The 57,671-nt window shown below is 58.4% G+C and carries 44 protein-coding genes, 1 other RNA gene and 4 pseudogenes (1 of these 49 running past the window's edge); 28 read left to right on the forward strand and 21 right to left on the reverse strand.

Annotated elements, in window-relative coordinates; genetic code table 11:
* Positions 1-174: 174 nt before the first annotated feature.
* Positions 175-1,038 carry a methyl-accepting chemotaxis protein gene (locus tag CAG47_RS29475; protein WP_371917242.1) on the reverse strand — a complete coding sequence of 288 codons (864 nt, stop codon included), beginning with the start codon at positions 1,036-1,038 and terminating at the stop codon, positions 175-177.
* A pseudogene (locus tag CAG47_RS29480) lies at positions 1,033-2,094 on the reverse strand (methyl-accepting chemotaxis protein); the annotation flags it as partial. The gene CAG47_RS29475 and the pseudogene CAG47_RS29480, both read right to left, overlap by 6 nt.
* Positions 2,095-2,353: 259 nt before the next feature.
* On the opposite strand from CAG47_RS29480, the gene CAG47_RS23970 reads away from it, so the two are divergent.
* The 8 genes from CAG47_RS23970 to CAG47_RS24005 all read left to right on the forward strand — a co-directional run bounded on the left by CAG47_RS23970 (position 2,354) and on the right by CAG47_RS24005 (position 13,365).
* Entirely contained in the window at positions 2,354-3,025 is a 672-nt protein-coding gene (locus tag CAG47_RS23970) for a histidine phosphatase family protein (protein WP_085728029.1), read from the forward strand.
* A 31-nt stretch (positions 3,026-3,056) separates the two neighbouring features.
* On the forward strand, positions 3,057-3,890 hold the full coding sequence (locus CAG47_RS23975; protein ID WP_085728031.1) for a phosphatase PAP2 family protein: 834 nt from the start codon (positions 3,057-3,059) through the stop codon (positions 3,888-3,890).
* Positions 3,891-4,275: 385 nt separating this feature from the next.
* Positions 4,276-7,710 (forward strand): toxin VasX, encoded by a 3,435-nt coding sequence (locus CAG47_RS23980; protein ID WP_143515920.1) that lies wholly within the window; start codon positions 4,276-4,278, stop codon positions 7,708-7,710.
* Positions 7,703-8,881: a hypothetical protein gene (locus tag CAG47_RS23985; RefSeq protein ID WP_256577524.1), complete on the forward strand. Its 1,179-nt coding sequence runs from the start codon at positions 7,703-7,705 to the stop codon at positions 8,879-8,881. Before CAG47_RS23980 ends, CAG47_RS23985 begins: the two co-directional genes overlap by 8 nt.
* 48 nt (positions 8,882-8,929) lie before the next feature.
* Positions 8,930-10,117, forward strand: a complete 1,188-nt coding sequence (locus tag CAG47_RS23990) for a DUF6708 domain-containing protein (protein WP_256577525.1) — start codon at positions 8,930-8,932, stop codon at positions 10,115-10,117.
* Between the two features lie 480 nt (positions 10,118-10,597).
* Positions 10,598-11,344, forward strand: coding sequence for a DUF6708 domain-containing protein (locus CAG47_RS23995; RefSeq protein WP_256577526.1), 747 nt, complete (start codon positions 10,598-10,600; stop codon positions 11,342-11,344).
* Positions 11,345-11,618: 274 nt separating this feature from the next.
* The gene (locus CAG47_RS24000) at positions 11,619-12,593 is read left to right on the forward strand and encodes a metallophosphoesterase (RefSeq protein WP_256577527.1); all 975 of its coding nucleotides are present in this window, start codon (positions 11,619-11,621) and stop codon (positions 12,591-12,593) included.
* A 520-nt stretch (positions 12,594-13,113) separates the two neighbouring features.
* A complete protein-coding gene (locus CAG47_RS24005) occupies positions 13,114-13,365 on the forward strand; it encodes a helix-turn-helix domain-containing protein (RefSeq protein ID WP_085728038.1) in 252 nt (83 codons plus the stop codon).
* A 241-nt stretch (positions 13,366-13,606) separates the two neighbouring features.
* Here CAG47_RS24005 and CAG47_RS24010 read toward each other — a convergent pair whose 3' ends face one another.
* A complete protein-coding gene (locus CAG47_RS24010; RefSeq protein ID WP_085728040.1) occupies positions 13,607-13,960 on the reverse strand; it encodes a DUF6124 family protein in 354 nt (117 codons plus the stop codon).
* A gap of 333 nt (positions 13,961-14,293) precedes the next feature.
* Positions 14,294-14,755 (reverse strand): cysteine hydrolase family protein, encoded by a 462-nt coding sequence (locus CAG47_RS24015; RefSeq protein ID WP_085728043.1) that lies wholly within the window; start codon positions 14,753-14,755, stop codon positions 14,294-14,296.
* Positions 14,756-15,046: 291 nt separating this feature from the next.
* On the opposite strand from CAG47_RS24015, the gene CAG47_RS24020 reads away from it, so the two are divergent.
* Positions 15,047-15,310 (forward strand): hypothetical protein, encoded by a 264-nt coding sequence (locus CAG47_RS24020; RefSeq protein ID WP_085728045.1) that lies wholly within the window; start codon positions 15,047-15,049, stop codon positions 15,308-15,310.
* A 430-nt stretch (positions 15,311-15,740) separates the two neighbouring features.
* Here the strand turns inward: CAG47_RS24020 and CAG47_RS24025 are convergent, their stop codons facing one another.
* Entirely contained in the window at positions 15,741-16,220 is a 480-nt protein-coding gene (locus CAG47_RS24025; RefSeq protein WP_085728165.1) for a very short patch repair endonuclease, read from the reverse strand.
* Positions 16,221-16,652: 432 nt separating this feature from the next.
* Between CAG47_RS24025 and CAG47_RS24030 the strand changes: the two genes are divergently transcribed.
* From CAG47_RS24030 to CAG47_RS24045, 4 genes are read left to right on the forward strand one after another with little or no spacing between them, the layout of a single operon-like run.
* Entirely contained in the window at positions 16,653-18,317 is a 1,665-nt protein-coding gene (locus CAG47_RS24030; RefSeq protein ID WP_085728047.1) for a DNA cytosine methyltransferase, read from the forward strand.
* Positions 18,314-20,332 carry an ATP-binding protein gene (locus CAG47_RS24035; protein ID WP_256577528.1) on the forward strand — a complete coding sequence of 673 codons (2,019 nt, stop codon included), beginning with the start codon at positions 18,314-18,316 and terminating at the stop codon, positions 20,330-20,332. Before CAG47_RS24030 ends, CAG47_RS24035 begins: the two co-directional genes overlap by 4 nt.
* Complete coding sequence (locus CAG47_RS24040) at positions 20,332-22,650, forward strand: Z1 domain-containing protein (protein ID WP_085728050.1); 2,319 nt, start codon at positions 20,332-20,334, stop codon at positions 22,648-22,650. The genes CAG47_RS24035 and CAG47_RS24040 overlap by 1 nt, the downstream gene beginning before the upstream one ends.
* Positions 22,643-23,596 carry a PD-(D/E)XK motif protein gene (locus tag CAG47_RS24045; protein WP_085728052.1) on the forward strand — a complete coding sequence of 318 codons (954 nt, stop codon included), beginning with the start codon at positions 22,643-22,645 and terminating at the stop codon, positions 23,594-23,596. Before CAG47_RS24040 ends, CAG47_RS24045 begins: the two co-directional genes overlap by 8 nt.
* A gap of 80 nt (positions 23,597-23,676) precedes the next feature.
* Here CAG47_RS24045 and CAG47_RS24050 read toward each other — a convergent pair.
* From CAG47_RS24050 to CAG47_RS24110, 12 genes and pseudogenes are all read right to left on the reverse strand, one after another.
* A pseudogene (locus tag CAG47_RS24050) lies at positions 23,677-24,302 on the reverse strand (transposase).
* A gap of 432 nt (positions 24,303-24,734) precedes the next feature.
* Complete coding sequence (locus tag CAG47_RS24055) at positions 24,735-26,492, reverse strand: DUF262 domain-containing protein (RefSeq protein WP_085728054.1); 1,758 nt, start codon at positions 26,490-26,492, stop codon at positions 24,735-24,737.
* 518 nt (positions 26,493-27,010) lie between these two features.
* A pseudogene (locus tag CAG47_RS29115) lies at positions 27,011-27,539 on the reverse strand (integrase); the annotation flags it as partial.
* 120 nt (positions 27,540-27,659) lie between these two features.
* Positions 27,660-28,915 (reverse strand): annotated as a pseudogene (locus CAG47_RS24070) (integrase domain-containing protein).
* 187 nt (positions 28,916-29,102) lie between these two features.
* Positions 29,103-29,496: a transfer-messenger RNA gene (gene ssrA, locus CAG47_RS24075) on the reverse strand.
* Positions 29,497-29,590: 94 nt separating this feature from the next.
* On the reverse strand, positions 29,591-29,869 hold the full coding sequence (locus CAG47_RS24080; protein ID WP_085728056.1) for a hypothetical protein: 279 nt from the start codon (positions 29,867-29,869) through the stop codon (positions 29,591-29,593).
* A gap of 243 nt (positions 29,870-30,112) precedes the next feature.
* A complete protein-coding gene (locus tag CAG47_RS24085) occupies positions 30,113-30,385 on the reverse strand; it encodes a hypothetical protein (protein WP_085728059.1) in 273 nt (90 codons plus the stop codon).
* Positions 30,386-30,588: 203 nt separating this feature from the next.
* Complete coding sequence (locus CAG47_RS24090; RefSeq protein ID WP_085728061.1) at positions 30,589-33,399, reverse strand: FAD-binding and (Fe-S)-binding domain-containing protein; 2,811 nt, start codon at positions 33,397-33,399, stop codon at positions 30,589-30,591.
* Positions 33,396-34,067, reverse strand: a complete 672-nt coding sequence (locus tag CAG47_RS24095; protein ID WP_085728063.1) for a lactate utilization protein — start codon at positions 34,065-34,067, stop codon at positions 33,396-33,398. The genes CAG47_RS24090 and CAG47_RS24095 overlap by 4 nt, the downstream gene beginning before the upstream one ends.
* Positions 34,067-35,521, reverse strand: coding sequence for a LutB/LldF family L-lactate oxidation iron-sulfur protein (locus CAG47_RS24100; RefSeq protein ID WP_085728065.1), 1,455 nt, complete (start codon positions 35,519-35,521; stop codon positions 34,067-34,069). The genes CAG47_RS24095 and CAG47_RS24100 overlap by 1 nt, the downstream gene beginning before the upstream one ends.
* Entirely contained in the window at positions 35,518-36,342 is an 825-nt protein-coding gene (locus tag CAG47_RS24105; protein WP_085728067.1) for a (Fe-S)-binding protein, read from the reverse strand. Before CAG47_RS24105 ends, CAG47_RS24100 begins: the two co-directional genes overlap by 4 nt.
* Before the next feature lie 151 nt (positions 36,343-36,493).
* The gene (locus tag CAG47_RS24110) at positions 36,494-38,188 is read right to left on the reverse strand and encodes a lactate permease LctP family transporter (protein ID WP_085728069.1); all 1,695 of its coding nucleotides are present in this window, start codon (positions 38,186-38,188) and stop codon (positions 36,494-36,496) included.
* 262 nt (positions 38,189-38,450) lie between these two features.
* Between CAG47_RS24110 and CAG47_RS24115 the strand changes: the two genes are divergently transcribed.
* Positions 38,451-39,218, forward strand: a complete 768-nt coding sequence (locus CAG47_RS24115) for an FCD domain-containing protein (protein WP_085728072.1) — start codon at positions 38,451-38,453, stop codon at positions 39,216-39,218.
* Between the two features lie 115 nt (positions 39,219-39,333).
* Here CAG47_RS24115 and smpB read toward each other — a convergent pair whose 3' ends face one another.
* The gene (gene smpB / locus CAG47_RS24120) at positions 39,334-39,816 is read right to left on the reverse strand and encodes an SsrA-binding protein SmpB (RefSeq protein WP_007988707.1); all 483 of its coding nucleotides are present in this window, start codon (positions 39,814-39,816) and stop codon (positions 39,334-39,336) included.
* Positions 39,817-39,934: 118 nt separating this feature from the next.
* Here smpB and CAG47_RS24125 point away from each other — a divergent pair, with 118 nt between their 5' ends.
* The 3 genes from CAG47_RS24125 to CAG47_RS24135 are packed head-to-tail and all read left to right on the forward strand — an operon-like array spanning position 39,935 to position 42,087.
* Positions 39,935-41,338, forward strand: a complete 1,404-nt coding sequence (locus CAG47_RS24125) for a sodium-dependent transporter (RefSeq protein WP_085728074.1) — start codon at positions 39,935-39,937, stop codon at positions 41,336-41,338.
* A gap of 7 nt (positions 41,339-41,345) precedes the next feature.
* On the forward strand, positions 41,346-41,780 hold the full coding sequence (locus tag CAG47_RS24130) for a type II toxin-antitoxin system RatA family toxin (protein ID WP_085728076.1): 435 nt from the start codon (positions 41,346-41,348) through the stop codon (positions 41,778-41,780).
* Positions 41,773-42,087, forward strand: coding sequence for an RnfH family protein (locus tag CAG47_RS24135; protein ID WP_085728078.1), 315 nt, complete (start codon positions 41,773-41,775; stop codon positions 42,085-42,087). The genes CAG47_RS24130 and CAG47_RS24135 overlap by 8 nt, the downstream gene beginning before the upstream one ends.
* Before the next feature lie 61 nt (positions 42,088-42,148).
* Here the strand turns inward: CAG47_RS24135 and CAG47_RS24140 are convergent, their stop codons facing one another.
* On the reverse strand, positions 42,149-42,676 hold the full coding sequence (locus CAG47_RS24140) for an outer membrane protein assembly factor BamE (RefSeq protein ID WP_085728080.1): 528 nt from the start codon (positions 42,674-42,676) through the stop codon (positions 42,149-42,151).
* Positions 42,677-42,773: 97 nt separating this feature from the next.
* Here CAG47_RS24140 and fur point away from each other — a divergent pair, with 97 nt between their 5' ends.
* Positions 42,774-43,178: a ferric iron uptake transcriptional regulator gene (gene fur / locus CAG47_RS24145; protein WP_003197684.1), complete on the forward strand. Its 405-nt coding sequence runs from the start codon at positions 42,774-42,776 to the stop codon at positions 43,176-43,178.
* Between the two features lie 80 nt (positions 43,179-43,258).
* Here fur and recN read toward each other — a convergent pair whose 3' ends face one another.
* The gene (recN, locus tag CAG47_RS24150; RefSeq protein ID WP_085728082.1) at positions 43,259-44,932 is read right to left on the reverse strand and encodes a DNA repair protein RecN; all 1,674 of its coding nucleotides are present in this window, start codon (positions 44,930-44,932) and stop codon (positions 43,259-43,261) included.
* Between the two features lie 240 nt (positions 44,933-45,172).
* Here recN and grpE point away from each other — a divergent pair, with 240 nt between their 5' ends.
* The 8 genes from grpE (at position 45,173) to CAG47_RS24190 (ending at position 55,638) form a co-directional block, all read left to right on the forward strand.
* On the forward strand, positions 45,173-45,739 hold the full coding sequence (gene grpE / locus CAG47_RS24155) for a nucleotide exchange factor GrpE (protein WP_007973134.1): 567 nt from the start codon (positions 45,173-45,175) through the stop codon (positions 45,737-45,739).
* Positions 45,740-45,841: 102 nt separating this feature from the next.
* Positions 45,842-47,758, forward strand: coding sequence for a molecular chaperone DnaK (dnaK, locus tag CAG47_RS24160; RefSeq protein WP_085728084.1), 1,917 nt, complete (start codon positions 45,842-45,844; stop codon positions 47,756-47,758).
* A 295-nt stretch (positions 47,759-48,053) separates the two neighbouring features.
* On the forward strand, positions 48,054-49,178 hold the full coding sequence (dnaJ, locus tag CAG47_RS24165) for a molecular chaperone DnaJ (protein WP_085728087.1): 1,125 nt from the start codon (positions 48,054-48,056) through the stop codon (positions 49,176-49,178).
* Between the two features lie 10 nt (positions 49,179-49,188).
* Positions 49,189-49,992 carry a 4-hydroxy-tetrahydrodipicolinate reductase gene (gene dapB / locus CAG47_RS24170; protein WP_057716481.1) on the forward strand — a complete coding sequence of 268 codons (804 nt, stop codon included), beginning with the start codon at positions 49,189-49,191 and terminating at the stop codon, positions 49,990-49,992.
* Positions 49,993-50,251: 259 nt separating this feature from the next.
* Complete coding sequence (gene carA, locus CAG47_RS24175; protein WP_085728089.1) at positions 50,252-51,388, forward strand: glutamine-hydrolyzing carbamoyl-phosphate synthase small subunit; 1,137 nt, start codon at positions 50,252-50,254, stop codon at positions 51,386-51,388.
* A 116-nt stretch (positions 51,389-51,504) separates the two neighbouring features.
* Positions 51,505-54,726, forward strand: coding sequence for a carbamoyl-phosphate synthase large subunit (gene carB, locus CAG47_RS24180; RefSeq protein WP_085728092.1), 3,222 nt, complete (start codon positions 51,505-51,507; stop codon positions 54,724-54,726).
* A 2-nt stretch (positions 54,727-54,728) separates the two neighbouring features.
* Entirely contained in the window at positions 54,729-55,205 is a 477-nt protein-coding gene (gene greA / locus CAG47_RS24185) for a transcription elongation factor GreA (RefSeq protein WP_085728169.1), read from the forward strand.
* Positions 55,206-55,233: 28 nt separating this feature from the next.
* Positions 55,234-55,638 (forward strand): MFS transporter, encoded by a 405-nt coding sequence (locus CAG47_RS24190; RefSeq protein WP_085728171.1) that lies wholly within the window; start codon positions 55,234-55,236, stop codon positions 55,636-55,638.
* A 9-nt stretch (positions 55,639-55,647) separates the two neighbouring features.
* On the opposite strand, the gene CAG47_RS24195 is transcribed toward CAG47_RS24190, so the two are convergent.
* Positions 55,648-55,956 (reverse strand): YhbY family RNA-binding protein, encoded by a 309-nt coding sequence (locus tag CAG47_RS24195; protein ID WP_007942889.1) that lies wholly within the window; start codon positions 55,954-55,956, stop codon positions 55,648-55,650.
* A gap of 105 nt (positions 55,957-56,061) precedes the next feature.
* Here CAG47_RS24195 and rlmE point away from each other — a divergent pair, with 105 nt between their 5' ends.
* Together rlmE and ftsH are read left to right on the forward strand one after the other, a co-directional pair.
* Positions 56,062-56,694 carry a 23S rRNA (uridine(2552)-2'-O)-methyltransferase RlmE gene (rlmE, locus tag CAG47_RS24200; RefSeq protein ID WP_085728094.1) on the forward strand — a complete coding sequence of 211 codons (633 nt, stop codon included), beginning with the start codon at positions 56,062-56,064 and terminating at the stop codon, positions 56,692-56,694.
* A gap of 199 nt (positions 56,695-56,893) precedes the next feature.
* Positions 56,894-57,671, forward strand: the start of a protein-coding gene (gene ftsH, locus CAG47_RS24205) for an ATP-dependent zinc metalloprotease FtsH (protein WP_085728096.1). 1,133 nt of this gene lie beyond the right edge of the window; 778 of the gene's 1,911 nt are visible here — the first part of the coding sequence; the start codon lies at positions 56,894-56,896; its stop codon lies beyond the right edge, outside the window.

A 57,671-nucleotide genomic window follows, 5' to 3' on the forward strand; every position in this document is an offset into this window, starting at 1 on the left:
ATCGAGCAGTTGTCATCAAGAACCATGCTGGCAGCACGTTGCTTGAACTCGCGGGTATAGGTCTTTCGCTCTTGCATGGAACCTCCTGATTGGGCGAATTATATCGCCCTTAAGAGGTGTCCGGGATCATTAGGCCAGTTCAGCACCCGCTCCTACAGGGCGGGCCTGAATTCATCAGACCCGGAAGTGGCTCACCATCTGCTGCAATTGCCCACCCAGCCGCGCCAGCTCAACGCTGGACTTGGCTGTCTCATCGCTCGCCGCGGCAGTCTGCTCCGACACATCGCGCACATTGATGATGCTGCGGCTGATCTCTTCGGCCACGACGCTTTGCTGTTCGGCCGCTGCGGCGATCTGCTGGTTCATCGACTGGATGTTGGACACCGTGCGGGTGATGCTCTCCAGTGACTCGCCGGCCTTGCGGGTCAGGGCCACGCTGCTGTCGGTGAGGGTGCGGCTGTTGTTCATCACCGCGGAAACCTGTTGCGTGCCGTTCTGCAGGCCAGCCACCAGGCCTTCGATTTCCTCGGTGGATTTTTGCGTGCGCTGGGCCAGGCCGCGGACCTCGTCGGCCACTACCGCAAAACCCCGACCGGCTTCACCGGCGCGGGCTGCTTCGATGGCGGCGTTGAGCGCCAGCAGGTTGGTCTGCTCGGCCACGGCCTTGATCACGTCCATGACGCTGCCGATCTTGTCGCTTTCCTGTTGCAGCACGCTCATGGCTTCTGTGGAACGCACCACTTCGCTGGCCAGGCGTTCGATCTGGGCGATGGCTTCATTGACCACTTTGTCACCTTCACGGGCTTCGCCGTCCGCCGCCGCAGCGGCTTGCGAGGCTTCTTCGGCGTTGCGCGCGACTTCCTGCACCGTGGCGGTCATCTCGTGCATGGCAGTGGCGACCTGATCGGTCTCGACTTTCTGGCTGTTGACCCCGGCACTGGTCTGCTCGGTCACGGCCGACAGCTCTTCGGCGGCGCTGGCGATCTGGGTCACGCCGTCGCGGATGCCACTGATCAAGTCGCGCAGGGTCACGCCCATGCGCGCGATGCCTTGTTGCAACACGCCGAGTTCGTCACGACGGGTGACCCGCACGTTTTGCGACAGGTCGCCGCTGGCGATGCGATCGACCACGGCCAGGGTTTCGCGCAATGGGCGGGTGATCTGGCGAGTGATGACCACGGCGGCAATGATGCCCACCAGCAATGCCAGCAATGTGCTGATCAGTTGCAAGGTGCGCGCCTGGGCGCTTTCGGCGTCACGGCGGTCGAGCTGGATCTGGTACAGCTGATCGCTCAGGGACACGATGGCGGCGCCCTGGTCGGTCATTTCCTTGCGTGCCTGAACCGCGTCATTGCTGGCGGCTTTATACGCCTGCAAGGCACTGCGATAGTCGCCCAGCGCGTTTTCCAACTGACGCAGGGCGTCTTGCCGAGAGTCGGCGAAATGTGCGTTCAGCGGTTTCAGGCTGGCGATGGCGGCGTCCAGTTGGCCGACGGCTTTTTGTTCGGTCTCGGCATTGGTGCTGGCGGTGTAGCCGCGCACTTCGTAGCGGGCCAGCAGGAAGGCTTCCCTGGCCGCCGTGATGGCCTGGAACTGTTCGAAACGCTGGTCGCTCTGCGGCATTTGCTGAACCCGGGTACTGATGTCGTTGATCAGCGTCTGGGCGGTTTCGGCGTTGGCGCTCATGGCGTCGCGGGCGCTATTGCCGGCGCGATAAGCGTTGCGCATTTTGCCCAGGGACGTCTTGTAGGCGTCGATGACGGCACCTTGCTCCCGGAGCAGCTTGAGGTTTTCCGGGCTCTTGAACTTTGCCAGCAGGGCTTGTTGCTGGGCCGAGAAGGCTTCGAGGGTGGTCTGTACGCTCTGTGCGGCGGTTTCATCGCCGTTGGTCAGCATGTATTGCAGGCGAACCACCCGCAGCTTGGTCAGGCCGGCATTGAGCTGGGTGATATCGCTCATCCAGTTGCTGCGGTCGATCAACCCACCCAGGCTGGTCCAGCCGGTCAGGGCGAGGATGCAGGTCAGTGCCAGGACCAGGCCGAATCCAAGGCCCAGTTTCAGGTTCACGCTGATGTTGCCGAACCAGCTATTCATCAAATTCCTCCAGGAACGTAGTGCTTCTTTGTCGTTGGTTGGCTGGAAGATTGTTTTTTTTGGGGGCCGCCAAGCTGTGTAAGCAGGATGTATCGGCAGCAATCCCGGGAGCTGAAAGGATTTTTCCGACGGGGGCTGTAACAAGGTTTTTACAGGGCTTTTGAGCTTTTTTTCACATCGGTTTCACCAGCCACCGACGCACACTTCTTTAACCTGCCGGGATCTAATGAGGTGGTGCGTGCCGGCGAGGCGGCCTGTTGTGGAATTAAGACTGCGTCTTTTCGGGAAAAAGCGCTCGATCGACCTGAACCGTTTCGCCCGTTATCGCAACGCGCTGGTGGTGTTGGCTTCGACGCTGCTGGTGATTCCGCTGACCGTGTTCCTGCTGCGTCCCGCCACCGCTCCGGACCTGGCTCATGGCAATGCGAGCGGTGCGCAGGCGTTGCTGACCGGGTGGGCCAAGGGCGACTTGATCGTGCTGGTGCGCCACGTTGAACGCTGCGATCACTCGTCGGCTCCTTGCCTGATCGGTAACGATGGCATTACCGAGCGCTCGCGCAGTGTTGCCACAAGTGTCGGGGCGCATTTCCAGAGCCTGGGCCTGGACAAGACCGATATCTACAACAGCCCGATCCTGCGTGCGGCGCAGACGGCCAACTTCATGTTCAACAAGGTCGGCACGGGCGAATTCTGGTTGATCAGTTGCAAGGGCACCATGCTGCGTGACGCGTTGGCGCACAAGGTGGTCGGGCGTAACTTGATTCTGGTGACCCACAGCGAATGCATGGCGCAACTGGAAAAAGACCTCGATTTACCGACTTCCACCCTGGGTTACGGGGCTTCCTTGTTTATCTCCGTCGAGACGCCGCAAGCTCCGCGCATGCTTGGTTTTATCGAAGCATCGGATTGGCCCACGGTGAAGTCCCATTGAATTTCACCCTCTCTTTGATTCAGGACTCCGCATGTTTCCCGCTTCCCGCTACCGCTTTTATGCGGTGAATTTTGGAATTCCGCTGGCCTGCGCCGTCGCGGTTTTCCTGATGTTCGACATGACCACGATCGACATCGCCTTCAACAACTATTTTTTTGATCCGGTGACGCAGACGTTCCCGTTGGACCAGATCCATCTGTTCGAAAAGATCACCCACAAATGGGCACGGATCATCCCGAACTGGACCGGCGAAATTGCCATTGTCGGTGCCTTGCTGTCGTTTCTCTGGCCGCGTCTGAAGGCTGAAAAACACTCGAAGATCATCGCGTTCCTGGAAAAAATCAAAGTCGCACCGGTGCTGCGCTTTGCCACCCGGCACCGTCGTGATTTTCTCTACGTGGTGTTCGTGTTTTCCGTCAGCACCGGGGTGATTCACTACCTCAAGGCCCACACCAGCGTGTATTGCCCGATCGAGACGACCCTGTACGGCGGCAAAATGGTGCACGTCGAGTGGTACGAGAATTTCAAACTGTTCAAGACCGCCGGTGAGGGGCGCTGCTGGCCGGGCGGACATGCGTCGGGTGGTTTCACCATGCTGGCTCTGTACTTCGTGGCTCGCCGTTATCGCTGGCGCTATTCCAAAGCGATCATGTACGGCTCGCTGACCCTCGGTTTCATTTATGGCACAACGCGGGTGCTGCAAGGCTGGCACTACATGTCCCACACCTTCTGGGCCGGGATCTTTGTGTGGCTGGCATGTCTGCTGACAGCGCTGGCGTTCTACGGGCGAGCGAGGCTGGAACAGCCGGTGCTCTCCAAAGAGCAACAACCGATGCCGGTGGCTGAGACTCAACCTGCGAATTGAGTTGGCGTTTAAATGCAAAACCCGCAACCCGAAAGGGCTGCGGGTTTTTTGTTGCCTGAGGAAACCTTCAGAAAGCTCAGGGTTTGTGTGCGACAGCATTCGCAGGCAATAAAAGGTGCCCGAACGCTGATCGTCGTAAAGGAAGGGTCCTTCCTGATTTACCGACTCCTCCTACAGCTATCTGTTTTTTACCCTGTTAGCGTGCCTGCCTGTTTTTGCGAACACGAACCAGGGACGGTTTGGACGTCGCGCTTCTTTTCCTCTTCGCTAAGGACCAGCGTATGTTCCAGTCGATCCATGCGGCGCCTTGGGTGTTGCAGATTCCTGCTATACGGCGAGGCGTCACCTCGGGACAGGCGATCACGCCACCGCCGGGAGACTGGCCATGAGCGCCCGGCGACCGCCCCGAGTCTCTCCCAACATCGTCGCCAGGGCCAAGAGCGCCAAGGACATCCGCTCGCCCCTCGCGCTGTGCCCCTTGATGGGGCCCAAAGTGCAACTGCTGCCGCTGCGCTACGGACTGGTCGAACACCTTGACCCCTCATCCGCACTGTCCATGCCGCTCAAGCTGAACAGCCAGCCCCTGGGCATCCGCCTGCTGCGCGACGGTTACCTGTACATCATCGACAACGGCACCGGTTACCTGCACGAATACCACGTCGAGCAAGGGCAGATCAGCAAACTGCTGTGGCAGGGCCAGGACGTGACGAGTGATACGCGCACCACGTCGGTGGGCGAGCCTCACCTGGTCTTCAACCGACAACACACGCTGTTCGCCAGCTATTCGGAAATCCAGTGGACGGCCTTCAAATGTGCGCAAGTGCTGAAGCTCAGCAGCGAGCGCGAGCGCCTGATGCAACGCATCGAGCCGGGCAAGGCCTGTCCATCCAATGGCGGCGCAGATTTGTTGAGCGAGCGCCAGGCCCGGGCCTGGCTGGCCGAGGTCGAGGAAACCTATGCGGCAGCCGAAGGCAACAGGCATGTGCCATTGCCCGAGGGCGCCCACCCGCAAGAGCGCCAACCTTACAGTTGGGAAAGCACGCCACTGTTTTTCGACACTGACATTGAATTGCTCACCAGCCGGTTGCTGGGCCTCTACCAGGACAATTTCCTGTTTCTGCTGTTGCGCGACGACTTTGGCGTGATGCGTGACCTGGCCAGCGCCCAACTGCAGGTTGCCGACTGGATCGAGCAGTGGAGCGCCGACGAGGCCACCCAGCGCAAGTACCTCACCGGTGTCTACATCCAGTCCCTGTACGAGGTGACCTCGGCGCGCCTTGAAGCGCTGGCCGTCACCGATCCCGCCGTCAAGGCCCTGCAGGAAGACACCGACGCCGCGCAGCAGGCTGCCATTGAGGATTATCTGCGCACCCGGCGCGACCATGGCGAATCACCGATTTATGGCGACGAGGCCTACTGGCGCGAGGCGGCGAGCAGCGATCCTTACGCGCGCGCCGTCGTCAACCTGCAGGACGCCTTGGGTCCAGTGCTGTGGCAAAAACATCGCGGCGCCCTCAACAAACTCCACCTGCAAAGCTGGGAGGTGTTGCAGGGCCAAAAAATCGGCCAACGCGGCATCGATCATCTGGTCAATCGGCCTGACATGGAAGCCTTCGTCAGCCAACAGCAAACCCTGCTCAGCCACTGGCACAAGCGATTGCAAGCCATTCGCGAAGACCGCTTGAGCATGATCACCGGCGGCCACTTCCACCGTGCGGCCTGGTACTACGACTTCTGGAACGACACGCAGGTCCGGCACCGCCTGGAAACCGAATTCCTCTGCGTGGCCGGCCTGTGCTGGAACCGCGAAGCCAGCGAAAAGCTGGCCACCTACCTCAACAGCAACCTGCTCACCGTGGTGCCGGGGCTCGACACCCTGATCCTCGCCGATCAGATGGACGTGAGCAAAAAACTCATGGACCTGAGCAACGTCTCGATCCAGCTCGCCACGGCCCAGGAAAGCCTTGCCGGCGTGACGGCGCTGAGCAACCAGTTCAGGCGCTTGATGACCGAGCGGTTGCCGAATTTCGAGGATTTGAATACGCGGTTCAGGGGGCTGCAGAGTTTGTTGGAGGGGGCGTATAACCCGGCCAGGCAACTGAAAATTGCGGACAGACTCGATTTAGCCCTCCGCGATTTTCGTCTGGGAGCGTCAATCGATCCCAATAGTTTCATCCGTGGCCTCGATACAGCGGCACGCCTGCAATTGCTGCGCGAGTTTTCCCGCAGCGGCCTGACCCTGCGGGCGGCGTCGGCTCACGAAATCCAGACGTTCAACCAGAACCGCGATGCCGCCCTCGAACTGCGCCGCCAGCTCAAGGACAGCTACCAACAGCGTCGTAACGAGATGTCACGGCAAGTCTACGGTTTGACCCCGCCCGACAGCGAACTGGTGCATAACCAGCGGATCAATCAGCTCAGGGCCGCGCTGGTGCCGCTGGAAAACGCCCTCAGTCAGGCGTTGACGGTCGGTGGCAGCGGGCCGGGGCAGATCGGCACCGTGATCGATGGCATGGCCCCGGCGCTGCGTGAGGAAATGCAGCGCACCGTGGGTGATTTCCGTGCGCGGGGGACCTTTGGCCAGCCGCTGCTGAGTGCGTTGAAATCCGGCGGGGACGGGATTGCGTTGTTGCTGTTTGTTTATCAGGGGCAGAAGTTTTTGGAGGCGTTGAGTTCGTTTAGCAAAACGACGGATCACTCCCTTTCAGAACTCGGTGTCATCGCTGAATCGTTTATCGGTATGTCGGCAGCGGGCTTTTCTGCAGTACAGGGATTATCGGTAACGATTCTTCAGGCCCATATCGAGCAGATGGATAGCGCCGCTGGCAAACTCAATACCATGAGCCGCTTGGGGCGCTGGAGCGGTATTGCAGGGAATGCTGCATTTGGGTTTGGAGCATTGGCCGCCGCAATCGATTTAGGCAAACACTCCCAGCAATGGGCCAAGGCCCTGGCCGAAGGCAACCCCCAGGCCCTGGCCGCCACAACCCTGCAAATCGCCGGCGACGGCATCCTGGTGGGCACCAACACCTGGGGCGCCAAACACACGACCTCGATCATCAATCAGATCCTCAAAAAACCTGCCGAGCTTCGGGCGATCGCCTGGGCTGAAGCCAGCCCTCGGCTGCTGAGTATCGCCGCCAGAGCCAACCTGGTGGGATTGATCGGCACCGCCCTGCAATTGACGGGCGAAGCCCTGTTCAACTACTTCAACCTGGACGCCCTGCAAAAATGGCTGCAAACCAGTGCCTGGGGGCACGCCAACTTGCAGCGCAGCTTGCCGGAGGACTGGACCGCCCTGGCCAGGGTGGTGCAGCAACCCACCTGTGAACTGATCCGCGATGCTTCGCGCACCTACTTGCAACTGCACCTGCCCGGCGTCCGTACCCGGGAAATGGACAGCCGCCAATTGCAGCTGCAGGTTTATCAGCGCACCCGCGATCTGCTTCTGCCCCGGCCCTACAGTCCGCACTTGCCACCCGCGCGCTGGCAGGCCTGCAGTGCCGCCTGGGCGGCCGTTGCCAGGGTCGTCAGCCAAGAGGACGAGGCGTTGACCCTGCACCTGCCGATTGGTGAATACCAGCAAACGACGGATTTCGCCCTGGCGCTGAACATCGGTTACCAACTGGAAGCCGAGCGCGACTTGATCCATCGCACCTGTTTTGTCCTGCGCGACCTGCGCATCGCCACGGCGCACTATCGACGGCTGCCGGCCCAGGGCCGGTTCAAGGTCGACGCAGTGGAAAGCTTGCCCTCCGGTCTCGGCCAGACGCCGTTCTGGCTGTTCAAACGTGACGAAATGGCGACGGACGATGTTTAGCCGTCTGTTCAAACGCAAGAAGAAGCCCGACACCACCGAGCCGGCACCGGACATTCGCAGTCAACGGCCCAGTGCCGGAGAGCGGCGGGTCAGTGGGCTGAACGAAACGCTGTTTCTCGCACTGTTGCCGGTTTACACCGGGCAGGCGCAAGTGTCCCGGCGTAATTTTTCGGCGATGAACGAGACCTATCTGGAGTTGGGGGGGAGCAACTACGGGATGGTGGAGTTGGGGAAAAGATTGGCGATTCAGATATGGATCGCCTTGTTCACCGCATTCATCGCTCCCAGTTTTGTAATTTTATATGGTGTGCTTTTTTATCCAGAAAATTTTCCGGCACCGTTTAAGGATCTCATCAATGGAATCAAAGTGTTTTCAAGTTACGCACTTCTATTCATTCTCCCCATCGGCGCCTTCATCTACGGCATGCTTTCCAACGTCCGAGCCCTGGCCAAAAGCTACCCGTTGCGCTTCAACCGCCAACGCCGCGAAGTCTGCTACATCGACGACACCACCCACCGCGTGCTGATCGTGCCCTGGGAAAGTGTGGTGGCCTGGGTCGCCTGCAGCCAGGGTGTCACCAGCTACTGTGCCCTGCGCGATTACACCTTCGGCATGGGCCTGGAGGACGAAGAGCAGGACACAGTGCAGTTCATCCTGTCAGCCCAGCCCAGCGATGTGCATGCACTGGGCATGTGGGCGGCCATTCGCAACTACATGGAAGAAGGGGAACTGGTGGACACGCCAAACCCCATGCTTGCGGCATTGAGCATCACCCTGAGCGAGGACGAACTCAAACCCTACGAAGGGCTGCACACGTTTGAAATCGAGCGGCTGGACGCCCGGTTCATGGGCGATCTCGACGATGGTATGGATGATGCCTACCGCAAGCGTTACGGGTATCCACAGCCCACCAGGTGGCCTCTGCGCTGGTGGTACGTACGCCGCGTCCTGACCTTCTGGAAAATGCCCTACCTGATCGCCGAATGGGCGCACCGCAAAGGCCGCCCGATCCTGCCTGACCGTGTGCAAGCCTGGTCACAGCCCTTGCCCCCGAAGCAATGGGCCCAACCCAGCCCGGCCCTGCAAAAAGCCAACGCCCTGGTCAAAACCGCCATGGACAAAAAAGGTGCGAATTTCATCGATGCCTGCAAAGCGGCGGGTCTGCATTGAGTGCGGCGCCTTTCTGGTTCCTCAGCCGAGACGAAATGGTGACGGACGATGTTTAGCCAACTGTTCAAGCGCAAGAAAAAGCCGGACACCACCGAGCCGGCGCCGGACATTCGCAGCCAACGGCCCAGTGCCGGAGAGCGGCGGGTCAGTGGGCTGAACGAAACGCTGTTTCTCGCACCGTTGCCGGTTTACACCGGGCAGGCGCAAGTGTCCCGGCGTAATTTTTCGGCGATGAACGAGACCTATCTGGAGTTGGGGGGGAGCAATTACGGGATGGTAGAGCAGGGAAAGAGATTGGCCTTTGGAGTATGGATTCCTCTGTTTGTGGCTTTTATAGCCCCAAGCCTATTCATCATGTACGGCGTACTTTTTTATCCAGAAAACTTTAAGACTCCCTGGCGCGATCTACTCCTGTTTATTGAGGCGGGCAGCAAAGTAAGTCTCGCCTCCATTCTGCCAATAGGCGCCGTTATCTACGGCATGCTCTCCAACGTCCGAACCCTGGCCAAAAGCTACCCGGTGCGCTTCAACCGCCAACGTCGCGAAGTCTGCTACATCGACGACACCACCCACCGCGTGCTGATCGTGCCCTGGGAAAGTGTGGTGGCCTGGGTCGCCCGGAGCCAGGGTGTCACCAGCTACGGTGCCCTGCGCGATTACACCTTCGGCATGGGCCTGGAGGACGAAGAGCAGGACACAGTGCAGTTCATCCTGTCAGCCCAGCCCAGCGATGTGCATGCACTGGGCATGTGGGCGGCCATTCGCAACTACATGGAAGAAGGGGAACTGGTGGACACGCCAAACCCCATGCTCGTTGTTTTGGGACTGACGCCAACCGAGGACGAACTCAAGCCCTATGAAGGTCTGCATACATTTGAGATCGAGCGTAAAGGGGCACGTTTCATGGGCTCGCGAGACGATGGTGCCGGACACCTGAGCGCCGAACAGCGCCACCGCTATGGGTACGGCAAGCGCACCCCATGGCCCCTGCGCTGGTGGTACGTGCGCCGCGTCCTGACCTTCTGGAAAATGCCCTACCTGATCGCCGAATGGGCGCACCGCAAAGGCCGCCCGACCCTGCCTGACCGCGTGCAAGCCTGGTCACAACCGCTGCCCCCGGAACTATGGGCCCACCCCAGCCCGGCCCTGCAAAAAGCCAACGCCCTGGTCAAAACCGCCATGGACAAAAAAGGCGCGAACTTCATCGATGCCTGCAAAGCGGCGGGTCTGCATTGAATGCGGCGCCTTGCTGGTTCCTCTGCCGAGACGAAATGGCGACAGACGATGTTTAGCCGTCTGTTCAAACGCAAGAAGAAGCCCGACACCACCGAGCCGGCGCCGGACATTCGCAGTCAACGGCCCAGTGCCGGAGAGCGGCGGGTCAGTGGGCTGAACGAAACGCTGTTTCTCGCACCGTTGCCGGTTTACACCGGGCAGGCGCAAGTGTCCCGGCGTAATTTTTCGGCGATGAACGAGACCTATCTGGAGTTGGGAGGGAGCAACTTTGGGACCGTTGAACAGGGAAAGAGGTTGGCAGTGTTTATTTTGATGATCTTGAATATGGCTTTTGTAGTGCCCTGTTTTGCAGTTTTGTATTGGGTGCTTTTTTATCCGGAAAACATTCGTGAGCCTCTAAACGAACTTATAAATGCAATCAAGGTGTTTTCCAGTTATGCGCTTTTATCAATAATCCCAATTGGAGCAATGGTCTACGGCATGCTCTCCAACGTCCGAACCCTGGCCAAAAGCTACCCGGTGCGCTTCAACCGCCAACGTCGCGAAGTCTGCTACATCGACGACACCACCCACCGCGTGCTGATCGTGCCCTGGGAAAGCGTGGTGGCCTGGGTCGCCCGGAGCCAGGGTGTCACCAGCTACGGTGCCCTGCGCGATTACACCTTCGGCATGGGCCTGGAGGACGAAGAGCAGGACACAGTGCAGTTCATCCTGTCAGCCCAGCCCAGCGATGTGCATGCACTGGGCATGTGGACAGCCATTCGCAACTACATGGAAGACGGGGAACTGGTGGACACGCCAAGCCCCATGCTCGCGGCATTGAGCATCACCCTGAGCGAGGACGAACTCAAACCCTACGAAGGGCTGCACACGTTTGAAATCGAGCGGCTGGACGCCCGGTTCATGGGCGATCTCGACGATGGTATGGATGATGCCTACCGCAAGCGTTACGGGTATCCACAGCCCACCAGGTGGCCCCTGCGCTGGTGGTACGTGCGTCGCGTCCTGACCTTCTGGAAAATGCCCTACCTGATCGCCGAATGGGCGCACCGCAAAGGCCGTCCGACCCTGCCTGACCGCGTGCAAGCCTGGTCACAGCCCTTGCCCCCGGAACAATGGGCCCAACCCAGCCCGGCCCTGCAAAAAGCCAACGCCCTGGTCAAAACCGCCATGGACAAAAAAGGCGCGAATTTCATCGATGCCTGCAAAGCGGCGGGCCTGCATTGAGTGGGCTGCTGTTGCAAGAGACGAAATGGCGACGGACGATGTTTAGCCGTCTGTTCAAGCGCAAAAAAACAGGCTGGAAAAAGTATTCGGAACGATTTTTTAACGAATCGTGAACAACTGCTGTGATCTATTGAGGGTGAAGGTCGACCTTCATTTCGCCACCCTGCCTGGCTTTCCAAGCCCAGTGAATCCCTGATTGAAACGCACAGATTCCACCTCTACTTCTGCAAAGCGTTTGGTGCTGCGAATGGTCACGCGTGGCTCAGGCATTGCCTTGGCTCTGTTACTGGCGGCCGGTGGTTACTGGCTGTTTACGCCGCCATCGCCGTACGTTCCGTTGAGCGGTCTGAACCCTGCATCGGTGTCGATGATCGCGGTGGGCGATCAGGGGAGCGGTGACTTGCAACAGTGGCGGGTGGGGCAAGCCATGGAGAGCGTTGCGTCCAGAGAGGGGCGCCTGGACATGGTGGTTTTCCTTGGCGACAACTTCTACGGCAAGCCATTGACCAGTACCCATGATGTCCGCTGGGAAACCCGATTCGAGCGAGTGTATTGGGGGCACTGGCTCAGCCATGTACCGTTTTACGCCGTGCTGGGTAACCACGATTACCCGGTGTCGCAAAAATACGAGATTGAGTACGGCCAACAGCACAAGGGCTCGGGTCGCTGGCAGATGCCGGCGAATTTCTACGTCAAGGATTTCGGAGACGTCGATGGGCGGCCATTGCTGCGGATGGTGTTCCTCGACACCTCGGCGCCACGTGAAAGTTTGCAGCAGCAAATCGATTTGATCGATCAGGCGTACCAGGCACCCGGACCGGCTCCGGTGTGGCGAATCGCAGCGTCCCATCACCCGGTGCGCAATCAAGGCCAGCATGGCGAGGACTCGGATCTGGTCACACGGCTCTTGCCGGTGTTGCAACGCAACCACGTCGATCTGCTTTTGTCGGGTCATGACCACAACCAGCAATTGCTGTTGCGCGAAGGTGAACCCGCGTGGGTGATTTCCGGGGCGGGCGGCCAGAAGCTGTATGCCTTGCAAGCGCCAATACCGGATAGCACCTTTACTGCCTCGCGGGCTGGTTTTGCCAAGCTCGACCTGAGTGCCACCCAACTCAGGCTGGGGTATTACAACGACCGAGGCGATCTGGAGTCCGGCTATCACTGGGCCAGAGACTGCCAGTGGATGGCCAAAGGCTGTTTGCTGCCCGAGCAACCGCAAGGGAACGTCGCGCAGATGGCCCAGTGACGGACGGTGTGGCCCGGTTCAAGCCAGCGGTGGCCGTTAGACAAATGCGCAGGCAAAAAAAAGCCCGCGGGAGGGCGGGCAAACCGTAGTTTCTTGAATGAGCGAGAGAAATGTACAGGCTGGCGCGGGGTGGTGGGGTGAAGAAAAATTCATTTCGATCACAACCCCCGAACCAGAGCCTGCGGCACGTTTACGGTAAATGATCAGCGGCAAAGTCGGCTTCCAGGCGTGCACGTAAACGGCCCTGCGACAGGCCAGTTGGAATCGCTCGAAATCGCGCTCGTTCTGCTTGGCATAGCACTGCTGAGTGCGGTCATGAGGGCCAGTTCGGGCGATTGCGAATTGAGTGTAGAAGGGCTTTGCGGAGTGTTTCCGACGCTGACCTGGTTGGGACGGTGCCCTTGGTGTCGATTGTGTTGGGGATATGGGGTAGTCGTGGGGAGAGGCGGGCGCGTAGTACATACTCGCAATAATGTTCTGCATACGATACATTTAAGTATAAATGTTACGGTAACTGAACATGGAATACGCCCTGCTGATATCTCGACTCGGTGGCCAAATACGTGAAACGCGTATCAGGCGCGGTCTGACACAAGCTCGACTGGCTGAGCTCGCCGGTTTGACGCGGCAGAAAGTCATTGCTGTCGAAAAGGGGGCCGATACGGTTTCCATGAACGCTTACGCAAGAGTCTTGAGCGCTTTGGACTGCGAGCTCACCGTTATACCGGCGGCCATGCCGACCCTTGAAGAGCTTGGGGAGTTGTTCGAATGAAAATGACCTCCCTCAAAGTCAGTACCCCAGAGGGGCATAGCGGTCGAATCTTCACCAGCGGCATATAACGCGCGACAGCACCTTTCGCCCCGACGTTTGGCTAGTTTCAATACCAATGATAATGGGCGACTTCGGGGAAGTTGCCCGTTTCTTCTCAAATCAAACCTAGATCCGCATCGTCACCCAACCACATGACGGGAGGGTGCAGTCGATGACGCTCATCGGCATCTATCGGTCCTTTTCAGGCCTCCACTTCGTCGAGTGGCGCGATGTTGTCGAGAGCCCGATTCACCAGCAACTGCGCCAGCACGGCCAACTGCTGGATCGCCAGGGCGATGTTGCGACGCGAACTCTCAAGTTCACAGGCAAGGTCGGTGCTCATGACGTTGAGCGAGGCCAGAGTTTCGCTGGCGTGGGTGAGCAGGGAGGGGGTGTCGATGTTGGGGCGGATCGTGAAGACGTGGCTGACGGGGTCGAGATGATTGGGGTTGCGCAGGCGGGCGCTGATGGTGGGTTCGGTGGTTTTGGATAAGTCGATTTTGTCTTCAGCTAAATCAGCTGGAGTTTCCGGGGGATTAGGGCTGTTCTTTTTCAAAATGGCATTCCTCACACTGTTTAGAGACGCTGCCATCCCCTGCTGTCAAACAGGATTGGGTGGCAGCTATACGCGGGTTGACAGACCGGAAGTGTGAGAACCCGGTGCACCCGAAGGTGCCCCGCGCACAGCCGCCATAATCGTGACGACATGCGCGAACGCATGCTGTCTGATCAGGGAGGTGTGAAGAGTACACTTTTCAGCCTGTCAAAGCCGATCGCCGGTTTTCAGCGACTCCTGAAGGCTATCGCCGAGAAGCAGCCCCCGCCAGTTCATGAAAGGCGATGCGTGTTGCAGGAAATGTCCTAGGACGCGGTGAAGTCGTTGCACCGATCAAAGGTCACTTGATTTCACCGTGTGCTTGAAATGATGTTTCCAAAGCCTGACCCCCAACTCGCCCGTCCGGTCCAGTGACGACCCCACCGTCAAATCCGTGATCAGCGTCGGTTGCATACCCGCATCAAACAGCGCAAACCCCGCCGCGAGGCAGCAGGTCTCGGTCTGCAGACCGCACACCAACACGCGCTCGACGTTCAGGCTTTTCAGGTAGTCGATGGTTTCCGCTGTGGGCGCGTAGCCGTGCTTGATAAAGACGCGGTCGGCAGGGATCAGGCTGTCATCGTCCGGTGCAGGGTGCCAGCCGAGCTGTTTTTCGAAAGGGGTGATGGACTCGTCGTGACGCTCGACCGTGGCGACACTGGGCAGGGTGCCGATGAGTGTCTGGATGCCGTCGATCAGCCATTGCGGCGGGGCGAAGCTGGGCTGTACGTCGATGATCAGGAGGGCTTGGCGCATGAGTTTCTCGGCAGATGATCATGATATGGGCAAGTGTGGGTGCACAATACTCTGGATAGTCTCGCTGCAGGCTTCGCCGGCAGGCCAGTTGCAAAGCCTGGTTGTTACCGATGTCCAACTTGCAACCCTGCACATATCGACCATTGCGCGGCTGCCCATGTGCTCCTATCGTCAGATTTCACGCGCTACAAAGTGCGTTTGTGAGCCGTGAGCGTACGATGTAATGCACGTTTTCGCTGAATTCCCGAGGGCGAACGAAGCGACCGAGCGATGTAGCCTTGGAGAAAAATCATGATTCGCAAGCACTACTTAAAAGCCCTGGCAATGCTGCTCATCGCCGCTGGCGTGCAGTGGGTGACGCTGCCCGCCTTCGCGACCGAGCAGGGAGAGCAACGGCGAGAAGCTCGCGATACCCGGCAGGAAGGGCGCTCCGCTGCCAGGCAAGCCAAGGATCAATGCAGAAAGGGCAACGACAAGAGCAACGTGGAGTGCCGCCAGGACAAGCGCAGCACCAAGCAGGATACCCGTCGTACAGCTCGGGATATCAAGTACTGATCGTTGGTGTTGGTCATGCGATTCGGGAGCCCGAGCGTGGCTGGCGATCAGGATCAACATCAATCCGTAGCAACCTTTGAAACTCCAGATACAGCGAAGCCCGTACTGGGCGGGCTTCGTTGGTGTTTCAATTGGTGGGCCGGGGTAAACTGAAACCAATAGGTATCTATCTGTTTTATTGGTAAATAATTAATGGATTACCTAGCTTGGAATACCAGTTGGAACGCTGCGTGATTTGGATTCCGATGGACGGTGCAACTTGAGCTCTGCCCCTTAAGCCGTCGGGATTGAACCTACCAAGCAAATAGTCGTGAAAACGTTAGCCATCGCTGGTGAAGAGTTGCTGTAGATCGTTGCGCGTCACCCGCGACAGACTGCTTTGAAGAGTCTTTTGGAGTGCTTGGAAATCGAGTGTCGAAAGCCGATAGGCTCAGTTTACTGTAAGCCGATCGCTGGGGACGAGTAGGTCGGAGAAATTGGGCCAAGATACGTATTTTTGGGTACTGTCCGGTATCGTTTCCAGAAGCCAGTTCATCCCCGCTTCCGGTCCGCGTATTCCGCACTCCCAGAGCTCGATCACTCGCCAGCCTGACCTGAGCAGTTCCTCTCGGTTCCTGATGTCACGCTTCACGTTCTGATCGAATTTCGTTTGCCAAAAATCCTCGTGGGTCTTTGGGATCGTGGCATATCTGCAGCCCGGATGCCTGTGCCAGAAGCAACCATGAACGAAGATGCAGACACGGTGGCGAGGGAGTACGACATCGGGTTTGCCTGGAAGATTTCGCTGATGCAAGCGATACCTGAAGCCTTGCCGATGAAGCAGCTTCCTGACCTTCATCTCTGGCAATGTATCTCTGCCGCGGATGCCCGCCATCATTCGAGTCCTGACTTCTCTGCTGACTATGTCCATGAACAACCCCCAGATGAGCTTGCCCCTGTAGCAGGATACCTCCTTGGAAAAACTATTCCGCTTCGCGAGCCAATTTAAATCGTGGATTTCTTCGCAGGTCCCGGAGGGCTGGGCGAAGGCTTAGCCTCTTGAGGCAATGGTAAGCGACTGGATATCGTCGTTTAGGTCGAGATGGACCCCGTTGCCCGTGAAACCTTGAGGCTAAGGGCACTCTTTCGCCGGTTGAGGCTGGCTAATTATGAAGGTTCACGCAGCCTGCGCAGGCGACACCTCGCGGCGTTTTCATTACACTCTGACACGATGTAACATTTGGCGCCCGGTTGACGATTCGTAAAGCCGGGCTGCGCCGCGTGGTATGAGCAGGCCTGAGCCGCCGTCCTTCCGCGCTCCGTGCAGCTGGTCTTGGCGCATGTTCCCTATGAGAGATACCGGATGTCCATCCAAACCGAGCTGCGCAAATCGCAGCCCAGCAATACCTACGAACAGCCCATTACCCCGGCTGCAGACCTGTCCCCCTCGACTGGCAAGAATTCCCGTGCCTCTAACCCAGATGACGAGCTGATCCGCAGCAAGCTGCAGCGTATTCAGGAAGGCGGCGAAATCCGCTACATGGACATGTTTGCAGGCTGTGGCGGCATATCCCTTGGCTTCCTGACCGCCGGATTTACACCAGTCGCATCGATCGAAATGGACCCGTGGGCTGCGAAGTCGCACGGAGCCAACTTCGGCTCGCGCTCGGTTGGGGGTGACAAGGAAGCGCACCACGCCCCGCGCGACGCGGTAACCGAAACCGCTGACACCGTCTTCGGCGATCTCGGGCTTCAGGGCGCCACGGACCGTCAGATCGATGTCCTCGTCGGCGGGCCACCCTGTCAGGCGTTCGCCCGTGTAGGCCGGGCTAAGCTCCGCGAGCAGGCCCGCCTGCGCGAAGAGGTGACCGCAGATCAAGCCTTCCTGGTGGATGGACGGGTCAGCCTGTGGGAGCGCTACGTCGCATTCATCCGGGCGACAAAGCCTGTTGCGCTTCTGATGGAGAACGTTCCAGACATCCTGAACCATGGCGGCACCAACGTTGCCGAGCTCGTTTCCAAAAGCCTTGCCGAAGAAGGCTACGACGTAGCTTACACGCTGCTGAATTCCGTCTGGTATGGCGTTCCGCAGATGCGGGAGCGCATGATTCTGGTCGGCTTCCATCGTTCGACCGGCATCAAGCCAAGATTCCCGGTGCCAACGCACCATTTGGTTCTGCCATCCGGCTACACCAGCTCCAAGAATGCTGCGAGGCGAGTTATCAAAGCCGAAGGCTCGGCGCACCACCGCTGGATTCCCGATCCAGCTCCCGACTCTCCCGCTGCCACATCGGCCTCTGATGCGCTGGCCGATCTCCCGCACCTGTACGCCGAAGAAATGCTTCGCTCGGGTGCCATTCGTCGCGGGGCGAAGGACCCGTCAGAGCCTGTCGAGTACACAGCAAACAAGCCGTCGACTGCCTATTCACGCCTGATGCGGGAGTGGCACGGATTTACGACCAAGTCTACGACTGGCCATGTTTTCCGGTATCTTCCGCGCGACTACAAGATCTTCGCCGAGATTCAGCCTGGCTGGGAGTACCCGCAGGTGCATGCCTATGTAGAGCAGAAAATTGCGAACTGGCTTGCCGACCGCAGGAGACTCGGTTTGCCCACCGACCCGAGAAACGCAGACGTCAGCACGTACATCATGTCCTGGCGCATCCCGTATGACCCGGGAAAGTTTCCGAACAAGTGGTGGAAGCTCCGAGCCGATGCCCCGGTACGTACGCTGATGGCGCACCTCGGCAAGGACTCTTATTCCCACATCCACTTCGACTCGAAACAGGCACGCACCATCACCGTCCGTGAGGCTGCGCGGCTCCAGTCATTCCCTGACGGCTTCGTTTTCAAAGGATCGATGAACCCGGCATTCAAGCAGATTGGCAACGCCGTGCCACCACTATTTGCCTATGCCATCGCTCGTGGAATGCGGGAGTGCCTGGGGGCACCGGAGACACAGGACATGCGTGTAGCATTGTTCGATTTGGAGCAATCACAAATCAGGACGACAGAGGGCAGGAAGTGAAGTTCACCATTCTCCGACTGCTTACTCATTCCGAACTCGGCATGTTTCATGAGTACCGCCGCCAGGGGAAGGAACGCGCCAAACAGCGCTCCATCAACTTCGACTGGGACGTCGTCGGCAAGGTTTTTCCTTCAGCAGAGAACCCGGACACCATCGCAATCACCTGCCGGCGTCTCGAAGACGAAGGTACCGTGGTTGAGATTGCTTCATGGCTCAAGCGACAGCACAAAAATTGGAGATTCGAAGGCGATTGCCCGAAAAGCTCCTTCTACAGTTTCGTCGACCCAGGCGTCCTGTTCGCGATGGTAGTTGACGCCTCGAGCACCCCGGCCAATGCATCCTGGGTTGTCATCCCGGCAGACCACCCAGCCCGCTCTTCGATCCTGGGCCATGGTGAGAGTGCCCAGCTCGGTAAATCCGCAATGATTGCGTTGTACGGTGAGGAAGGCCAGCACTGCCAGGCAGTGCTCTCGGATCACTTCCCGCACCTATTCAAGGAGGCAGAAACAGTGTCCGTGACGTCACAAAAAGAAAACGACAACAACCGCAACGACGATGACGCAGCACCGGACCCGCTCGGTCTCTTCAAGATCCTGGCACGTGCCGGGCACAGCTTGCCCAGCGCCGTAGCCGATCTGGTGGACAACAGCCTGTCGCATGGCGCTCGGGAGATCGACATCACCTTTCCGAATCCCAATGCGGGCGGCCGGTGGATGTGCATTCGCGACGACGGCACGGGCATGACTCCATCGGGTCTGCGCGACGCCATGAAGATCGGGCACCAGCGTGAATATGACGACGGCGATCTGGGCAAGTTCGGCTATGGGCTGAAGGGTGCGGCCTGGTCCCAGGCCGATCGACTGACGGTCGTATCGAAAGCTGCCGGAAACGAGAGCACGACACTCACCTGGGACAAGGACCATCTTGCCAAGACGCGCCGCTGGGCGCTTCTGAGCGACCCGGTAGCTCCCGAGCATGTCTCGGCAGTGGACATCGGCGACTCGGGCACGGCCGTGCTGCTCACGCAGATGCGCCCCTCGATGGAGCCTTCGAGAGGTAGGGCAGATTCTCCCTACGCGCAGGAACTCGCGGCCATCAAGTCACACCTCGAACTGGTCTTCCACCGGTACCTTGAAGGCAAGGCGCGCGGGCGCGAGAAGGTCGTCATCCGGTTGAACGATGACGTTCTGCGTGCCAACAATCCCATGGGGCACCCGCTGACTAAAGAGTACGACCAGCATCGCATCGAGCTTCCCGGCGCTTCTCCGGACAAAACGCCTGCCCTCTATGTTCGTGCGTATGTCACGCCAAACGAGGAAGAGTTCGACGAATACATCAAGGATCTGCCGCCGCTGGAACAACGCGTCGAACGCGACCGCCACTCCCTGAATGGCCGCGCAAACGATGCTCAGGGCCTGTACTTCTATCGACTTGACCGCCTCATCAAATGGGGCGGCTGGGAAGATCTCTTCGCCAAGGATGAGCACACCAAGCTGATTCGTGTCGCAATCGACTTCGACAGGCTGGCAGATGAGCAGTTGCAGGTAGATATCAGCAAGCAGCTCATTCGCCTGCCCTTTGCGATCACCAAGCCCCTCGGAGACCTGCTAAAGACCCCTCGCGCAGCAGCCCGCCTTCGGTACAACAAGAAGGAAAAAGCTGCGCCGACTTCGAAAGGAGGCGGCAAGACTGTGTCGCCGGCCGGCACGCCAGCGCCAGGCGGCTTCTTGCCTCCAACGACAGCAGCGGGAGGTACTCCCGTGGCGGCACCTGCTCCGGCCCCGGCTGCAAAGAAGGACAGAACTTCAATCCGCCTTGTCAGCAGCGGCGACAAGCCATGGCAACGCAAGACCGGGTTCAAGGGGGAGGAAGTCGAGGTCACCCCGCTGATGCCGACGCTGGTGACGCTCGTGCAGCTCATCGAAAAGGATGCCGAGGCCAAGACGGCCCTGTCTGAATTCCTTCGCGCATTGGAGACGGCCGGAGTCCCGGACCAGCTGACGGACAAGGTCTGATGGAGTCCCGGCTTCCGCTTCCCCTTACACTGAAGCCCAGGCTGGCCCTGTGGACCGATGCAACCGCATGGACCAATTGGTCCCGGCATGAAGCCTATCTGCGGGCCCAGCCCAAATGGAAGCCGCACCAGATTGCGTCGGTCGCTGAAGAGTCACTGCGGATCATCTCGAAGACCACACCGGTAGGTCGCCCGGAATTCCAGTGCCGCGGTCTGGTCGTCGGCTACGTTCAGTCCGGCAAGACCGCCAACTTCACGGCTGTGGCAGCGCGCGCAGCCGATGTCGGCTACCGCCTGATCATCGTTCTTTCAGGCATTCACGATTCACTGCGGAACCAGACGCAGAAGCGCCTGGATCTAGAGCTGACCGGGACCGGCGTCGACTGGATCACGCTGACCGATGAGGCTTCAGACTTTCGTGAGCCGGAGGTGGCCGATGGATTCGCATCGACCGGTACCGTCCTGATTGTCGCGAAGAAGATCACGCCGATCCTGAAACGGCTCAACCAGTGGTTCGGCAAACTCGAAGGCCGGCTCGCTGATGTACCGGTTCTTCTCATCGATGACGAAGCCGATCAGGCTTCCATCAATACACGCGGAAATCGGCGCGACCCCAGTATCGACACTGACACCGAACCGGATGACGACACGGCCCCGTCACTGACCAACGCCCTGATTCGCGACATTCTCAGAAAGATTCCGCGGGCCACATACATCGCCTACACGGCTACGCCATTCGCCAATATCCTCATCGACCCAGACGGCAGTGACAGCCAGGTCGGCGAAGACCTGTTCCCCAAGGACTTCGTCGTGCAGCTTCCGCGGCCGGACGGCTACACGGGAACGGAAGAGCTTTTCGGCGTCAGCTCGCAGGGCCGCGATGTACTGCGCCCTGTAGACGCGGCAGATGTGAAGGCCCTGAAGCCGAAGCAGCGCAAAAGGAGCGAGGCGATTGTCGCCCGGGGACCGCTGGATCTTCCCCAGTCGCTCGCCGATGCCCTCCTGACCTTTGCACTTGCCGGCGCCATCAGACTGCAGCGCGGCCAGGTGGGTAAGCCGAACACGATGCTGGTGCACGTATCCCAGCTCCAGCAGGACCAGTTGCGCATTGGAGAGGCGATCGAGGAACAGATCCGCAACTGGTTCCATCATGAAAACGCCGAACCTGGCGTGCTCAAACAGATGTTCCGGTCAACGCTCGCAGGGCTGGGACCGGTAGATATGCCTTGCAGCGAAGAGGTTCTACTGGAAGAGGCAGTGACGAACCTGGCTCGTCTGGTCGTCGTTGTGCTCAACAGCACGACGGGCGACGAACTGGAATACGACGCCAAGCCTGGACGGCAGCTCGTTGCAGTGGGCGGCAATCGGCTGTCGCGCGGATTGACGCTTGAGGGACTGACGATCGCCTACTTTCTGCGCACCACAACGCTGGCGGACGCTCTGCTGCAGATGGCCCGCTGGTATGGTTTCAGGACAGGCTATGAAGACCTGATCCGCATCTGGACAACCGAAGGCATCGCTCAGTGGTTTGTGGAGTTGGCGCTGGTCGAAGAGTCCCTGCGTGACTCCATCACGGCACTGAACAAGGCCGGCCGCAGGCCTGACCAGATGGCCATCCGGATGCGCGCCCATTCAAAGCTCCTGCTCACCAGCAAGAACAAGAGCAGGATGCAGACGGATGATGCACGGTCATGGTCTGGCGAAAACCCGCAGACGATCCTGTTTCCCATGCAGGACCGGGAACTGCTGGAACGGAACTTGGACTTGGCGTCCGCCCTGCTACGACAGCACCCCCCGACACAGGATGCACACGGCGGCGCCATAGCACACGATGTGCCGGCCGAGGACATCGCACTGTTCCTGAGGCGTTATGAAGGGCACCCGAACAGCATTGCATTTCAGGGTGCAGAGATTGCCGACTGGATCCTGGAGCGAGCCGAAGCGGGAGAGCTGACGAACTGGACCGTGTTCGTAGCCAACCCGCAGCGGGAACGACAGGTACTCCTGGGTGGAAGGCCTTTCGGCCTTGTTCGACGCTCTTTGCAGGCCAACGAGTCGATCGGCATCCTGATCGATCCACGCCATGAAGGTGTCGATCTGCATGGCGGACCGGAGAACTACCGCGCTGGCTCAGGCTTCAATGCACGGGCAATGCGCGAGGACCGACCTGCGCATCAGGGCCTGCTCCTGCTCTACCCCCTGGATCCCGAACCTCTCCGCGCGCCAACACAGGCAGTGCTGGGCCTCGCGCTTTCGCTGCCCCGCACTGCGGACGGCGAACAACGGCTTGTCGTGAACCGTGGGGTACGCAATGGTTGAGATCACACAAGACCGCTGGGCAAGTCTGCGCGAGCAGCGACTTCCGCACGAGGACATCTACGAACAGGCGGCCGAAGACCTGGAAGCAGCGCTGATCGGAGTGTCAGACGACGGACGCTTGCACCTGCTGCTGGCCATCGATGTCGCCCCGCAAAACCTGCCGCCGGACCTGCAGAGCCTTCAGGTCCGCATCCTGGAAGGTGGACAGACTTGGCTGGACGTTTCCGCACGCAGCCACCACGAAGAGCTACTTACGCTGGTAGCCAACAAGGTCCTCCACGCTATCTGCATTGAAGGCCGCGATCCTGCTGTCTCGGTTGAACGCATCATCGACGACATGCGTGCGGCATTGCGCCCGCTCGCACTTGACCTGAGCGCGGCAGAGCAGATCGGTCTATTCGGCGAGCTCTGGGTGCTGTCCAATGTGTTGCTCCCGACCATCGGACCGCGTGTCAGCCACCTTTGGAGCGGGCCTGAAGGTGAACGTCATGATTTCATCGGACAGGGCGTCCACGTCGAAGTGAAAACCACCACGCGATTGGAACCGAAGCACGAAATATCCCGTCTCGATCAGCTGAAAGCGCCCGCCAGCAAGCGCCTCCTGTTTGTCAGCGTCATGCTGGAGCGCAGTCTGGGCGGCGATGAAACGCTGGCAGACCGCGTCGATGAAATTCGGGAGAAGCTGGTATCCGATGGGCGTGCGCTAGATGTTTTCGATTCGCGCTTGGCACAACTCGGCTGGCACGAGGGCCTACGACAGACAGGCGCCCTTCTCCGGTTCACATTTCGCGATGTCCATGTCTTTGAAGTTGCCGGCAACTTCCCCAGGCTCCCCGATGACTACGTGCCGCCACTCGGTGTGACCGGCATTAGGTACAGCATTAATGTCGGCAGCCTGCCGTCGCTCGACGTATCGGAAGTTCAGGAGGTTCTTCTAACCGCCTAACGCGTCACAGCACAATCTGCGCTGCCATACGCTTCGGCAGGTTGACGTCGCTTGTATGCAGGGTTATTTGAAGACCTTCCCTAGGCTCTGTATGTAATCGGTTGCTTTAAGCACCGCAGCGAACAAGTAAGCGAAACCATCACTACAAAGCTCCCGGCCAGCGTGTCATAGCGGGTGGTAGGGCGGAAATTTCCTTTAGCCATCCGTACATTCGCTCGATGATGTTCCGCTGCGCGTACTTGGGCTTGTCGAAGAATCGAGGAAGCCCCGATTTTGCCTTGCACTTCATTTCTCACAACGGGATGACCGACTATCATTCGATAGCGGTCGTAGTACTGCCGCAGAGCTGCTGCGTCATAACCTTTGTCCGCGTGTTGCCATTTGCGCGCTTACGTGGCCGTCCGCGATCGTTGGGCGGATGGGCACCGTCTAGAAGGTGGACGCGTACCGCCGTGGAATCGATCATCCAGGTCTTCAGGTCGATTTGTCTGTTTTCATTGAGCTAGATCTGCAACCGCTTCAGCATTTGGTCGAATACGTGCAGATTGCTCCAATCACGATAGCGCTGATACACACTGGACCATGGCCCGAACTCGTTTAGCATATCGCGCTATGGGGCACCGGAGCACAGCACCCACAAAGCGGTGTTTTGCATCTCTCTGTCGTTGCTACGAAGTCGGCCCCTTCGCGTATGGCCAACGAACAAATCAGCAACCGTGTCCCACGTATCGCCGAGAGATCATATCGATCGACCCTTACTGGGTTCATTGTGTTGGGAGTGATGGGCGACTCTACGAAAAACTGGGAGCTACGGGTGATTCGTCGGTTATCGACGAGTTACGTACAGAGCCTAGGGTATTTGCTTTTAAATACTCCCTAAGTCAGGACAGGATTGGGCTGAATTTCTTGAGTCCTTTTCTGTTTGGAATATTTAAAGAATGCTAGACTCATTGCTTGAACGGGGCGTTGCTGTGTGTAAACGACTCTAGATGGTCAGATTTTTAACTCGATACAGATACGAAGCGAATACAGGAGCTATTAACAGCGTCAGTCCAGAGTTTGCAATCGATATTTCAAGGTTTTCGTGGTGATGCTAGTGTTGGTATATGGGGTGTCCCATATACCAAAGTAAATTTGGTCAGTCTTCCTGTTCTTCATTGATATCGATTGTTTCTTCAGTTCCATTGATTGTGAAGCTGAAGGACGCAGCGATATGGTCTTGAATTGACTTTTCTCGAAGAATGATAAATTCGTCAAAATCCGTTTTTGATTTTGTAGGCCTCTTAAGAACATCGAATGCGCTACGTTCGATAAATTGAAGTCTATAATTTTCGGAAATTATTACGTCGTTTTGACTCTTGCCAGCTTCTCTGATGTGATCCGAAGGATTTCCATTGATCCATCGTCTATTAGTCTCAGACTCTAAAAACATTAGATTCAGTATCACGTCACCCTGGTCTCCCTTATTCCATCCTGAAATTGTCGGAAGATATTTTTTCGGAAAAATGTGATGTTTTTCCGTTTGGAAGGCGCCCGGGCGAAAGCCAATACCGTTTGATGATACTGGGTCTTTCGGGCTTCGGGAGTTGATGAGCCCTCGAATCAGCTTTCCAATAGCGCCGTTAGGTGAGTGCCGTAAAAGTCTAGGTATAGTAACTTCAGTTATCCAGGGCGGAGAAGATGAATCGTCATCAAGCCAAAGCTTGAAGTCTTCGTAGTCGCGAACTTGTTTGTTGTGAACGCCTTCTTGATATCTTTGGGATAGCGCAGATCCAACATACCAGCGCGCCAACTTCTTTTCTGCGTTTGTTTTTTCTAAACCTTTGAGGTTTCGGCTATTGATTTCTTTTAAGGCTAGCGCCATTGGTGCGTAGATAGCGTCATAAGGAACCATGTCTACCCCCTTAGAATCTAATGCGGCGCCGAGGTTGTCCGTTAGAAAACGGCCTAATGCTTCAAGAGCATTATATGCTGGCTCTTTATGGGTTGTATAAAGTTCAGCGTTCATTGTTTTTGGTAGGTTTGCCTTCTTAGGTTCCTTCCCACCTAGCATGGCAATTGTTTGTAAAAGTATTTCACCAGTGCTGTCCATGTTTTCATAGTATTTGCCCTGTTCGCGAAAGTCTTTTATTTCCTGAGATAGGTCAATATCCTTAGGGTATAGAATCGATACTACAAGTTCAAAGGGTGTGAGCATTTGGCCTGTTGTGTTTAAGGTTGTGAATATTCGACTGATAGATTCAATTTGAGTGGCGGATTCAATCTCGATTACCGGAACAGTGTCAGTTTTTGCTAGGCTGAAAAAAGGTACGATTAGGCGATAGGCAAAATTGGTTCGCTCAGGATAAGCTTGAAGGTAGTCGAGGATGGCTAAATTTAATTCCGTCGAGTCTGCCAGTATCGATGTGCATAGCAAGTGTCTCTTCACCAATAGCGAGCGAGGATCATTCGTGCGCTGCCTAGCAATGAGGTAACTGTCCGTTTCGTCGAGATCATGAACAAATTTAATTACTTCATCCTTGTTTTCAAAGTTTATTTTTTTTGTGTTGCAAATCTCGAGAAGGCGATCCAGGTGAATATAGTATTGCCTCGGTCCGGTGGCATACAAAAGATGAATCCCAGCGGTAAGCCGCTGCTGGCCATCCAATACAAGAAAGTCGGCGTCTTTATCCGGGGCCTGAACACATGCTCCCTCAAACGTTCTCGGGGCAAGTAACTCGTTTTCACCTTTTAAAAAAAGCAGAGCACCAATAGGGTAACCCTGGCGAAGAGAGTCAAAAAGTTTAATTACTTTGTCTGTTCTCCAGCGCCATCCTCTCTGAAAAGCCGGAAGCTTTAACTTTCCATCATGTGCATCTGTTACGAGGTCACGGAAGGAACGGGCGCTGGAGGTCATGACAATTATCCTGTTGAACGGGGTAGAATTTTTCTATGCCAGATACTTATTTTCGTTAGCACTCATAGGCAAATGTAGACTATCGCACTTACTTGGCTAAAATGGCAACGTGCTGATGTGGGTATGGAGCATCTGCACAAATCGAGTGAATCTCCCCTATAGTGATTCGCACGAAATGTCTGCTTTACGCCGTGAACTGTCCTACACCATGGACGACTATGGGGCGAGTGCAGCGGGTCTGGGAAGGGAGCTGTCTCAGCCTAAAGTCCGAAACCCATGACGCCTTTAGACCTCGAACGATCAATCTAACGGTGAGCAGGTAGTAACATCGCGTGTCCTTGCTGTGCTGCTCTAGGTGATGCTTGAGAAACCACTCCAGATGCTTCCTCCTCCAGCCCCAAGGCGTCCCCTGATGCCGCCGCTCAGCTATAGCAGCCTGGATAACTCCCGCCTGCCGCAAATGCCGCTGCCGCGTCGCATGCGATCCAGTCAACACCCCACTCAAGAAAGCCTCCATATCAAACGTCTTGGTCATACCCGCCCCCAATGTAGGAGGCTACATCGATCCGACCATGCCCGAGCTCATAGCTGATCTGTATTCGAACCTCCCGGTCCAAGCGCGGATTGATGGCATAGCAACGACCGCCATTAGCAGGCGCAGGATGTTGGGTAATCTGCTCGTAGCGTTCACAGGCATAAGCCGCGCGCAATTCATGAAAGCCTTTCACGGAGTTTTTTATGCAGGATGTGCCGCGATGCCCCGGCTACCCGCTGCAATACATTCGCGTAGCACTCGTTCGGCGCAATCATGTTGCGGCTCCCCGTCGGCGTCACCTTTGCCGCAAACGTCAGCGCATCCCTAATATGTCCATCCACCCCAACCCATCGCGGCGATGAAGCACCACCTCGGCCACCCTTTGTGCCTTCCTGGATGTTGATCGTGCCGAGCCTTTCAGCCTCCCGGATTAACAGGGGTAAATCAGCCAATATGGTCTCGCACAACCGCATCCCAGTGGCTCGAGCCAACTGAATCATGGCCGCAGCGCGTATGGGGATGCGAAGCCTCGCTATATCCAAGGGCTGAGCCGGAGAGGCCTAGAGCAAGATGAGTAGGCCACTGCCGCCAGTGAGCCTGACGGCGTGCCCTTTGGTACTGCTGCCGCAGCGTTACCGGATCGGTACCACGCGATCCCGCGCCACATTGATCGCGCTGGTCGAGAGGTTGCCGGTTGCCGCTTTCTGAATGTACTCACTCCACCAGACCATCATCGGTCGTCGGCGCTCGATGTAACCCGCCCGGTTATACGCGCTGCGCACCTCATCCTTATCTACATGCGCCAGCGCGACCTCGATCAGTTCGGGGTCCCAACCTTGCTCGTTGAGGATGGTGCTGGCCATCGAGCGCAGCCCGTGGCTGACGAGCCGATCCTGGAAGCCCATCCTTTTGAGCGCCATGTTCGCTGTCTGGCTGTTGGCGTGGGTACGGGGATCCCGGTCAGAGGGAAACACGTATTCACGGTTGCCGCTGAGTGGGCGGACCGTGGTCAGCAACGCAAGCGCCTGGTCTGTGAGCGGGATCGCATGGGGTCGGCGCTTTTTCATACGCTCGGCGGGGATGACCCACAGAGCTTTATCGACGTCGATATCGGTCCACTGTGTGGTGGCCGCTTCGGCGGGCGGGGTCATGGTGTGGAGTTGCCATTCGAGCAAACAGCGGGTGATGCGCTTGATGCTGGCATTGGCGATTTCCATCATCAACTTAGGAAGCTCTTCGGGTGGAAGCGCTGCCATGTTTTCTTTCTTGGGCTTTTTGAACACCGCACGAATGCCGCTGAGCGGGTTGGCGAAGATCAACCCGGAGTTAACCCCGTAGGTCATGATCTCGTTGAGCCGCTGGGTAACCCGCTTCACCGTTTCCAAGCTGCCCTTGGCTTCGAGTGGCCGAAGCAACTCGATCACCATTGGTGCGGTGACTTTTATCAGTGGGGTTTTCTTCAGGCTCGGCAGCACGTGCAGCGTGAGCGAGTGCCAAATGTCTTCGGCGTAGGCGGGGGTGACTGAGTCCTTCTTGAGCTCGAGCTAGGCGAGGGCGACGTTCTCGAAGGTATGCTCGGTTTCGGCGCGCCTGGCTTCATTGATGGTATTGCAATGCACCTTGGGGTCGATGCCCTGGGCAAGCAGTTCGCGGGCCTCGACGTCCTTTTTCCGAGCGTTCGCCAAGGGTAGCTCAGGGTAGGTCCCGAAGCCGATGTTGATACGCTTTTGGTCACCGGTTCGCGGTAATTGAAATTCCACAAAAGGGAGCCGTTGCTACGCACGCGAAGCTGCAAACGGTCACCGTCTGTGAGGACAAAATCCTTGGGCCAGTTCAGTTTGACTCCCTTCAGTTGTCGGTCGGATAGTCGCAGGGCTGGAGCAGGCATGAGATCTACCTCAGGCGCTATTTTGGTATTCCAGAGATTAGCCCCCAAGCCGCAGGAATACGACATGGAATACCTGAACGGTCAGAACTCGGCGGATGCCAAAAAAACTCGGAAGCGCTGAAAGCCCTGTATTTCGTGGCCTCGAGGCACAAAAAAAGACGTCCATGGACGTCTTTTTTTGATCATTTGGTGGAGCCGGGGGGAATTGAACCCCCGTCCGCCAGTACTCCGCTGTCGGTACTACATGCGTAGCCGTGTCTATTAAGTTAACCCTCAGCGACCCGACGGGCAGGGTGCTTTGGGCGAGTTGTGTAAGTTTTAGCCGCTTCGTCCACAACGTACTGCACGGCGATTCTGTTCTATATGACAATCACTTTGGGTTTACAGACATCCCCTGATGATTGCTGGACCCGAAGGTACCAGGAGGGAAGGGCTAAGGCTGCTTACGCAGCGAGAGCGTATTCCCCGTAGGTTTCGTCATTGGCAACTATAGGAAGTTGCAACAGTGGATTTACGAGTTCTGTTACCAACTCGGCATGCACCTAAAGTTTCGCAACCGGCGTCGAATCCAAAACGGCCCCGAGCCTGGCGCTCTGTGAATCAAGTGAGCAACAAGCCTGCACAGTGTACGTCAACGTGACCCAGAAGGCCAACCCGAAGGTTCGCTATCACCGATCATGGGGTTGGTTCGTTGCTCTGTTTGTCCGCGAGTGCCAGTGCCTGGGTGGTCTCGGTGACGCATTTTCTGTCGTCGCCGGAGGCTTGTGAGGCTTCGGCGCTGGACATCAGTCGTTTGATCTCCATGGCGGTGTTCGTGGCGGTCGCCGGCAGCGCATTCACTTTGCCTTTGAGTTCTTGCAGTTTGCTTGTACACAGGTTGTTGTCCGCGGCAAATACAGGAGAGGCCAACATGACCGCGGAAATGAACAGGCCTGCGAGTGTGGTGCGTTTCATTGATAGCTCCTTGAGCTGAGGGGCCTACCTCAAAGACTCCGATTCAACGCAAGAATTCGTTTTTTTCAGAAAATGTGTTGCACCTCTCCATACCCCAGATGCAACAAAACCCGCCACTGGCGGGTTTTGGTTTGCTTCGAATCTGGTGCAGCCGGGCTTTGAACTCCCGGCTGCCAGTACTGCGTTATTGATGCATGCCAACGGGGGGCGGAAGGCCAGCCCGAAGTTCGGCCATGAGCCGAGTTACTTCCCGCCTTTTTTCGAGTCGGTGACGGCCTTGATGATGTCGTTGGTCTCGGCGATGCAATCATCAGTACCTTCCTTGGTACCTTTTGCCTGGTCGGCTTTGGCTTGTTCGACGGAGGCTTTTACCTGGTCAGTCATTTCTGGAGGAATCTGTGCCTTGCCGTTTTCGATGGTTTTCAGGTTGACCGCGCAAAGGTCTTCTGCAGCGTACGAAGTGGAAGCCATGATGGAAGCAGTAACGAACAAACCTAACAGTACCGAACGATTCATGTGTTTCTCCTTGAACTGAAGGACCAGCATTGCTGGCCATCAAATCGGTCTACCGAGTTTTGGGAAGGTCCCGCATTGGCGAGACTTGATCAGTGGACTGCGGTGGCACATCAGGGTTCTGCTTTTTGCTGTAGAGCTGTCGATTCCGAAATGTAGGGATGTCAAGGAAGGTGCATCGATGCACCTTCCAGTAGATCCTGCTATCAGGGCACCCTAGCCTGGGTAACGCGGTCCACCAGATAGACTAGTCCGTGGTAGTCAATGCCGCCATGTTGCGTCAAACCGATCTCACAGGTGCGGCTGGTGGAAATGCCTTCGCTGCATTGTTGCACCGCGTCCTTGAGCGTGCGCAGCGAATGGGCATTCAACTGCGGCGTGGTGAAACCCTTGTCGCCAGCGAAGCCACAGCAGTGGATGCCTTCAGGGATGACCACGTTTTTACTGCATTTGCGCGCCAGATCGATCAGCGCCTGACTTTCGCCGAGGTGCTGGGTGCTGCACGTGACGTGCACCGCAACCGGCGCTTCCTGCGGTGTGAAGTCGAGGCGATCCATCAAGTGCGTGCGAATGAAGCGCACCGGGTCGTACAGGTCCAGACGGGTTTCGCCCATGTCCTGGACCAGGCGCAAGGTGCACGGGCTGGTGTCGCAGTAGATCGGGTCAAGCCCGCCGCGACTGGCGTGCAGCAAGGCGCCAAGCAACTCTTGGCGTTTGTGCTCGGCTTGCTCGGCGTAGCCTTTGGACGCGAACGGCTGACCACAGCACAGGTTGTCGAGGTTGTCCGGGAAAACCACCTGGTAGCCGGCCTTTTCCAGCAGGCCTCGGGTCTTGTCGTGCAGCGACATTTGTTCCGTATCGCCTGCTGCCGGCCCCATGGCCCGTGATACGCACGCGGCCAGGTACACCACCCGCGGGCGCTCATCGTTGATCGCCGGACTGATGCGAATCGGCCGTTCAGGCTGGGGCATGGCGTTGGTCCACTGCGGGATTTGCCCTTTGGACAGCTTGCTCACGGTAGCGGAAAGCTTTGCCAGCCGCGGTGCCCCCAACAGCATTCGGGCGCCGTTGGCCACGTGCAGGGTAAAGCGCGCGCCTTGCAGGGCCGTGGCGAAATTTCCTTCAAGCCAGTTGGCGGTTTTCGTATGCGTTGCCTTGCGGCTGCGCAGTTTTTTCACCAGTTCGCCGGTATTGATGCCTACAGGACAACGTTGCGCGCACAGGCCGGTGGCGGCGCAGGTATCGATGCCCTGGTATTCGTAGGCGGCTTCGAGTTCGCTGGTGTCGATGCCGGCGCGTTTTCTCGCCTGAATGTCGCGCCAGATCACGATGCGTTGGCGTGGGCTCAGGGTCAGGCCTTTCGACGGGCAGACCGGTTCGCAGAAGCCGCATTCGATGCACTTGTCCACAATCTCGTCGGCGGCCGGCAAGGGCTTGAGGTGCTTGAGGTGGATCTGTGGATCTTCGCTGAGCACCACATCCGGGTTGAGAATGCCGTCGGGGTCGAGCAAGCGCTTGAGTTGCCACATCAACTGGTAGGCATCGCTGCCCCATTCCAGTTCGACGAACGGCGCCATGTTGCGCCCGGTGCCGTGTTCGGCTTTCAGCGAACCACCGAATTCCACTGCCACCAGTTGCGCCACGTCATCCATGAACGCCTGATAACGTGCGACTTCTTGCGCGTTGTTGAAGCCTTGGGTGAAGACGAAGTGCAGATTGCCTTCCAGCGCGTGTCCGAAAAGGATCGCTTCGTCGTAGTGATGTTTGTCGAACAGTTCGATCAGGCGGTTGACGCCGATGGCCAGTTGTTCGACCGGGAACGTGACGTCTTCGATGATCACAGTGGTGCCGGTCTTGCGCACGGCGCCGACGGCAGGGAAGGTGTCCTTGCGGATGGCCCAGAGACGGGCGTTTTCCTGCGGGTCTTCGGTGAAGTCGACCTGCTTTTCCACCGGGAACGCGTTCAGCGACGCCATGATCTGCGCCAGTTGTTCATGGAGCAAGCTGGACGACGCGGCACGGGACTCGATCAGCAAGGCGCAGGCATTGTTCGACAGATGCTGTACGAAAGGCGGCATGCCGGGTTTGTCCTGCACTGAACGCAGGCTGCGCCGGTCCAGCAGTTCCACAGCCGACACCGGCTGGCTTTTCAGTACGGTGACCGCGTTGCAGCAGGTCTCGACATCCGGAAACACAATCAGGGCCGAGGCTTTGTTCGGGTGGTCGATCACGGTGTCATAGGTCACTGCACTGATGAACCCGAGCGTGCCCTCGGAGCCCACCAGCAAGTGGCTCAAGATATCCACAGGCTCGTCGAAATCGACCAGGGCATTGAGCGACAGGCCGGTGGTATTTTTCAGACGGTATTTGTGGCGGATTCTCGCAGCCAGTTCGGTGTTTGCCCGGGTCTCACGCCCCAGGGTCGCCAGACGCTCCAGCAGGTCGGCGTGGCTTTGACGAAACGCCGCGACACTGGCGGCATCTTCAGTATCGAGACGACTGCCATCGGCCAGTACCAGTCGAATGCCGGCCAGGGTGTGATAGGTATTTTGTGCCGTGCCACAGCACATGCCGCTGGCGTTGTTGGCGACGATTCCACCGATTTTGCAGGCGTTGATCGACGCCGGGTCCGGGCCGATCTTGCGTCCGAAAGGCGCCAGCCAGGCGTTGGCCTGGGCACCGATCACGCCCGGTTGCAGGCGGATTTGCGTGCCTTGGCCGCGGATCTCGCGGCCATTCCAGTTATCCCCAAGCACGATCAGCACCGAATCGCTGATGGCCTGGCCGGACAGGCTGGTGCCGGCGGCGCGAAAGGTCACCGGGACTTGATCGCGCTGCGCCAGTTTCAGCAGCGCCACTACTTCGTCTTCGGCCTCGACACGGATCACCAGTTGCGGAATCAAACGATAGAAACTGGCATCGGTGCCGAAGGCGAGGGTCGACAACGGGTCGTCGAAACGTCGCTCTTGAGGAATCAGATGCTGTACATCACGCAGGAAAGCGGCCGGTAGACTCATTGGTCCTCCAGAATCAGCACCACCAGGTCCTTCGGACCGTGGGCGCCGTATGCCAGGACTTGTTCGATGTCGGCGGTCTTCGACGGGCCGGACACCAGCAACGCATTGGTCGGCATGCCCTGGGCCCATTCAAATTCCTGTTGCACCTGATAGAAGTTGTCGCGGATTTCACTGGCCTTGAGCAGGGCGAAATGTACCGGTGGCGCGAGGCTCATCAAGCGTGGCTCTTCTCGTGTCGGCCACAGGATCAGGCTGCCGGTCGCAGCGATGGCGCCGAGGGTGCCGGTGAGGCTGGCCGGAGTGTCGTTGAACAGTTCGGCTTTCCATTCTTCGACCGGGCGGTCGTAAGCCTTGAGCACCGGCAGACCGGAATTTTTCGCCCAGTGCTGTGTGATCCGTTGACCGTGGGGCGTGGTCGGTGCGATCAGCAGGCTTGGCAACTGGCGCTCGCGCAGCAATTGCGCTAACAGCGCCGGCCACTCTTCGCCGGACGTCAAATGGATTTCCGTGTGCACCGCCTCCATCAATTTGCGCAGTTGTGGAATGCGTTGTTCAGGTGCGTAGGTGTAAGGCTGGGTCACCAGGTCGACATCAAAGTTGTCAGCCACTGGTGTGGTTCCTGTCAGACTTTTACGCAGTTTGGCGAGGATATTTTGCTTGGCGCTCATCAGCGGTCTCCCTGTTTGGCCAAGTGCTCGCGGGCCATGTCATGCAGTGAGCGGGCGGCGGGTTTCGGTGCGCTGTGGTTTTGCGTCCACGGCCCGACATTGCTCGGCGTGAGGGCGCGCAAACGGGTGGCGAAGAAGCCAAAGACGCGATACAGCGTCGGCGAACTGTTGAGCTTCGCCCAGGCGTTCCAGATGAATCGTTCCTTGCGCGAATACTTGCTGCCCTGGCCGCGCATCACTTGATGGGGGCTGTCCGGGGCCTTGACGTTTTCTTCGCGCAAACGGCGCAACAATGAAGGAATCGGAATTTTCACCGGGCAGACTTCCCCGCAGGCACCGCACAGCGATGAAGCGCTCGGGTGATCCGGGACCTTAGCCAGGCCCACCATGTGCGGGGTGACGATTTTTCCGATAGGGCCTGGGTAGACTTCCCCATAGGCATGACCGCCGATTCGGGTGTACACCGGGCAGTGATTCATACAGGCGCCGCAGCGGATGCAGTTCAGGGTCTGGCGCAATTCGCTGTCGGCAAAGGCCTGGCTGCGGCCGTTGTCGAGCAGTACGAGATGCACTTCCTGCGGACCGTCGAGCTCATGCTCCTTGCGTGGACCGGAGATCATGTTGACGTAGGTGGTGATCGGGATGCCCAGGGCCGAGCGGGTCAGCAGCGACAGAAGCGGCACCACATCGCGCAGGTTTTCCACGACTTTTTCGATACCGGTGACGGCGATGTGCACGGGTGGCACGGTGGTGGTCATGCGGCCGTTGCCTTCGTTTTCCACCAGCAGCAGAGTCCCGGTTTCGGCCACGGCGAAGTTGACACCGGAGACGCCGATGTCCGCTTCGAAGAATTTCTGTCGCAAGACCTTGCGACCGATCTGAATGAGTTGGTCAACGTCCTTGGTGTATTCCACCCCAAGTTTGTCGTGGAACAAGGACGCGACCTGACCGGCGTTCTTGTGGATTGCCGGCATGATGATGTGTGAAGGCTTCTCGTGGTCGAGCTGGACGATGTACTCGCCCATGTCCGATTCCAGGCATTCAATGCCCCGGTCAGCGAGGAAGTGGTTCATCTCCATTTCTTCGCTGACCATCGATTTGCCCTTGATCACTTGCCGCCCCTCGTGAGCGCGGATGATCGAGAGGACGATGCCGTTGGCCTCGTCCACCGTTTCCGCCCAGTGCACTGTCACACCGTTGCGGGTCAGGTTCTGTTCAAGTTGTTCGAGCAGCTCGGGCAACTTGGATAACGCACGGGCGCGGACGGCATTGCCCAGCGCGCGCAAATGTTCTCTTTCATGGGCATCGCTGAACGCCGCGGCCCGTTTGCTCATCAGTGAATCCATCGCCTTGCGAAAGTTGCCTCGCAATTGCGCATCACCCAGCGCATTGTGGGCGCGGGTGCGGAAATCTTCTTCTACGGCGACCGTAGGAATAATCGCGGAAGTGCTCATCGGGCACCTCCGGTACGCTGCCAGAGGAAGCTGGCCAGATGCTGACCGCGTAACGCTTCCTGCTGTTTTTCCAGCGAGCCGTTGATGTTCATCAAACAGCCGCAGTCGGCACTCAACACCTTGTGCGCGCCGGATTGCTTCAACGCCCGGGTCTTGTCAGCCACCATCGCGCCGGAAATGTCTGGCATACGGACGCTGAATGTCCCACCAAAGCCACAGCACTCACTTTCGTGATCGTGATTGACCCGCTCCACATTGCTCAACTGCGCCAACAACTCGCGGCCGTGCAGGTGGGTGTTCATTTCGCGGCGTGCCGAACACGAGGTGTGCAGCGCCACTTTCACCGGTTCGCCGTGGTCCTTGAGTTGCACCTTGCAGACAAACAGCAGGAACTCGGACAGTTCGTAGGTTCTGGCAGCCAGCGCCTCAACCTGTTTCAACGTCTGCGGCTCGTCCTTGAACAAGTCGGCATAGTGTTCGCGCAACATCCCGGCACAAGAACCCGACGGCACCACCACCGGATAATCCCCGGCAAACAGCGCCAGTTGCGAGCGCGCCACGGTCCGCGCCTGCTCGGTGTAACCCGAGGTGTAGGCCGGTTGTCCGCAGCAGCTTTGCCCTTGCGGGTATTCGACACGAATGCCTTCGCGCTCCAGCAGGTGGATCGCGTCCATCCCGGCTTCGGGGTAGAACAAATCGACCACGCAGGTGCCGAACAGATAGACCCGCGAGGGTTTCTCGCTGGGGTATTGCCGAGGCTCGGGCGGTGGCGGGGCGACGCGGGTCGCGTTCGGCACAGCGTTGTAAAAAAGCTCGCTCATCAGGCGTGTCTCCGGGTGGGCCCGGTTATTCGTCTGTCGAGGCTGCTGAATATAGAGTCGGAAGCTTTCAGCAGCCTTACAGACCGGGGTGTGAATTGCGGACGCCGGGGGCGTGGCCCGGCGTCGGTTTTTTCCGTTTTGCTTGTAGCCCTTAGTGCACCAGCATGCCGGTGAACCAGTAGGCCTGGGCCAGGGTGATCAGGCCGACGATCGTTGCAAAGAATAGGCTGTGCTTGAGGGTGAAGCGGAACAGATCCGATTCCTTGCCCACCAGGCCGGTCGCGGCGCAGGCCACGGCGATCGACTGTGGCGAGATCATCTTGCCGGTCACGCCGCCACTGGTGTTCGCTGCCACCAGCAAGGTGTCGTTGACGCCGATCTGGTGTGCGGTGGTCGCTTGCAGTGAGCTGAACAGGGCGTTGGACGAAGTGTCGGACCCGGTGAGGAACACGCCCAGCCAGCCGAGGAACGGCGAGAAGAACGGGAACGCCGCACCCGTCGCCGCCAGTACCAGAGCCATGGTCGAGGACATACCCGAGTAGTTGGTCACGAAGGCAAACGCCAGTACCATGCCGATGGACAGTATCGGCCAGCGCAGTTCGTAGAAGGTCTCCTTTAAAGTGGTCAGACCAGTTTTAATGTTGATCTTCAGCACTCCCATCGAGATCAGCGCCGAGAAGAAAATCGCTGTGCCGGTGGCGGAAATCGGGTCCAGTTTGAACACTGCCGGAAGGGCGGTGGGTGCGGCCACGATGGGTGCGACCTTGATCACCATTTGATCGAGATGCGGGATCGCGAAGTTGAACACGAAGCTGTACATCGAACCGCCGGCGGCGAACATCGCCTTGAACGATTTCAGGGTCCAGATGGTGACCAGTACAGTCAGGATCAGGAATGGCGACCAGGCCTTGAAAATTTCCCCAAGACTGTAGGGCGAAGCCACGGTGGTGCGCTTTTGGCCGAAACCGCCGACGCTGGCGCCCACCACGGAGGCCGAGACAGCGCCGACGATGTGTTGTCCGGCTGCACGTTTCGGCTGCCAGACCTTCAAAAACAGGGTCAGGGAAATCAGGCTGGCCAGTGCCGAAGTAATGTCCGGCAGTTCCGGGCCGATGAAGTTCGAGGTGAAATACTGGGTCACGGCAAAGCTCAGGCCGGCCACCAGTGCTGCCGGCCAGGTTTCCCGCACGCCGCGCAGACCGTCCATCATGAACACCAGCCAGAACGGCACGAACAGCGACAGCAGCGGCAGCTGGCGGCCGGTCATGGCGCCGATCTTGAACGCGTCGATGCCGGTCACTTGCCCGGCAACGATGATCGGAATGCCCAGGGCGCCGAAGGCCACCGGCGCGGTGTTGGCGATCAGGCACAGGCCGGCGGCATACAGCGGATTGAAGCCAAGACCTACCAGCAGGGCGGCGGTAATCGCTACAGGTGCGCCGAAACCGGCTGCACCTTCGAGGAAGGCGCCGAAGCAGAAACCGATCAGCAGGACCTGCAGGCGCTGGTCATCGGTGATCGACAGGACCGAGCTGCGGATGACTTCAAACTGGCCGCTCTTGACCGTCAGTTTGTAGAGGAACACCGCTGCCACGATGATCCAGGCAATCGGCCACAGGCCATAGGCGAAGCCATATCCGGCGGCGGCGAACGCCATGTCGACCGGCATCTGGAAAGCGAAGATCGCCACCAGAATCGACAAAGCCAGAGTGATGCTGCCGGCTACATGTCCTTTGAGGCGGAACACGGCCAGGGCCAGGAAGAAAAACACGATAGGGATAACGGCTGCGAGTGCGGACAGGCCGAGGCTGCCGAGCGGGGTATAGAGCTGTTGCCAGGTTTGCATATGGGGTGGCCCCTAATTGTTGTTGGTCAGGCACTGATCAGCGTTCTTGGATAATTGGTAAGACCAATTTACAATCGCTGTTGGCTAGGGTAAAAGCCTTGTAGGCGGTGTGTCAATTTGCCGCCCTAAAACTTTTGTCGAATGCAAAGTGCGCAGGGGCGTTTGCCTGGTATGACCAAATGCGCAGTGGCAGGTGCCGGCGTGGCGCCGATAGGCCAGAATAGAGCCCCGGCGAGCCGTCGGGTCGTGGAGAAATCGAGTTATGGGGTTTGATCAGATTCGTCAGCGCCGTTTGTCTGACGACATTGTCGAGCAGCTTGAGGGCATGATCCTCGAGGGCACGCTGAAGGCGGGTGAGCGATTGCCGGCCGAACGTGCGTTGGCCGAACAATTTGGCGTGTCACGCCCTTCGTTGCGCGAAGCCATCCAGAAGCTGACCGCCAAGGGCCTGCTGGTCAGTCGCCAGGGGGGCGGCAACTATGTGGTGGAATCGCTGGGCACGACCTTCAGTGATCCCTTGTTGCAGTTGCTGGAAAGCAACCCCGAGGCACAGCGTGACCTGCTGGAGTTTCGCCATACGCTGGAGGCATCTTGCGCCTACTATGCGGCGCTGCGTGCCACTGATGTGGATCGCGAGCGGCTGACCGCGGCATTCAACGAGTTACAGGACTGTTATTCGCGTCATGAAGAGGTGAGTCGCGCCGAAGAAGGGGCTGCGGATGCCAGATTTCACCTGGCGATCGCCGAGGCCAGCCACAACGCCGTGTTGTTGCACACCATTCGCGGGCTGTTCGATCTGCTCAAGCGCAACGTGGTGACCAACATCGGCGGCATGTACAAGCAGCGCACTGAAACCCGCGACATGCTGATCACGCAGCATCGGGAGTTGTATCAGGCGATTATCGAAGGAAGGGCGGAGCAGGCGCGGGAAGTTTCCAGTCGACACATTCTGTATGTGCAGGAGGTGCTGGAGGAAGTGCGCCAGGAAGTGCAGCGCATGGCCCGCGCGGAGCGGCGCAAGGGGATGTAGCCAGTCAGTTTTGTATGGCTTGTGGGATTGCTTTCGCGGGCAGGCCCGCTCCCACAGATACACCGAAACCCTGTGGGAGCGGGCCTGCCCGCGAAAGGGCCTTAAAGCGAAAGAATTACTCTTCCTTGCCCTTGTTGCGTACCGCGCGCTGCAACTCGCGACCGGCGTCGCGTTCGCGCTCGGTGTCGCGTTTGTCGTATTCCTTCTTGCCCTTGCCCAGTGCGATCTCGCACTTGACCATGTGCTTGCTCCAGTACCAGGACAGGCACACGCAGGCGTAACCCTTTTGCTGCACGGCAGCCGACAGCTTTTCCAGCTCGCGCCGGTTGAGCAGCAACTTGCGGGTGCGGACCGGGTCAGCGATGACGTGGGTGCTGGCGGTCGTCAGGGGCGTGATGTGGCTGCCGAGCAGCCAGGCTTCGCCATCCTTGAGCAGCACGTAACTGTCTACCAGTTGCAGCTTGCTTGCCCGCAGACTTTTTACTTCCCAGCCGGCCAGGACCAGACCAGCCTCGAACCGATGTTCGATGAAGTAATCGTGTCGCGCCTTTTTATTTTGCGCGATGGTCCCTGTTGGGTGTTTCTTCTGTTTAGCCATAGGGGCGGCATTATAGGGAGTTACAACAGAGTCGGCTATGGGGTTGCTACATGCTTGAGCAGGTTGATTGAATCCCGGACAATGCGGCCTCTTTTTTGAACGCTTGGGCGTGATAACGATGTCGACAGACAAGGTTTCTGTCCACGGCAGTTGGGCTAGCCGCTGGGTCTTCATACTCGCCGCGACCGGTTCGGCCGTGGGATTGGGTAGTATCTGGAAATTCCCGTACATGGTCGGCGTCTATGGCGGCGGCGCCTTCGTGCTGATGTTCCTGGCCTGTATCGCGCTGATCGGCGTGCCGGTCATGCTGGCCGAAACCTTGATCGGCCGGCGTGCCCGGCAGAGTCCGGCCAACGCCTTGAGGACGCTGGCCGTCGAGGTGGGGCATTCGACCAAATGGTCCTGGGGCGCATTTGCCGGAATGATCACCGCGTTGCTGATCCTGTCTTTCTATAGCGTGGTGGGCGGCTGGTCGCTGGATTACATCATCGACATGGGGCGCGGCGACTTCCAGGGGGTAACGGCGGATCAGGTGGGGGCCTACTTCGGCAACGTGATCGCCGATCCCTGGCGCCTGACACTTTGGCACACGATTTTCATGCTGTTGTCGGCTGTAGTGATCGCCAGGGGCGTGGTTGCCGGGCTTGAACGCAGCTTGCGCATCATGATGCCGTTGTTGTTCGTCATGGTCCTCGTATTGCTGGGCTACAGCATGACCACCGGGCATTTCATGGAAGGCGCACATTTCATGTTCGACTTCCACCCGGAAAAGGTCATGGACGGCTTGTTGCCGGCAATGGGGCATGCGTTCTTTTCCCTGAGCGTGGGCGTTGGCTCGATCATGATCTATGGCGCCTACATGCCGAAGCACTCGTCGATTTCAGGGACGGTCGTTGGCGTGGCGCTGCTCGATACCTTTGTTTCCCTGGTGGCCGGCCTGGCATTGTTTCCGATTGTTTTTGCGGCAGGCCTGAATCCGAGCGAAGGGCCGGGGCTGATGTTCGTCAGCCTGCCGTTTGCGTTCGGCAACGTGGCTTTCGGCCAATTGATGGGCGTGGTGTTCTTCGTGCTGGTGGCGGTGGCAGCCTGGAGTTCGGCGATCTCCCTGCTTGAGCCGATGGTGGCTTACCTGGTCGAGCGCACTAAAGTGAGCCGTGCATGGGTCACGTTCTGGCTGGCTTTCAGTTGCTGGTTTGTTGGCCTGGGTACGGTGTTTTCCTTCAATATCTGGAAGGAGGCCAAGTTCTTCGTGAACGAAGGCGGGATGTTCCACCTCTATCAATGGGGAGCGGCAGGTGGTCTCGACTTCTTTGGCGTGATCGATTTCTTTACCTCGCGACTCATGTTGCCGCTTGGCGGTTTGTGTTTCGTGGTGTTTGCGGGCTGGATCATGGGGCGTGAAGCGGTGCGCGACGAGTTGTCGATGCGCAACCCTGCGCTGTTTGGCCTGTCCTTGTTCTTGATGCGCTATGTGGCGCCCATCGGCATTCTCGTAGTGTTTGCCGCCCAGCTGTGGAAGTGACGCTGACATGACGACACACATTTCACGTTCGGCCTTGCTGCCATATCCGGCGCAAGCGCTGTACGACCTGGTCAACGACGTGGCGCGCTATCCGGAGTTTCTGCCGTGGTGCTCGTCGGCCGAAGTACTGGAAAGCTCTCCTGAGCATATGCGGGCGAGCGTCGGAGTGGCGAAGGGGGGGCTCAGTCAGCACTTCGTGACGCGCAACACCCTGGTGTCCGGTCAATCGATCGAAATGAATCTCGAGGAAGGACCGTTCAATCAATTGCACGGTGTGTGGGTATTCAAGCCCTTGGGTGAAAAGGCCTGCAAGATCAGCCTGGATCTGTCGTTCGATTATGCCGGGCCGCTGGTTCGCGCCACTTTGGGGCCGCTATTCAACCAGGCGGCCAATACCCTGGTGGATGCGTTCTGCCAGCGTGCCAAACAGATACATGGTTGAGCTCATGATTGAGGTCGAGGTGGTCTATGCGGCGGTAGACCGCCAGGTACTGCTGACGGTGGCGGTGCCTGCCGGGACGACTGTGCGGGCGGCTTTGCTCAAGTCGGCGGTGGCTGAGGCGTTTCCGGAGTTGGATCTGGCTGGTTGCCCTGTGGGTATCTTCGGCAAAGTTGTAGCCGATCCAGAGCGTCGGCCTGTCCAGGCAGGGGACCGTATCGAGATTTATCGACCGCTGTTGGCTGATCCGAAAGAGGTGCGTCGACTGCGCGCAGCAAAAGCCGCCGAGGCCAAAGCGCGGAATCAGTGAGTGGCTTGAATGTGATGCAATAAAAAGCCCGGGCATGCCGGGCTTTTTATTGCGTCACAAATTATTGTGGCGAGGTGTCCAGCGGTTGCGGTGTCGGGACCGGAACGGTTTCTACACCGTCGACGTCCTTCTGGATCTGATCCAGCAACGAGCCTGGCTTGACCGGTTTTTCCGGTTTCGGCTTTTCGACGTTTTCTACCGGGGTAGCCACTGTCGTGCCGCTGTCCTTGCCCAGAATGGCTTCGTCACGGCTTACGCCTGGCATGAAGTCACCAGAGAGGCTGACAAGCTGATCATTTGAGTTGAAGATAACGCTGATGCGTTCCTGTTGGCGTTCACCGCCACCTGGTTGCAGGCTGTACAGATAATCCCAGCGATCGGCATGGAATGTGTCAGTCAGCAGAGGGTTGCCCATGATAAACCGCACTTGCTTGCGGGTCATTCCCGGGCGTAACTGGTCTATCATGTCCTGCGTGACGACATTGCCCTGCTGGATGTCGATTTTGTAAACCCCGGGGAATGAACAACCGGCGAGTGCGAGCAGTCCCACGAAGGTGAAACTGGTTAGCAAGAGCTTGGTGTTTTGCATCGGTGGGCGACTTCCACTATCTTGGCTGGGACAACGTAAACGCCGATCATACCCGCATTAAGAGAAGCTGCGAAGCAGCATCGCGAGAAAGCTGACCATGGTTGAAAATAGCGAACTACGCAAAGCCGGCCTCAAAGTGACCCTGCCACGGGTCAAAATTCTACAAATGCTCGATTCCGCCGAGCAGCGCCACATGAGTGCCGAGGATGTCTACAAGGCCCTTATGGAGGCTGGTGAGGACGTCGGTCTGGCCACGGTATACCGTGTTCTGACCCAGTTCGAGGCAGCTGGCCTTGTGGTGCGGCACAACTTCGACGGAGGCCATGCGGTCTTCGAGCTGGACGACGGAAAGCATCACGACCATATGGTCAACGTCGAAACCAGCGAAGTGATCGAATTCTTCGACGAAGAAATCGAGCGGCTTCAGAAAGCAATCGTCGACAAGTATGGCTTCGAGATGGTTGATCACAATCTGGTGCTGTACGTGCGCAAGAAAAAGTAAGCATGTCGCGCGAACATCGATTCGCGAAACGAACGAAGGCGACCCCAGGGTCGCCTTCGTGCTTTCTGCTCTCTATTTATTCAAGCTTTTGCGGCAACCACCATTTTTTTCGCGTGAGCCAGGGACTCCTTGGTGAGGTCGATGCCTCCCAGCATTCGTGCGACTTCTTCGACGCGGTCGTTTTTGCTCAGTTTGGAAACAGCCGTGCGGGTGGCATCTTCGCCGCGCACTTTATGCACAAATAGATGTTGATGACCCTGCGCTGCCACTTGTGGCAAGTGGGTCACGGTCAGCACCTGCCCGCGCTCGCCGAGCCTGCGCAGCAACTGGCCGACGATTTCTGCAGTCGGGCCGCCGATGCCGACGTCGACTTCGTCGAAAACCAGGGTCGGTACGCGGGAGGTCTGTGCGGTGATTACCTGGATCGCCAGGCTGATTCGCGACAGTTCGCCGCCAGACGCCACTTTTGCCAGGGCCTTCAACGGTTGGCCAGGGTTGGCGCTGACCAGCAGCTCCACCTGCTCCAGGCCATTTGGCAGCAGTTCGTCGCTGCTGTTCGGGCGCAGTTCAATGGTGAAGCGACCACCGGGCATGCCCAGGCGCTGGATCTCCTGCTCTACGGCGTTGGCCAGGCTGCTTGACGCTTGATGCCTCAGGTCGCTCAGCTCCCGGGCCTTTTCCTGATAGTGCCTGGCATAGGACGACAGCTCATCGCTCAGGCGCTCGATGGACTCGTCGTTGGCATTCAGGGTTTCGATTTCATCCAGCAGTTTCTGTTGCATCTCGGCAACTTCGGTCGGCTGGATGCGGTGCTTGCGGGCCATCGTATAGATCGCATCGAGCCGTTCTTCGAGGTATTGAAGGCGCGCCGGATCGGCGTCGAAGTTGTCGAGAAAACGGTTCAACTCGCCCACGGCTTCTTCAACCTGGATCTGCGCGCTGGTCAGCAGGCTGCTGGCCTCGCCGAGAGCGCCGATCGAATTATTCACACTGGACAAGCGGTTTAGGCTTGCAGTGAGCGCGTTCAGCACGTTGCCGGAATCACTTTCGCTGCACTGTTCCACGACCTGTCGGCAGATGCCCAGCAGGGTTTCTGCGTTGGTCAGGTTCTTGTGCTCTTGCTCGAGCTGCTCCAGTTCGTTATCGCCGAGGCCGAGATTTTCCAACTCCTCGAGTTGGTAGCTGAGCAGTTGATGACGGGCGCGTTGCTCATCGCCGGAGTTGGAGAGTCGCTCCAGCTCCTGGCGGGTCTGGCGCCAGCGTTGGGCGGCCAGTTGAACCTGGCGGGCAAGGTCCGTCGCGCCGGCATATTCGTCGAGCAGGCGCCGGTGGGTATCGGTCTTGAGCAGGGATTGGTGTTCGTGCTGGCTGTGAATGTCGATCAGCAGTTCGCCCAGCGCCTTGAGGTCGCCGAGCGGGCAGGGCGTGCCGTTGATGTAGCCCCGCGAGCGTCCTTCCGATGTGATCACTCGGCGCAGAATGCACGGACCGTCGTTTTCGAGGTCGCGTTCGGCCAGCCAGGCGCTGGCTTCCGGAATGTCGGCTAGATCGAAGGTGGCCAGGATGTCGGCCTTGTCGGCGCCGGGGCGAACCACGCCGCTGTCGGCGCGGTCGCCCAGGGTCAGGCCCAGCGCGTCGAGCATGATCGACTTGCCCGCGCCGGTTTCCCCGGTGATCACGCTCATCCCGCGATCGAGTTCGAGATCGAGATGTTCAACGATGGCGTAGTTGTGTACGGACAGGTGCACCAGCATATGGGCCGCTCCCAGGTGTTAAGTCTGGTTATTTATACAGTGTTTTGTTTCCGGCTGACAATGCCCCTCGTTAGCTCGATTCGCTCGGCCCGACGAAACCCTTATCGCGACCTGGAATGACAATGCAGTTGTTTTTTGTAGGGTTAATCGTCGGTGCCCCTTGAAGCCGGATTTTGCGGCCCCATATAGCTGGGCAGAAGCGCGAGTCGAGCTCGCGGACGATATTGAAAGGAGAATTCTATGGCTGACGAACAGACAGTGGATACGCAAAACCCAGACGCCAACCAGGCGCCCGAGGCTTCGGGTGAAGACCTGGCGGCTCGTGTACAAGTGCTCGAAGAGCAACTGGCAGGCGCTCAGGATCAGGCTTTGCGTGTAGCCGCCGATCTGCAGAACGTCCGCCGTCGCGCCGAGCAGGATGTAGAGAAGGCTCACAAGTTCGCGCTGGAAAAGTTCGCTGGCGACCTGCTGCCGATCGTCGACAGCCTGGAGCGCGGCCTGGAACTGTCCAGCCCGGACGACGAAAGCATTCGTCCGATGCGCGAAGGCATCGAGCTGACCCTGAAAATGTTCCACGACACCCTCAAGCGTTACCAGCTTGAAGCGATCGATCCGCATGGCGAACCGTTCAATGCCGTTCACCATCAGGCAATGGCCATGCAGGAAAGCGCCGACGTCGAGCCGAACAGCGTTCTGAAGGTGTTCCAGAAGGGCTATCAGCTCAATGGTCGCCTGCTGCGTCCGGCGATGGTCGTGGTCAGCAAGGCGCCTGCGCCGGTTTCGCCTTCGATTGACGAGCAGGCTTGAAATCCGCTGCAAGGCCCCCATTTATAAGTCAAGCGTTTAAGTGCTACCGCAGTTAGCCACCACTGCTGCGGCAACCAAATCCAAAGTTTCGGGAGAGTGAACATGGGCAAAATTATCGGTATCGACCTGGGGACTACCAACTCCTGCGTCTCCGTGCTGGAAAACGGCAAGGCAAAAGTTATTGAAAACGCTGAAGGCGCGCGCACCACGCCGTCGATCATCGCTTACGCCAACGATGGCGAAATTCTGGTTGGCCAGTCGGCCAAGCGTCAGGCTGTGACCAATCCGCACAACACCCTGTATGCGGTGAAGCGTCTGATCGGTCGTCGTTTCGACGAAGAAGTCGTGCAGAAAGACATTCAGATGGTCCCTTACAAGATCGTCAAGGCTGACAACAACGACGCCTGGGTTGAAGTAAACAGCCAGAAAATGGCACCGCCACAAATCTCGGCTGAAATCCTGAAGAAAATGAAGAAGACCGCCGAAGACTACCTCGGCGAGGCTGTGACTGAAGCGGTGATCACCGTTCCGGCCTACTTCAACGACAGCCAGCGTCAGGCCACCAAAGACGCCGGCCGCATCGCCGGTCTGGACGTGAAGCGCATCATCAACGAGCCAACCGCAGCTGCTCTGGCTTACGGTATGGATAAGGCCAAGGGCGATCACACCGTGATCGTCTACGACCTGGGCGGCGGTACTTTCGACGTGTCCGTGATCGAGATCGCTGAAGTCGACGGCGAGCACCAGTTCGAAGTACTGGCCACCAACGGTGACACGTTCCTGGGCGGTGAAGACTTTGACATTCGTCTGATCGACTACCTCGTCGACGAATTCAAGAAAGAAAGCGGCATGAACCTCAAGGGTGACCCGCTGGCCATGCAGCGCCTGAAAGAAGCTGCTGAAAAAGCCAAGATCGAACTGTCCTCGAGCCAGTCGACCGACGTGAACCTGCCGTACATCACTGCAGATGCCACCGGTCCTAAGCACTTGAACGTGAAAATCTCCCGCGCCAAGCTCGAAGCGCTGGTGGAAGACCTGGTTCAGCGCACCATCGAACCTTGCCGCATCGCGATGAAAGATGCCGGTATCGACGTTGGCGCGATCAACGACGTGATCCTGGTGGGCGGTCAGACCCGTATGCCACTGGTTCAAAAGCTGGTAACCGAGTTCTTCGGTAAAGAAGCTCGTAAAGACGTCAACCCGGACGAAGCGGTTGCCATGGGTGCTGCTATCCAGGGCGCGGTATTGGCCGGTGACGTGAAAGACGTTCTGCTGCTCGACGTCAGCCCGCTGACCCTGGGTATCGAAACCATGGGTGGCGTGATGACTGCGCTGATCGAGAAAAACACCACGATTCCTACCAAGAAATCGCAAGTGTTCTCGACTGCCGACGACAACCAGGGCGCCGTGACCATTCACGTGCTGCAGGGCGAGCGTAAGCAAGCCGCACAGAACAAATCCCTGGGCAAGTTCGACCTGGCCGACATTCCACCGGCTCCACGTGGCGTGCCGCAGATCGAAGTGACCTTCGACATCGACGCCAACGGCATCCTGCACGTAGGTGCGAAGGACAAGGCTACCGGCAAGACTCAGTCGATCGTGATCAAAGCCAACTCCGGTCTGTCTGACGAAGAAATCGAGCGCATGGTGCGTGATGCCGAGGCGAACGCCGAGGAAGACCGCAAGTTCGAAGAGCTGGCTGCTGCCCGTAACCAGGGCGATGCTCTGGTTCACTCGACGCGCAAAATGGTTGCCGATGCTGGCGATAAAGTGACTGCCGAAGAGAAAACGGCAATCGAAGCTGCCGTAGTTGCCCTGGAAGCCGCTGTCAAAGGCGACGACAAGGCCGCTATCGACGCCAAGGTTGAAGAGCTGTCGAAAGTCTCCGCTCCAGTGGCGCAGAAGATGTATGCCGAACAGGCTCAGCCTGCTGAAGGCGCTGCCCCGCAAGGCGAATCGGCTGAGAAGGCTGACGACGTTGTCGATGCCGAGTTCGAAGAAGTCAAAGACCACAAGTAAGTTGTTGGTCGGCCGGTTGACTGCCTTCAGGCGGTGACTGGTAGGATGTCGCCGCGCGGGAGCTTGCTCCCGCGTTGGCGTATCTGGAATACGCGAATTTTTACAGCATGCGACAACGTTCGGATGTTGGTGGTATGGCCGGAAATGCTCCTGCTTTTCGTGCCGCAGGTACCGCAAGAATCAAAGACCAGGATCGTTGAATTGACGTGAGTTGGGTCCGGGCCTGTATTGGGGCTCAACGAGTTCGGCAGACTCAGGAGGGTTTTGTCGGACGTCCTCAAGAGTGCAAAGACTTATGGCAAAGCGTGACTATTACGAAGTGTTGGGTGTTGAGCGCGGCTCAAGCGAAGCGGACCTGAAGAAGGCCTACCGTCGCCTGGCGATGAAGCACCACCCGGACCGTAATCCCGATGACAAGGCGTCGGAAGAGAAGTTCAAGGAGGCCAACGAGGCCTACGAAGTGCTGTCCGACTCCAGCAAGCGCGCGGCCTACGACCAGTACGGTCATGCCGGCGTCGATCCGAGCATGGGTGGTGGCGGCGCCGGTTTCGGCGGTCAGAACTTCTCCGACATCTTTGGCGATGTCTTCAGTGATTTCTTCGGTGGCGGTCGCGGTGGTTCCCGTGGCGGCGCTCAGCGCGGCAGCGATTTGCGCTACACCCTGGAACTGGACCTGGAAGAAGCGGTGCGCGGCACGACCGTGAATATCCGCGTTCCGACGCTGGTCAACTGCAAGCCTTGCGACGGCTCCGGTGCCAAGAAAGGCTCTGCGCCGGTAACTTGCCCGACTTGCGGCGGTATCGGTCAGGTGCGCATGCAGCAGGGTTTCTTCTCGGTGCAGCAGACCTGCCCGCGCTGCCATGGCCAGGGCAAGATCATTTCCGATCCGTGCGATTCCTGCCACGGCGAAGGTCGTGTCGAAGAGTACAAGACCCTGTCGGTGAAAGTGCCGGCCGGTGTCGATACCGGTGATCGCATTCGCCTGTCCGGCGAAGGCGAGGCAGGTGCCCAGGGTGGCCCGACTGGCGACCTGTACGTGGTGATCAACGTGCGCGAGCACGCGATTTTCCAGCGTGATGGCAAGCATCTGTTCTGCGAAGTGCCGATCAGCTTCGTCGATGCGGCGCTGGGTGGCGAGCTGGAGATTCCGACCCTTGATGGTCGGGTCAAGCTGAAGATCCCTGAGGGGACCCAGACCGGCAAGCAGTTCCGCGTTCGTGGCAAAGGCGTTGCACCGGTGCGTGGTGGTGGCGCGGGTGATCTGATGTGCCGTGTGGCGGTCGAGACTCCGGTCAATCTGAGTCGCCGTCAGCGCGAAATGCTTGAGGAGTTCCGTAACTCCCTGGCGGACGACAACAGTCATTCGCCGAAAACCACGGGTTGGTTCGAAGGCGTGAAGCGCTTCTTCGGCGATTTGTAAGGAGACAGGCATGCGACGTATTGCAGTGATGGGCGCCGCCGGGCGCATGGGCAAGACCCTGATTGAAGCGGTGCAGCAAACCCCGGGTGCCGGCTTGACGGCAGCGGTGGATCGTCCTGACAGCACGCTGGTTGGCGCGGATGCCGGTGAACTGGCTGCGCTGGGTCGTATCGGCGTACCGCTGTCCGGCGATCTGGATCGGGTGGTTGACGAGTTCGACGTGCTGATCGACTTCACGCACCCGACGGTGACCCTGAAGAACCTGGCGTTCTGCCGTAAGCACGGCAAGGCGATGATCATTGGTACCACCGGTTTCAGCGTTGAAGAAAAGCAGCTGCTGGCGGAAGCGGGCAAGGATATTCCGATTGTCTTTGCGGCCAATTTCAGCGTCGGCGTCAACCTGTGCCTGAAGTTGCTCGACACGGCAGCTCGCGTATTGGGCGACGATGTCGATATCGAAATCACCGAAGCTCACCATCGGCATAAAGTCGATGCGCCGTCCGGCACCGCCGTGCGCATGGGTGAGGTGATCGCTGATGCGCTGGGTCGTGATCTGAAGAAGGTGGCAGTGTATGGCCGTGAGGGGCAGACCGGTGCTCGTGATCGTGAAACCATCGGTTTCGCCACGGTGCGTGCAGGCGACATCGTTGGTGATCACACCGTGCTGTTCGCCGCTGACGGCGAGCGTGTCGAGATCACTCACAAAGCGTCCAGCCGCATGACCTTCGCCAAGGGCGCGGTGCGTGCCGCGTTGTGGCTGGATGGGCGCGAGCCTGGCCTTTACGACATGCAAGACGTGCTCGATCTGCGTTAAGATGCACCCGAAATCGGGCTCGCGCACAGCGTTGGAGCCCGGTTTTGTTCCGCCAGGCGACGTCCTGTCGCATTCTCCAGCCTTTAAGGCTCATTGGCGGTAGACCAAAAAGCCCTTTTTCTGTAAGCTACAGCTTTAGTGTGTCCACTAAAAGCGCGCAGAATAATTCAGTGAACAAGCGGGGTGACGTGTCCATACGTCACTCCGCTTTTTTACAACCTGCGATCGCCCTTTCAGGCTTTATTTACGGGAGGTCTTCTTGACTAAGCCAGCCATACTCGCCCTTGCTGATGGCAGCATTTTTCGCGGCGAAGCCATTGGAGCCGACGGTCAGACCGTTGGTGAGGTGGTGTTCAACACCGCAATGACCGGCTATCAGGAAATCCTTACCGATCCTTCCTACGCCCAACAGATCGTTACCCTGACTTACCCGCACATCGGCAACACCGGCACCACGCCGGAAGACGCCGAGTCGAACCGCGTCTGGTCCGCTGGCCTGGTCATCCGTGACCTGCCACTGGTTGCGAGCAACTGGCGTAACACGATGTCTCTGTCCGACTACCTGAAGGCCAACAACGTTGTGGCCATCGCCGGTATCGACACCCGCCGCCTGACGCGCATCCTGCGTGAAAAAGGCGCGCAGAACGGCTGCATCATGGCCGGTGACAACATTTCCGAAGAAGCTGCCATCGCCGCCGCCCAGGGCTTCCCTGGCCTCAAAGGCATGGACTTGGCAAAAGTCGTCAGCACCAAAGAAAGCTACGAGTGGCGCTCGACTGTCTGGGATCTGAAAACCGACAGCCACGCGACCCTTGAAGCCTCCGAGCTGCCGTACAACGTCGTGGCCTACGACTACGGCGTCAAGGTGAATATCCTGCGCATGCTGGTCGAGCGCGGTTGCCGCGTGACCGTGGTGCCTGCTCAAACGCCTGCTGCCGATGTGTTGGCGATGAATCCTGACGGCGTGTTCCTGTCCAACGGCCCTGGCGATCCGGAGCCTTGCGACTACGCGATCCAGGCAATCAAGGACGTACTGGAAACCGAAATTCCGGTCTTCGGTATCTGCCTCGGTCACCAACTGCTGGCCCTGGCCTCCGGCGCCAAGACCCTGAAGATGGGCCATGGTCACCACGGTGCCAACCACCCTGTCCAGGATCTGGACAGCGGTGTGGTGATGATCACCAGCCAGAACCACGGTTTTGCCGTAGACGAAGCGACCCTGCCAGCCAACGTCCGCGCGATTCACAAGTCGCTGTTCGACGGCACCCTGCAAGGTATCGAGCGTACCGACAAGAGCGCCTTCAGCTTCCAGGGTCACCCGGAAGCCAGCCCTGGCCCGAACGACGTAGCGCCACTGTTCGATCGCTTCATCAACGAGATGGCCAAGCGACGCTGATCGCTCGCCCTGATGTAGCAAATCCTGAGGGTGGCCCCGGCAAAGGCGGCCCCCTCAAGACTTCAAGATTGATCAAGACGGCTTGCCGACTGACCTGCGGATTTGAGTGACAACCCATGCCAAAACGTACAGACATTAAAAGCATCCTTATTCTCGGCGCTGGCCCGATCGTAATCGGCCAGGCCTGCGAATTCGATTACTCCGGCGCCCAGGCCTGCAAGGCCCTGCGCGAAGAGGGCTACCGCGTCATCCTGGTGAACTCCAACCCGGCCACCATCATGACCGATCCGGCCATGGCCGACGCTACCTACATCGAGCCGATCAAGTGGCAGACCGTTGCCAAGATCATCGAGAAAGAGCGCCCAGACGCGCTGCTGCCGACCATGGGCGGCCAGACCGCTCTGAACTGCGCCCTGGACCTGGAGCGCGAAGGCGTTCTGGAGAAGTTCGGCGTGGAAATGATCGGCGCCAACGCCGATACCATCGACAAGGCTGAAGACCGTTCGCGTTTCGACAAGGCCATGAAGGCTATCGGCCTGGAATGCCCGCGCTCCGGCATCGCTCACAGCATGGAAGAGGCCAATGCCGTCCTCGAGAAGCTGGGCTTCCCGTGCATCATCCGTCCTTCGTTCACCATGGGTGGTACCGGTGGCGGTATCGCTTACAACCGTGAAGAATTCGAAGAAATCTGTGCTCGCGGTCTGGACCTGTCGCCGACCAAAGAGCTGCTGATCGACGAATCCCTGATCGGCTGGAAAGAGTACGAGATGGAGGTTGTCCGCGATAAGAAGGACAACTGCATCATCGTCTGCTCCATCGAAAACTTCGACCCGATGGGCGTGCACACCGGTGACTCGATCACCGTGGCGCCGGCGCAGACCCTGACCGACAAGGAATATCAGATCATGCGCAACGCCTCCCTGGCGGTATTGCGCGAGATCGGCGTGGAAACCGGTGGTTCCAACGTTCAGTTCGGTATCAGCCCGGAAACCGGCCGCATGGTCGTGATCGAGATGAACCCGCGTGTATCCCGTTCCTCGGCACTGGCTTCGAAAGCCACCGGCTTCCCGATTGCCAAGGTCGCGGCCAAGCTGGCCGTTGGTTATACCCTGGACGAACTGTCGAACGACATCACCGGCGGCAAGACCCCGGCGTCCTTCGAACCATCCATCGACTACGTCGTCACCAAGCTGCCACGCTTCGCTTTCGAGAAATTCGCCAAGGCTGACGCGCGCCTGACCACTCAAATGAAGTCGGTTGGTGAAGTCATGGCTATCGGTCGTACCTTCCAGGAGTCCCTGCAGAAAGCCCTGCGCGGTCTGGAAGTGGGCGTTTGCGGTCTGGACGAAAAGCTGGACCTGAGCAATCCGGAAAGCATGAGCGTGCTCAAGCGCGAACTGACCGTGCCGGGCGCCGAGCGTATCTGGTACGTGGCTGACGCCTTCCGTGCCGGCCTGAGCGTCGAAGACATCTTCGGCATGAACATGATCGATCCATGGTTCCTGGTGCAGATCGAAGACCTGATCAAGGAAGAAGAGAAGGTCAAGACTCTGGGTCTGTCCGCCATCGACCGCGATCTGATGTTCCGCCTCAAGCGTAAAGGCTTCTCCGACCAGCGTCTGGCCAAGCTGCTGGGCGTTACCGAGAAGAACCTGCGCACTCACCGCCAGAAGCTCGAAGTGTTCCCGGTCTACAAGCGCGTCGACACCTGCGCTGCCGAGTTCGCCACCGACACCGCCTACCTGTACTCGACCTACGAGGAAGAGTGCGAGGCGGCGCCGTCCGGTCGCGACAAGATCATTATCCTGGGTGGTGGCCCGAACCGTATCGGTCAGGGTATCGAGTTCGACTATTGCTGCGTGCACGCGGCACTGGCGCTGCGTGACGACGGTTACGAGACCATCATGGTCAACTGCAACCCGGAAACCGTTTCTACCGACTACGACACCTCCGATCGTCTGTACTTCGAGCCGGTAACCCTGGAAGACGTGCTGGAAATCGTCCGCGTCGAGAAGCCAAAAGGCGTGATCGTCCAGTATGGCGGCCAGACTCCGCTGAAACTGGCCCGTGCCCTCGAGGCCGCTGGCGTGCCGATCATCGGTACCAGCCCTGACGCCATCGACCGTGCCGAAGACCGTGAGCGCTTCCAGCAAATGGTTGAGCGCCTGAACCTGCGTCAGCCGCCAAACGCCACCGTGCGCAGCGAAGACGAAGCTGTACGTGCAGCCGCGAAGATCGGCTATCCGCTGGTGGTGCGTCCGTCCTACGTGCTGGGCGGCCGGGCGATGGAAATCGTCTACAAGGAAGAAGAGCTCAAGCGTTACCTGCGTGAAGCGGTGCAAGTGTCCAACGACAGCCCGGTACTGCTGGACCACTTCCTCAACTGCGCCATCGAAATGGACGTGGATGCGGTCAGCGACGGCAAGGATGTGGTGATCGGCGCGATCATGCAGCACATCGAGCAGGCTGGTGTTCACTCCGGTGATTCCGCATGTTCGCTGCCACCGTACTCGCTGCCTGCGCACATCCAGGACGAGATGCGCGAACAGGTCAAGAAAATGGCCCTGGAGCTGGGTGTTGTCGGCTTGATGAACGTTCAGCTGGCGCTGCAAGGCGAAGACATCTACGTCATCGAAGTCAACCCGCGTGCTTCCCGTACCGTGCCGTTCGTGTCCAAGTGCATCGGTGTTTCCCTGGCGATGATCGCGGCGCGCGTGATGGCTGGTAAAACCCTGAAAGAGCTGGGTTTCACCAAGGAAATCATCCCGAACTTCTACAGCGTGAAAGAGGCGGTGTTCCCGTTCGCCAAATTCCCTGGCGTTGACCCGATCCTCGGCCCGGAGATGAAGTCGACCGGTGAAGTGATGGGCGTGGGCGACACCTTCGGTGAAGCGTTCGCCAAGGCGCAAATGGGCGCCAGTGAAGTGCTGCCGACCGGTGGTACTGCGTTCATCAGCGTACGTGACGACGACAAACCGTTGGTTGCAGGCGTGGCCCGTGATCTGATCAACTTGGGCTTTGAAGTGGTTGCGACTGCCGGTACTGCCAAGCTGATCGAAGCTGCAGGCCTGAAAGTGCGCCGCGTTAACAAGGTGACCGAGGGGCGTCCTCACGTGGTCGACATGATCAAGAATGACGAAGTCACCTTGATCATCAACACCACTGAAGGTCGTCAGTCGATCGCTGACTCCTATTCCATTCGTCGCAATGCCCTGCAGCACAAGATCTACTGCACTACCACCATTGCTGCTGGCGAAGCGATCTGCGAAGCGCTGAAGTTCGGTCCCGAGAAGACCGTGCGCCGCTTGCAGGATCTACACGCAGGATTGAAGGCATGAGCATAACCAAGTACCCAATGACCGTTCAGGGCGCTCGCGCCCTGGAAGAAGAGTTGACGTACCTCAGCAAGGTCGAGCGTCCACGCTTGAGCCAGGCTATCGGCGAGGCGCGAGAGCTGGGTGACCTCAAGGAAAACGCTGAATACCATGCCGCTCGCGAAGAGCAGGGCATGGTCGAAGCGCGGATCCGTGATATCGAAGGCCGCATGCAGAACGCTGTGGTTATCGATGTCACGACCATTCCTCACTCCGGCAAGGTGATCTTCGGCACAACCGTCGAAATCGCCAACGTCGAAACGGATGAAAGCGTGACTTACCAGATCGTTGGTGAGGACGAAGCGGACATCAAACTCGGCAAAATCTCCGTCGGCTCGCCAATCGCCCGCGCCTTGATTGCCAAGGAAGAGGGTGATGTGGTTGCGGTGAAAACGCCAAGTGGCGTGATCGAGTACGAGATTGTCGAAGTTCGCCACATCTGAAGGCCAGCGCCCGCTTCGTGCGGGCGCCATGCTTTGGCAGCTGGCCCAGATGTTGTGGGTCGGCGGCTTGTGGCTGTTGCAAATTGGTCTGTTGCCGGTGCTGGGGCGAATTGGCCTGGCGCCGCTACTGATCGACGAAATCGCAGGCGCACTCAACACGTTGATGGCGGGGTTCGCCATGGCGTGTGTGATTTTTCAGGCTTTGGTGCTGGTTAAGGCCGAGGGCCTTGGCAGTCTATGGCGAGACATTCGCGGACAACTGCTGTTGATGGCGCTGTGCGCGTGCGCGATGTACTTCGCGGTGCGTTTCGGCTGGCCGGATGCGGTGCGCTGGCAGGCGTTCAGCTATCTTGTCCTGGGCTTTTCTGGGTTGGTGCTGGTGTTGCAGTCGGTGCCGGGGTGGAGTGGCAGGGTGCGCGAGGCACACCCTTGACCCTTGCCATCACTTGAAGCGATGGACGTTCGACAGCTGCTTGTTGACGCTGAAGTTCTTGCGATAGATCAGTGCCATCTTGCCGATGACCTGAACCAGGTCCGCTTTGCCGACCTTGCAGAGCTCTGCAATGGACGCCAGGCGCGACTCGCGATCGAGGATGTTGAGCTTGATCTTGATCAGCTCGTGATCCGCCAAAGCGCGTTCGAGTTCGGCTAACACACCTTCAGTCAAACCATTGTCTGCCACAATCAAAACTGGTTTCAGATGGTGGCCAATGGATTTGTACTGTTTCTTCTGCTCTTGAGTGAGCGGCATAATCTGACCCCTGCGTCTGATCTTGTAAAAAGCGGCGGCCAGTTTACCCGAGCGAGTCCGGGACCGCCCAGTTAATCACGACCCGTTTTATTTCCGAGGTATCCCGTGGCCCGTTCCAAGACAAGCCTCAATTGGCTCAAAGAACATTTCAACGACCCATTCGTCAAAATGGCACAAAAAGACGGGTACCGTTCCCGCGCCAGCTACAAACTGCTGGAGATCCAGGAAAAGGATCGCCTGATCCGTCCGGGCATGAGCGTAATCGACCTTGGCGCGGCTCCCGGTGGGTGGTCCCAGGTGACCAGTCGTCTGATTGGCGGGCAGGGGACTCTGATCGCTTCTGACATTCTGGAAATGGACAGTATCCCGGACGTGACCTTCATTCAGGGTGACTTTACCGAGGACGCGGTGTTGGCTCAGATCCTCGAGGCCGTCGGAAATCGGGAAGTAGACCTTGTGATTTCCGATATGGCCCCCAATATGAGTGGATTACCGGCCGTAGACATGCCGCGTGCGATGTTCCTGTGCGAATTGGCACTGGATCTTTCCACTCGGGTGCTGAAGCCCGGGGGTGATTTTCTGATCAAGATTTTTCAGGGCGAAGGCTTCGACGAGTTCCACAAGAGCGTTCGCCAGCAGTTCGAGAAGGTGCAGATGCGCAAGCCGACCTCGTCGCGCGACCGTTCTCGCGAGCAGTACCTGCTGGGTCGCGGTTTCCGCGGGCGCAGTGAATGTTGAGAGAATTTTCGATCGGGATGATAGGATTTTTGTATTACGCCTTGTCAGAATTAGCGAATATTGTGTAGGAAGTGTTTCACAAAGGGTTACAGACGGCGCCTGCCAAGTTGTAGGTAATGTAGTAAGTTAGGCCGGTGAATATCATGCGACGCGCGCGCCAGTAGCGGAGCTTGCTTCAGAGGGTAGTTAATTGAACGATATGGCAAAGAATTTGATCCTGTGGTTGATCATCGCAGCTGTCCTGGTGACGGTGATGAACAACTTCTCCAGCCCTAACGAGCCGCAGACCCTCAACTATTCCGACTTCATCCAGCAGGTCAAGGATGGCAAGGTCGAGCGCGTGGCGGTTGATGGCTACGTGATTACCGGCAAGCGCAACGATGGTGACAGCTTCAAGACCATTCGCCCGGCGATCCAGGACAACGGCCTGATCGGCGACCTGGTGGATAACCACGTCGTGGTCGAAGGCAAGCAGCCTGAACAGCAAAGCATCTGGACTCAACTTCTGGTCGCCAGCTTCCCGATCCTCGTGATCATCGCCGTGTTCATGTTTTTCATGCGGCAGATGCAGGGCGGTGGAGGTGGCAAGGGTGGGCCGATGAGCTTTGGTAAAAGCAAGGCGCGCCTGCTTTCCGAAGACCAGGTGAAAACTACTCTGTCTGACGTTGCCGGCTGCGACGAAGCCAAGGAAGAAGTCGGTGAGTTGGTCGAATTCCTGCGCGATCCAGGCAAATTCCAGCGCCTGGGTGGCCGCATTCCTCGCGGCGTGCTGATGGTTGGCCCTCCGGGTACCGGTAAAACCTTGCTGGCCAAGGCCATTGCCGGCGAAGCCAAAGTGCCGTTCTTCACCATTTCCGGTTCCGACTTCGTCGAAATGTTCGTCGGTGTGGGTGCCAGCCGTGTTCGCGACATGTTCGAGCAGGCCAAGAAACACGCTCCATGCATCATCTTCATCGACGAAATCGATGCGGTCGGTC

The organism is Pseudomonas sp. R37(2017) (assembly GCF_002113375.1).
Taxonomy (GTDB): domain Bacteria; phylum Pseudomonadota; class Gammaproteobacteria; order Pseudomonadales; family Pseudomonadaceae; genus Aquipseudomonas.

Coding starts and splice junctions, on each gene's coding strand:
- CAG47_RS29475 (WP_371917242.1), bottom strand. CDS start 1,038: ATGGGCGTGACCCTGCGCGACTTGATCAGTGGCATCCGCGACGGCGTG.
- CAG47_RS23975 (WP_085728031.1), top strand. CDS start 3,057: ATGTTTCCCGCTTCCCGCTACCGCTTTTATGCGGTGAATTTTGGAATT.
- CAG47_RS23980 (WP_143515920.1), top strand. CDS start 4,276: ATGAGCGCCCGGCGACCGCCCCGAGTCTCTCCCAACATCGTCGCCAGG.
- CAG47_RS23985 (WP_256577524.1), top strand. CDS start 7,703: ATGTTTAGCCGTCTGTTCAAACGCAAGAAGAAGCCCGACACCACCGAG.
- CAG47_RS23990 (WP_256577525.1), top strand. CDS start 8,930: ATGTTTAGCCAACTGTTCAAGCGCAAGAAAAAGCCGGACACCACCGAG.
- CAG47_RS23995 (WP_256577526.1), top strand. CDS start 10,598: ATGCTCTCCAACGTCCGAACCCTGGCCAAAAGCTACCCGGTGCGCTTC.
- CAG47_RS24005 (WP_085728038.1), top strand. CDS start 13,114: ATGGAATACGCCCTGCTGATATCTCGACTCGGTGGCCAAATACGTGAA.
- CAG47_RS24015 (WP_085728043.1), bottom strand. CDS start 14,755: ATGCGCCAAGCCCTCCTGATCATCGACGTACAGCCCAGCTTCGCCCCG.
- CAG47_RS24020 (WP_085728045.1), top strand. CDS start 15,047: ATGATTCGCAAGCACTACTTAAAAGCCCTGGCAATGCTGCTCATCGCC.
- CAG47_RS24025 (WP_085728165.1), bottom strand. CDS start 16,220: ATGGACATAGTCAGCAGAGAAGTCAGGACTCGAATGATGGCGGGCATC.
- CAG47_RS24030 (WP_085728047.1), top strand. CDS start 16,653: ATGTCCATCCAAACCGAGCTGCGCAAATCGCAGCCCAGCAATACCTAC.
- CAG47_RS24040 (WP_085728050.1), top strand. CDS start 20,332: ATGGAGTCCCGGCTTCCGCTTCCCCTTACACTGAAGCCCAGGCTGGCC.
- CAG47_RS24045 (WP_085728052.1), top strand. CDS start 22,643: ATGGTTGAGATCACACAAGACCGCTGGGCAAGTCTGCGCGAGCAGCGA.
- CAG47_RS24055 (WP_085728054.1), bottom strand. CDS start 26,492: ATGACCTCCAGCGCCCGTTCCTTCCGTGACCTCGTAACAGATGCACAT.
- CAG47_RS24080 (WP_085728056.1), bottom strand. CDS start 29,869: ATGAAACGCACCACACTCGCAGGCCTGTTCATTTCCGCGGTCATGTTG.
- CAG47_RS24085 (WP_085728059.1), bottom strand. CDS start 30,385: ATGAATCGTTCGGTACTGTTAGGTTTGTTCGTTACTGCTTCCATCATG.
- CAG47_RS24090 (WP_085728061.1), bottom strand. CDS start 33,399: ATGAGTCTACCGGCCGCTTTCCTGCGTGATGTACAGCATCTGATTCCT.
- CAG47_RS24095 (WP_085728063.1), bottom strand. CDS start 34,067: ATGAGCGCCAAGCAAAATATCCTCGCCAAACTGCGTAAAAGTCTGACA.
- CAG47_RS24100 (WP_085728065.1), bottom strand. CDS start 35,521: ATGAGCACTTCCGCGATTATTCCTACGGTCGCCGTAGAAGAAGATTTC.
- CAG47_RS24105 (WP_085728067.1), bottom strand. CDS start 36,342: ATGAGCGAGCTTTTTTACAACGCTGTGCCGAACGCGACCCGCGTCGCC.
- CAG47_RS24110 (WP_085728069.1), bottom strand. CDS start 38,188: ATGCAAACCTGGCAACAGCTCTATACCCCGCTCGGCAGCCTCGGCCTG.
- CAG47_RS24115 (WP_085728072.1), top strand. CDS start 38,451: ATGGGGTTTGATCAGATTCGTCAGCGCCGTTTGTCTGACGACATTGTC.
- smpB (WP_007988707.1), bottom strand. CDS start 39,816: ATGGCTAAACAGAAGAAACACCCAACAGGGACCATCGCGCAAAATAAA.
- CAG47_RS24125 (WP_085728074.1), top strand. CDS start 39,935: ATGTCGACAGACAAGGTTTCTGTCCACGGCAGTTGGGCTAGCCGCTGG.
- CAG47_RS24130 (WP_085728076.1), top strand. CDS start 41,346: ATGACGACACACATTTCACGTTCGGCCTTGCTGCCATATCCGGCGCAA.
- CAG47_RS24135 (WP_085728078.1), top strand. CDS start 41,773: ATGGTTGAGCTCATGATTGAGGTCGAGGTGGTCTATGCGGCGGTAGAC.
- CAG47_RS24140 (WP_085728080.1), bottom strand. CDS start 42,676: ATGCAAAACACCAAGCTCTTGCTAACCAGTTTCACCTTCGTGGGACTG.
- fur (WP_003197684.1), top strand. CDS start 42,774: ATGGTTGAAAATAGCGAACTACGCAAAGCCGGCCTCAAAGTGACCCTG.
- recN (WP_085728082.1), bottom strand. CDS start 44,932: ATGCTGGTGCACCTGTCCGTACACAACTACGCCATCGTTGAACATCTC.
- grpE (WP_007973134.1), top strand. CDS start 45,173: ATGGCTGACGAACAGACAGTGGATACGCAAAACCCAGACGCCAACCAG.
- dnaK (WP_085728084.1), top strand. CDS start 45,842: ATGGGCAAAATTATCGGTATCGACCTGGGGACTACCAACTCCTGCGTC.
- dnaJ (WP_085728087.1), top strand. CDS start 48,054: ATGGCAAAGCGTGACTATTACGAAGTGTTGGGTGTTGAGCGCGGCTCA.
- dapB (WP_057716481.1), top strand. CDS start 49,189: ATGCGACGTATTGCAGTGATGGGCGCCGCCGGGCGCATGGGCAAGACC.
- carB (WP_085728092.1), top strand. CDS start 51,505: ATGCCAAAACGTACAGACATTAAAAGCATCCTTATTCTCGGCGCTGGC.
- CAG47_RS24190 (WP_085728171.1), top strand. CDS start 55,234: ATGCTTTGGCAGCTGGCCCAGATGTTGTGGGTCGGCGGCTTGTGGCTG.
- CAG47_RS24195 (WP_007942889.1), bottom strand. CDS start 55,956: ATGCCGCTCACTCAAGAGCAGAAGAAACAGTACAAATCCATTGGCCAC.